48 protein-coding genes, 1 pseudogene and 1 riboswitch (2 of these 50 only partly in view) are annotated in these 57,671 nt (G+C 32.5%); of the genes and pseudogenes, 11 read left to right on the top strand and 38 right to left on the bottom strand.

The window, feature by feature from the left end:
* From JX000_RS05425 to JX000_RS05365, 14 genes and pseudogenes are all read right to left on the bottom strand, one after another.
* Positions 1–1,192, bottom strand: the 5' portion of a protein-coding gene (locus JX000_RS05425; protein ID WP_002451767.1) for an amino acid permease. Its footprint begins 305 nt before the window's first position; 1,192 of the gene's 1,497 nt are visible here — the first part of the coding sequence; it begins with the start codon at positions 1,190–1,192; the stop codon falls past the left edge of the window.
* 201 nt (positions 1,193–1,393) lie between these two features.
* A riboswitch (Lysine riboswitch) is annotated at positions 1,394–1,567 on the bottom strand.
* 50 nt (positions 1,568–1,617) lie between these two features.
* Positions 1,618–3,555: a threonine--tRNA ligase gene (gene thrS, locus JX000_RS05420; protein WP_002451766.1), complete on the bottom strand. Its 1,938-nt coding sequence runs from the start codon at positions 3,553–3,555 to the stop codon at positions 1,618–1,620.
* 180 nt (positions 3,556–3,735) lie between these two features.
* A pseudogene (locus JX000_RS12315) lies at positions 3,736–3,832 on the bottom strand (hypothetical protein).
* Positions 3,833–3,924: 92 nt separating this feature from the next.
* Positions 3,925–4,845, bottom strand: a complete 921-nt coding sequence (dnaI, locus tag JX000_RS05415) for a primosomal protein DnaI (RefSeq protein ID WP_002451765.1) — start codon at positions 4,843–4,845, stop codon at positions 3,925–3,927.
* On the bottom strand, positions 4,846–6,228 hold the full coding sequence (locus JX000_RS05410) for a replicative helicase loading/DNA remodeling protein DnaB (RefSeq protein ID WP_075778012.1): 1,383 nt from the start codon (positions 6,226–6,228) through the stop codon (positions 4,846–4,848). It abuts the gene before it with no gap.
* Positions 6,229–6,699 (bottom strand): transcriptional regulator NrdR, encoded by a 471-nt coding sequence (gene nrdR, locus JX000_RS05405; protein ID WP_002451763.1) that lies wholly within the window; start codon positions 6,697–6,699, stop codon positions 6,229–6,231. It abuts the gene before it with no gap.
* Between the two features lie 286 nt (positions 6,700–6,985).
* Positions 6,986–8,011, bottom strand: coding sequence for a type I glyceraldehyde-3-phosphate dehydrogenase (gap, locus tag JX000_RS05400; protein ID WP_002451762.1), 1,026 nt, complete (start codon positions 8,009–8,011; stop codon positions 6,986–6,988).
* Positions 8,012–8,277: 266 nt separating this feature from the next.
* Positions 8,278–8,880 carry a dephospho-CoA kinase gene (gene coaE / locus JX000_RS05395; RefSeq protein ID WP_002452224.1) on the bottom strand — a complete coding sequence of 201 codons (603 nt, stop codon included), beginning with the start codon at positions 8,878–8,880 and terminating at the stop codon, positions 8,278–8,280.
* 15 nt (positions 8,881–8,895) lie between these two features.
* Entirely contained in the window at positions 8,896–9,768 is an 873-nt protein-coding gene (gene mutM / locus JX000_RS05390; protein WP_049425094.1) for a bifunctional DNA-formamidopyrimidine glycosylase/DNA-(apurinic or apyrimidinic site) lyase, read from the bottom strand.
* A gap of 14 nt (positions 9,769–9,782) precedes the next feature.
* Positions 9,783–12,413, bottom strand: coding sequence for a DNA polymerase I (polA, locus tag JX000_RS05385; RefSeq protein WP_145506599.1), 2,631 nt, complete (start codon positions 12,411–12,413; stop codon positions 9,783–9,785).
* Between the two features lie 153 nt (positions 12,414–12,566).
* Positions 12,567–14,261, bottom strand: coding sequence for a two-component system histidine kinase PnpS (gene pnpS / locus JX000_RS05380; RefSeq protein WP_206140972.1), 1,695 nt, complete (start codon positions 14,259–14,261; stop codon positions 12,567–12,569).
* Positions 14,261–14,971, bottom strand: coding sequence for a response regulator transcription factor (locus JX000_RS05375; RefSeq protein ID WP_002452220.1), 711 nt, complete (start codon positions 14,969–14,971; stop codon positions 14,261–14,263). The genes pnpS and JX000_RS05375 overlap by 1 nt, the downstream gene beginning before the upstream one ends.
* 261 nt (positions 14,972–15,232) lie before the next feature.
* Positions 15,233–16,501: an NADP-dependent isocitrate dehydrogenase gene (gene icd, locus JX000_RS05370; protein ID WP_124227829.1), complete on the bottom strand. Its 1,269-nt coding sequence runs from the start codon at positions 16,499–16,501 to the stop codon at positions 15,233–15,235.
* Between the two features lie 56 nt (positions 16,502–16,557).
* A complete protein-coding gene (locus JX000_RS05365; RefSeq protein WP_124227830.1) occupies positions 16,558–17,676 on the bottom strand; it encodes a citrate synthase in 1,119 nt (372 codons plus the stop codon).
* A gap of 348 nt (positions 17,677–18,024) precedes the next feature.
* On the opposite strand from JX000_RS05365, the gene JX000_RS05360 reads away from it, so the two are divergent.
* Positions 18,025–19,383: an amino acid permease gene (locus JX000_RS05360; RefSeq protein WP_049425475.1), complete on the top strand. Its 1,359-nt coding sequence runs from the start codon at positions 18,025–18,027 to the stop codon at positions 19,381–19,383.
* 253 nt (positions 19,384–19,636) lie between these two features.
* On the opposite strand, the gene pyk is transcribed toward JX000_RS05360, so the two are convergent.
* The 8 genes from pyk to JX000_RS05320 all read right to left on the bottom strand — a co-directional run bounded on the left by pyk (position 19,637) and on the right by JX000_RS05320 (position 31,586).
* The gene (gene pyk / locus JX000_RS05355) at positions 19,637–21,394 is read right to left on the bottom strand and encodes a pyruvate kinase (protein ID WP_206140971.1); all 1,758 of its coding nucleotides are present in this window, start codon (positions 21,392–21,394) and stop codon (positions 19,637–19,639) included.
* Positions 21,395–21,413: 19 nt separating this feature from the next.
* Entirely contained in the window at positions 21,414–22,382 is a 969-nt protein-coding gene (gene pfkA, locus JX000_RS05350) for a 6-phosphofructokinase (RefSeq protein ID WP_002452215.1), read from the bottom strand.
* A gap of 178 nt (positions 22,383–22,560) precedes the next feature.
* Positions 22,561–23,505, bottom strand: coding sequence for an acetyl-CoA carboxylase carboxyltransferase subunit alpha (locus tag JX000_RS05345; RefSeq protein WP_002452214.1), 945 nt, complete (start codon positions 23,503–23,505; stop codon positions 22,561–22,563).
* The gene (gene accD, locus JX000_RS05340; RefSeq protein WP_124227832.1) at positions 23,505–24,362 is read right to left on the bottom strand and encodes an acetyl-CoA carboxylase, carboxyltransferase subunit beta; all 858 of its coding nucleotides are present in this window, start codon (positions 24,360–24,362) and stop codon (positions 23,505–23,507) included. Before accD ends, JX000_RS05345 begins: the two co-directional genes overlap by 1 nt.
* Before the next feature lie 177 nt (positions 24,363–24,539).
* On the bottom strand, positions 24,540–25,769 hold the full coding sequence (ystJ, locus tag JX000_RS05335; protein ID WP_206140970.1) for an NADP-dependent malic enzyme: 1,230 nt from the start codon (positions 25,767–25,769) through the stop codon (positions 24,540–24,542).
* A 326-nt stretch (positions 25,770–26,095) separates the two neighbouring features.
* Positions 26,096–29,290 carry a DNA polymerase III subunit alpha gene (locus tag JX000_RS05330; RefSeq protein WP_145506603.1) on the bottom strand — a complete coding sequence of 1,065 codons (3,195 nt, stop codon included), beginning with the start codon at positions 29,288–29,290 and terminating at the stop codon, positions 26,096–26,098.
* 27 nt (positions 29,291–29,317) lie between these two features.
* On the bottom strand, positions 29,318–30,259 hold the full coding sequence (locus JX000_RS05325; RefSeq protein WP_206140969.1) for a DHH family phosphoesterase: 942 nt from the start codon (positions 30,257–30,259) through the stop codon (positions 29,318–29,320).
* A gap of 28 nt (positions 30,260–30,287) precedes the next feature.
* Positions 30,288–31,586 (bottom strand): DRTGG domain-containing protein, encoded by a 1,299-nt coding sequence (locus tag JX000_RS05320; protein ID WP_206140968.1) that lies wholly within the window; start codon positions 31,584–31,586, stop codon positions 30,288–30,290.
* 203 nt (positions 31,587–31,789) lie between these two features.
* Here JX000_RS05320 and JX000_RS05315 point away from each other — a divergent pair, with 203 nt between their 5' ends.
* Positions 31,790–32,203, top strand: a complete 414-nt coding sequence (locus JX000_RS05315; protein WP_002452208.1) for a universal stress protein — start codon at positions 31,790–31,792, stop codon at positions 32,201–32,203.
* Positions 32,204–32,449: 246 nt separating this feature from the next.
* Here JX000_RS05315 and JX000_RS05310 read toward each other — a convergent pair whose 3' ends face one another.
* A complete protein-coding gene (locus tag JX000_RS05310) occupies positions 32,450–33,139 on the bottom strand; it encodes a metal-dependent hydrolase (protein ID WP_206140967.1) in 690 nt (229 codons plus the stop codon).
* A 144-nt stretch (positions 33,140–33,283) separates the two neighbouring features.
* Here JX000_RS05310 and JX000_RS05305 point away from each other — a divergent pair, with 144 nt between their 5' ends.
* The gene (locus JX000_RS05305) at positions 33,284–34,339 is read left to right on the top strand and encodes a M24 family metallopeptidase (protein ID WP_124227837.1); all 1,056 of its coding nucleotides are present in this window, start codon (positions 33,284–33,286) and stop codon (positions 34,337–34,339) included.
* Positions 34,340–34,418: 79 nt separating this feature from the next.
* Here JX000_RS05305 and ald read toward each other — a convergent pair whose 3' ends face one another.
* Positions 34,419–35,534, bottom strand: coding sequence for an alanine dehydrogenase (gene ald / locus JX000_RS05300; RefSeq protein ID WP_206140966.1), 1,116 nt, complete (start codon positions 35,532–35,534; stop codon positions 34,419–34,421).
* Positions 35,535–35,687: 153 nt separating this feature from the next.
* On the opposite strand from ald, the gene JX000_RS05295 reads away from it, so the two are divergent.
* Positions 35,688–36,188 carry a universal stress protein gene (locus JX000_RS05295; RefSeq protein WP_002452204.1) on the top strand — a complete coding sequence of 167 codons (501 nt, stop codon included), beginning with the start codon at positions 35,688–35,690 and terminating at the stop codon, positions 36,186–36,188.
* 167 nt (positions 36,189–36,355) lie between these two features.
* On the opposite strand, the gene JX000_RS05290 is transcribed toward JX000_RS05295, so the two are convergent.
* From JX000_RS05290 to ezrA, 7 genes are all read right to left on the bottom strand, one after another.
* Positions 36,356–37,594 (bottom strand): acetate kinase, encoded by a 1,239-nt coding sequence (locus JX000_RS05290; protein ID WP_002452203.1) that lies wholly within the window; start codon positions 37,592–37,594, stop codon positions 36,356–36,358.
* 87 nt (positions 37,595–37,681) lie between these two features.
* Positions 37,682–38,629 carry a class I SAM-dependent methyltransferase gene (locus JX000_RS05285; RefSeq protein ID WP_002452202.1) on the bottom strand — a complete coding sequence of 316 codons (948 nt, stop codon included), beginning with the start codon at positions 38,627–38,629 and terminating at the stop codon, positions 37,682–37,684.
* A gap of 134 nt (positions 38,630–38,763) precedes the next feature.
* The gene (gene tpx / locus JX000_RS05280; protein ID WP_002452201.1) at positions 38,764–39,258 is read right to left on the bottom strand and encodes a thiol peroxidase; all 495 of its coding nucleotides are present in this window, start codon (positions 39,256–39,258) and stop codon (positions 38,764–38,766) included.
* Positions 39,259–39,484: 226 nt separating this feature from the next.
* Positions 39,485–40,261 carry a TSUP family transporter gene (locus JX000_RS05275; protein WP_206140965.1) on the bottom strand — a complete coding sequence of 259 codons (777 nt, stop codon included), beginning with the start codon at positions 40,259–40,261 and terminating at the stop codon, positions 39,485–39,487.
* A 25-nt stretch (positions 40,262–40,286) separates the two neighbouring features.
* On the bottom strand, positions 40,287–41,510 hold the full coding sequence (thiI, locus tag JX000_RS05270; RefSeq protein WP_145506607.1) for a tRNA uracil 4-sulfurtransferase ThiI: 1,224 nt from the start codon (positions 41,508–41,510) through the stop codon (positions 40,287–40,289).
* Positions 41,510–42,649, bottom strand: coding sequence for a cysteine desulfurase family protein (locus JX000_RS05265; RefSeq protein ID WP_206140964.1), 1,140 nt, complete (start codon positions 42,647–42,649; stop codon positions 41,510–41,512). The genes thiI and JX000_RS05265 overlap by 1 nt, the downstream gene beginning before the upstream one ends.
* Positions 42,650–42,895: 246 nt before the next feature.
* Positions 42,896–44,599 carry a septation ring formation regulator EzrA gene (gene ezrA / locus JX000_RS05260; RefSeq protein ID WP_206140963.1) on the bottom strand — a complete coding sequence of 568 codons (1,704 nt, stop codon included), beginning with the start codon at positions 44,597–44,599 and terminating at the stop codon, positions 42,896–42,898.
* Positions 44,600–44,734: 135 nt separating this feature from the next.
* Between ezrA and JX000_RS05255 the strand changes: the two genes are divergently transcribed.
* Both JX000_RS05255 and rpsD read left to right on the top strand, forming a co-directional pair.
* On the top strand, positions 44,735–45,199 hold the full coding sequence (locus JX000_RS05255) for a GAF domain-containing protein (protein ID WP_002452196.1): 465 nt from the start codon (positions 44,735–44,737) through the stop codon (positions 45,197–45,199).
* A 228-nt stretch (positions 45,200–45,427) separates the two neighbouring features.
* Positions 45,428–46,030 (top strand): 30S ribosomal protein S4, encoded by a 603-nt coding sequence (gene rpsD / locus JX000_RS05250; RefSeq protein WP_002467124.1) that lies wholly within the window; start codon positions 45,428–45,430, stop codon positions 46,028–46,030.
* 426 nt (positions 46,031–46,456) lie between these two features.
* On the opposite strand, the gene JX000_RS05245 is transcribed toward rpsD, so the two are convergent.
* Positions 46,457–47,194, bottom strand: a complete 738-nt coding sequence (locus JX000_RS05245; RefSeq protein ID WP_124227844.1) for a glycerophosphodiester phosphodiesterase — start codon at positions 47,192–47,194, stop codon at positions 46,457–46,459.
* Between the two features lie 77 nt (positions 47,195–47,271).
* Between JX000_RS05245 and JX000_RS05240 the strand changes: the two genes are divergently transcribed.
* From JX000_RS05240 to serA, 3 genes are all read left to right on the top strand, one after another.
* Positions 47,272–47,712 (top strand): OsmC family protein, encoded by a 441-nt coding sequence (locus JX000_RS05240; protein ID WP_002452193.1) that lies wholly within the window; start codon positions 47,272–47,274, stop codon positions 47,710–47,712.
* Positions 47,713–47,831: 119 nt separating this feature from the next.
* Positions 47,832–48,995, top strand: a complete 1,164-nt coding sequence (locus JX000_RS05235) for a pyridoxal-phosphate-dependent aminotransferase family protein (RefSeq protein WP_002452192.1) — start codon at positions 47,832–47,834, stop codon at positions 48,993–48,995.
* Positions 48,985–50,580 carry a phosphoglycerate dehydrogenase gene (gene serA, locus JX000_RS05230; protein WP_124227846.1) on the top strand — a complete coding sequence of 532 codons (1,596 nt, stop codon included), beginning with the start codon at positions 48,985–48,987 and terminating at the stop codon, positions 50,578–50,580. The genes JX000_RS05235 and serA overlap by 11 nt, the downstream gene beginning before the upstream one ends.
* Before the next feature lie 68 nt (positions 50,581–50,648).
* On the opposite strand, the gene JX000_RS05225 is transcribed toward serA, so the two are convergent.
* On the bottom strand, positions 50,649–51,773 hold the full coding sequence (locus JX000_RS05225; protein ID WP_124227847.1) for an HAD family hydrolase: 1,125 nt from the start codon (positions 51,771–51,773) through the stop codon (positions 50,649–50,651).
* 102 nt (positions 51,774–51,875) lie between these two features.
* Positions 51,876–53,354 carry an N-acetylglucosamine-specific PTS transporter subunit IIBC gene (gene nagE / locus JX000_RS05220; RefSeq protein WP_206140962.1) on the bottom strand — a complete coding sequence of 493 codons (1,479 nt, stop codon included), beginning with the start codon at positions 53,352–53,354 and terminating at the stop codon, positions 51,876–51,878.
* A 371-nt stretch (positions 53,355–53,725) separates the two neighbouring features.
* On the opposite strand from nagE, the gene JX000_RS05215 reads away from it, so the two are divergent.
* The gene (locus JX000_RS05215) at positions 53,726–54,052 is read left to right on the top strand and encodes a DUF2147 domain-containing protein (protein WP_206140961.1); all 327 of its coding nucleotides are present in this window, start codon (positions 53,726–53,728) and stop codon (positions 54,050–54,052) included.
* A 54-nt stretch (positions 54,053–54,106) separates the two neighbouring features.
* Here JX000_RS05215 and JX000_RS05210 read toward each other — a convergent pair whose 3' ends face one another.
* From JX000_RS05210 to JX000_RS05200, 3 genes are all read right to left on the bottom strand, one after another.
* A complete protein-coding gene (locus JX000_RS05210; protein WP_145506618.1) occupies positions 54,107–54,421 on the bottom strand; it encodes a hypothetical protein in 315 nt (104 codons plus the stop codon).
* A 58-nt stretch (positions 54,422–54,479) separates the two neighbouring features.
* Positions 54,480–54,821, bottom strand: a complete 342-nt coding sequence (locus JX000_RS05205; protein WP_124227851.1) for a hypothetical protein — start codon at positions 54,819–54,821, stop codon at positions 54,480–54,482.
* A 155-nt stretch (positions 54,822–54,976) separates the two neighbouring features.
* Positions 54,977–55,594 (bottom strand): lysophospholipid acyltransferase family protein, encoded by a 618-nt coding sequence (locus JX000_RS05200; protein WP_002452185.1) that lies wholly within the window; start codon positions 55,592–55,594, stop codon positions 54,977–54,979.
* Between the two features lie 189 nt (positions 55,595–55,783).
* Here JX000_RS05200 and JX000_RS05195 point away from each other — a divergent pair, with 189 nt between their 5' ends.
* On the top strand, positions 55,784–57,022 hold the full coding sequence (locus tag JX000_RS05195; protein WP_398575058.1) for a S1C family serine protease: 1,239 nt from the start codon (positions 55,784–55,786) through the stop codon (positions 57,020–57,022).
* A gap of 19 nt (positions 57,023–57,041) precedes the next feature.
* Here JX000_RS05195 and JX000_RS05190 read toward each other — a convergent pair whose 3' ends face one another.
* On the bottom strand, positions 57,042–57,671 hold the 3' portion of the coding sequence (locus JX000_RS05190) for a DHA2 family efflux MFS transporter permease subunit (protein WP_124227854.1). The gene runs 795 nt beyond the window's last position; 630 of the gene's 1,425 nt are visible here — the last part of the coding sequence; its start codon lies off the right edge, out of view; its stop codon occupies positions 57,042–57,044.

The following is a 57,671-nucleotide window of genomic DNA, read 5'->3' as shown; positions in this document are numbered from 1 at the left end:
ATCTATAATGACTCACTGCTATACCGACCCAAGCAATAAATCCTGTCATACCACTTGCTGCAACGATATATTCATATGCATCACCACTAAAATGTTGTACTGCAAAAATCACTACAACAATAATTCCAGTTACGATTAAAGAAATGTGCGGTACACCATTTTTATTCGTTTTAGAAAATGAATTAAATGCTAGTTTATCTTTACTCATTGAATATAACATTCTAGTAGACGCATACATCCCTGAGTTACCTGCAGATAACACTGATGTTAATATAACTGCATTCATAAATGATGCTGCAAATGCAAGTCCAGCATTTTGGAACACTAATGTAAATGGTGAAGTAGAGATGCTATTTTCTCCACCCATAAGTGCACTACTATCATATGGTATTAGCATACCAATGATGAAAATTGCTAGTATATAGAATAATAATATTCTCCAGAACACTTGTTTGATTGCTTTTGGAACGGCTCTTTCAGGATTTTCAGATTCCCCTGCTGTAATACCAATTAATTCAGTTCCTTGGAATGAAAAGCCAGCAACTAAGAACACACCTAATATTGAAAGTAAGCTACCACCTAAGTTACCACCAAGGATAGGGCCGCCTCCTTTAGTAAAGGTTTCAAAACCAACGAATTTACCACCCATTATACCTACAATAGTTAATAATCCTATTACAATAAATATGATGACAGTAACAACTTTTATAAGTGCAAACCAATATTCACTCTCACCATATACTCGAACTGACAATGAGTTAAGTGCAAAGATAATAACTAAAAATATACAACTCCATACCCAAGCGGGAACACTTTGCATTGGGGACCAATATTGAATGACCTGAGCGGCAATGGTTACATCTGCAGCTACTGTAATGACCCAGTTAAACCAATAGTTCCACCCTAATGCAAACCCTAGAGATGGGTCTACAAATCGTGTGGCGTATGTACTAAATGATCCCGAAACTGGTAAATATGTGGCCATCTCGCCTAGTGAGGTCATTAAGAAGAATACCATTGCTCCAATAATTGCATAAGCAATCAAAGCACCTAAGGCACCAGCGCTGTGAATGGCTCCACCGGAAGTCATAAATAGACCTGTTCCAATACAACCACCAATCGCTATCATAGATATGTGGCGGTCTTTTAAACCTCTTTGTATCCCTTCATTTTGACTTTTGTTTTTACTCATAGAAGATTCCTTTCTTTGTATTTAGAGGCAGTTATGATTTTGTTTTATCATTTATTAAAGAAACAACACATTAAGTTCTGTTTCATCATCTATTTCAATAGCTGTACCATATCTCACTTAATTATGTTACTTTTATTTATAAATCTAAAACAAAAAAGTGGCTACATACCTTTAAGATATGCAACCACTTTGCTTTTATCTATATAAGGTAGCACATCACATTCTGTGACAGTACAGTTTCTTTCGACAACTGTCCCAACAAGTCATAATTATGGTTATCACTTGTTTCGGCAACATTACCTTTAACTTGTTCAACATATGTCCCATAAGACTTCTGACAAGCGACTCTTTAATATTGCAACCTCTAACTCAACTTTTTATTTAACTAACTTGTAATATACATGAACTGCGTTTAAATTTCAAGCTTATCTATGCTTTTTTAAACGGATTTCGTCTACTAAATTCCAAATAAATTCATCTTTTTCTAATGTCTCTTGATCTTGAGAACCGTATTTACGTACATTTACTTCATTGTTTTCTACTTCTTTATCTCCTACCACTATTTGATAAGGGATTTTTTGCATTTGGGCTTCACGGATTTTATAACCCATTTTTTCATTACGATCATCGATTTCAACACGAACACCTTGAGATTTTAATTCATCTTGAATTGATTTTGCATAGTCGTAATGTAAATCTAAATTAACCGGGATAATTTCAACTTGTTTTGGTGCTAACCAAGTTGGGAATGCACCTTTAGTTTCTTCAGTTAAGAATGCAACAAATCGTTCCATTGTAGATACAACACCACGATGAATAACTACAGGTCTATGTTGCTCTCCATCTTGACCAATGTATGTGAGTTCAAAACGCTCAGGTAATAAGAAATCTAATTGCGCTGTAGATAATGTTTCTTCTTTACCCATAGCTGTTTTAACTTGCACATCTAATTTAGGGCCATAAAATGCCGCTTCTCCGATAGCTTCTTCGTATGATAACCCTAATTCGTCAGCCGCTTCTTTAATCATGTTCTCAGCTTTATTCCACATTTCATCATCATCAAAATACTTTTCTTTATCTTCTGGGTCTCTATAACTTAATCTGAAACGATAGTCTTCGAAACCGAAATCTTTATATACATCTTGAATCATATTAACTACGCGTTTGAATTCTTCCTTAATTTGATCAGGTCTAACAAAGATATGTGAATCGTTCAAAGTCATACCTCTTACACGTTGTAATCCTGATACAGCACCACTAGCTTCATATCTATGCATAGTACCTAATTCGGCAATACGAATTGGCAATTCTCTATAAGAATGCGGTTTATTATTATATATCATCATATGGTGAGGACAGTTCATCGGACGTAATACCATTTCTTCTGTCTCATCTAATTTCATAGGTGGGAACATATCCTCTTGATAGTGATCCCAATGTCCGGATGTTTTATATAAATCAACATTTGCTAATACTGGTGTATATACGTGGTCATATCCCATACTTACTTCTTTATCTACAATATAACGTTCAATTTCACGACGAATTGTAGCACCATTAGGTAACCATAGTGGTAAACCAGCTCCAACTAGTTGACTATTTGCAAACAACTCTAAATCTTTACCGATTTTACGGTGATCACGTTCTTTGCGCTCTTCCAACATTTCTAAATGCGCTTTTAAATCTTTTTTATCAAAGAATGCAGTACCGTAAATTCGTTGTAACATTTTATTATTACTGTCTCCGCGCCAGTATGCACCAGCTGTTGATAATAATTTAAATTCTTTAATTTTAGACGTAGATGGTACATGAACACCTCTACATAAATCAGTGAATTCTCCTTGACTATAAAGCGTTACATTTTCATCTTCAGGTATTGCATCAATTAATTCTAATTTGTATGGATCATCTTTGAAGAATGCTTTAGCTTCATCCCTAGTGACTACTTTTCTTTCGATTTTATGATTCTCATCGACAATTTTTTTCATTGTTTTTTCAATTTTTTCAAAGTCATCTGATGAAATTTTTTCATCTGTATCGAAATCATAGTAGAAGCCGCCTTCAATGACAGGACCTACACCAAATTTAACATCCCCGTATAAACGTTTTAATGCTTGAGCCATCAAATGAGCAGTTGAATGACGCAATACTTCCAATGCTTCATCACTGCCTGGTGTAACGATTTCAATCTCACCATCTTCTTCTAACGGTCGTGTTAAATCTACCATTTGTCCATTAAATTTACCTGCTACAGCTTTTTTACGTAGACCTGGACTGATTGATTGAGCTATATCTTCAGTAGTAGTGCCTTTATCAAATGCCTTTGAATTACCATCTGGAAATTGAATATTAATTTGATCCATACTATAACCTCCTAAATTATAAAAAATCATATCGTTGACTTATTGAAATAAATCAATGTAAAACTATAGAGAAAATAAAAAAATCCCATCCCTAAATCAGGGACGAGATTGTCGTGGTACCACCCTAGTTAAGCGTTAAAACAATACTCGATTAAAAATCGAGCAATTTTAACGTCTTCTCTACATAAGATAACGGTCTTGAGCCGAGTATTCATTACAAATACCATGCATTAAAGTAGTAATAATTTAATTTATTAGCCATATTCTCATCAAACAACGGCTTTCTGTGTAACAGTGATTAAATTATCATGTCTTCAACAGTTTCAACGATTTAGATTTGATTCTATTATACAACATTTTATGAAAATATCAATTGTTTCTAAAGTTTTCACCTTTTAAGAAATAAGGTGTGGATAACGTCTTAATACGTTCAATAATTCGAGCTGCTTTCGTTTTTTCTGAACCCTCACGTGTCATTGATAAATGGTGTTCTAATTCATCATAACTTAAATTAGAAGTAAAGAAAGTGGGTAATTCATGAACCATTCTATAATGCAATAATGGGCCAATAACTTCATCTCTAACCCATGGCGTTACTTCTTCTGCACCAATATCATCTAGCATTAAAATGTTAGCTTCTCGAATTCTTTGTAATTTTCTTTCGTAACTCCCGTCCTTAAAACCACCTTTTAATGTGCGAATGTATTCGGGAAGATAAACTATAGTAGATGGCACTTTTTTAGCTTTGAGTTGATTTGCTATGGCACCTAAAATAAATGACTTTCCAGTGCCAAAAGGTCCATACAGATATAGCCCTTTGACATTCTCACCATTTATTAACTTTTTGCATATATCATTAACTTGCATTGCAATATCCAATCGATTACGTCCAGTTGTATAAATATCTTTAATCTTTGCATTTAAAGTATCTCTCTGCATATGATGTGATGTAATCAATTGAGAATTAAGTCTTTCTTCATCATATTTCACTTTACATGGGCATGGCAAATAGCGGATTTTAATACGTTCATTTTCGATATATAATTCTGGTATATGGCCTTTAACAAAATTAGGACATTCATTATAATGATGCCCATCATAGTGCTTTTGTTGATCTTTATATTCTTGTAGAACGTTTAAATCTTCATCAATCATGGCATTAGTTAATTCTGATTGATGTTCATTTAAAAATTGCTTAACATCAGGATCATTAACAACTTGCTGACGTATTTTAGCAATTCTCTTTTCGAAATCTTTATTTGAACCTACAATATTCTTAAAGCTTTCCATCTAATCCTCCTCCCAATCTTTATTTAATTGTTCTAAGAATGCTTGTCTATCCTTTTCAAATTGTTCATCCTTTTCATCTTTTGAAAGTTCTGTAGCATTCGGATTATCTCTTTCTTCTAACCATTTAGGTGTTTTCTCTCTAGAAACCAATTTACTTTTACGATTATAACCTTGATAAGGTTGCGATTTATTCTCATAAGATGGTTTAGGTTGATTAACTTTCAAGGCATATTCATAAGCTTGTTTAGCCGTAGTAATCCCTTTCTTCTTCCAATTCGAAGCAATTTCAAAAATATATGATTTTGGTAATTTCATATCTTCTTTGAGCATAACAAATTGTAATAAGATGTTAATAACTCCAAAGTTCATTTTTTCTCTATGAATTAATTCTTCAATCATATTCTTTTGAGACAATGTTGGTTCTGATTCAGACCATGAGGCTAACATATCAATTGGACTCGTCTGTTCTAACAATTGAAGCCATTGTTCCGTATCATTTTCAGGATTAGGGATTTCATTAGATTGGTTCGAATTTTCACTTTGTTTAATGCTTTTATTCAATTCTAATTTAGGTAATTGGTTTTCATGTTCTATTAAATAATATGAACGCGCTTGTTTACGCATCTCTTCAAAAGATAATTGTTGAGCACTAGTAATTGAATTCAATATAATATGTTTCATCGCGTCAGCCGTTAAACCATATAAAGTTGCAAGTTGAATAATAAGACTTTTAGCGTCTTTTGTCACGATTTCATTTGAAATGAAGTGGTTATGTAACATCTGTTTCAACATATCAAAATCAAAAGATTCATTAGACAAATCAAGTCCTTGATACTCACTCGCTTTAGGTATATCTTGTGTGTCGATATCTAATATTCTATTGGGTACTTTAAAGACATCTGTAAACTTTCTCGTTGTTTGTTGATACTGCGTTAAATCTCTAAAAGTTTGTTCAAAATGTTTCTTTAGTACTTGGTATCTTTTTTTATCAACTTCACTATATAAAAATACAGATAACATAGGGTCATTGAAAAATTGGGATGCTGACGGCGGCTGAATCAATTGATATATAAAATGTGTTTGTTGCTCATCATGTTTAACAAATGATTTCATTAAACCAATTGCTTCTAACAAATCCATTTGATTTCTAAAGTCGATTAAATTTTCTTTAAGTTCATTCATAATGACATAATGGGTTAATGGTTGTTCAATATCATTGGAAAATTGATGCATAAAATGATATAAACCAATTGCTTGAGGCCCAATTAAAGGTGTAAACAGACGGTTTAATATTTCAAGATGTTGTGAGTTTAAATAAAAATCTTGTATCACTTCAAAACTATCTTGTGGTCTTAACCCTAATTCAAAGGAATTTAACCCCATTTATAAATCACTCCGTTTATTATCATTAAGAATACCTTGCATTGAGGCCAACAGTTGATCAATATCTTTAAACTCTTTATACACAGAAGCAAAGCGAACATAAGAAACTTGATCAACATGCATTAATAAGTTCATTACATGTTCTCCAATTTCTCTAGATGAAATCTCAGTATGACCTTCATCTCTTAATTGCCACTCCACTTTATTTGTTATATCTTCTAGTTGTTGGTATCTCACTGGACGTTTTTCACATGACCTAACTAATCCATTCAAGATTTTTTCTCTTAAAAATTGTTCTCTCGTTCCATCTTTCTTCACTACTATTAATGGACTCACTTCAATATGTTCAAATGTTGTAAATCTTGTACCACAATTTTCACATTCTCTTCTTCGACGAATCGCGTTTGCATCTTCTGCATGACGTGAATCTACTACTCTCGAATGCGTTGAATTACATTTTGGGCATTTCATGATTGTCACTCTTTTCTATTTAGATTATGCTTAATTATACTATAAATTCGCACGTTACAAAAGAAAGCACCTTTTAAATTATATGACTAAAAGTGTAAACTATTTTATATCATTAAATATAACAACCTAAATAAAAAATGTGACATTTTCAAAAATGATGTTAAATTTAAATTTTTCTCTATTTAATTTATGATAAATTTGATACTCCCACTTTATAAGAACAAAAAAACTGCCAATGTAACCTTTAGCATTAAAGGTTACATTGGCAGTCGCTTAAAAATGATTTTTATACAGCTTCTACTGCTTTATGAGATTCTATCAATTTACCAATTTGTTCTGCTACTTCAACAACTCTGTTTGAATATCCCCATTCATTATCATACCAAGCGATAACTTTAACTTTTTTATCACCCATAACCATTGTAGATTGTGCATCAATTACTGCAGAATTTGGATTTGTATTAAAATCTACTGAAACAAGTGGTTCGCTTTCTACATCCAATACACCATCTAAATTTGCATTTTTGAATGCATCATTAATTTGTTCTACTGTTACATTTTGTTCTAAATCTACAACTAAATCTACAAGTGAAACATTCTTAGTTGGTACTCTTAGTGCCATTCCATGTAATTTACCTTCTACTTCAGGTAGTACCTCTTTTAATGCTTTCGCAGCGCCTGTAGATGTCGGAATTATACTTTCATTACATGAACGTGCTCTACGTAAATCTTTATGTGGGTTATCAATATTCTTTTGGTCATTAGTAATTGCGTGTACTGTAGTCATAAGACCATTCACAATACCAAATTCATCATTTAATACTTTAGCAACCGGCCCAATACAGTTAGTTGTGCATGATGCATTACTGAAAATATCGTATTCATTAACATCTAGCTTTTCATCATTGACACCTTTCACAATCATTTGAACATGACCACCTTTAGATGGGCCTGTTAATAATACTTTTTTTGCACCAGCATTAATATGTGCAATAGCTTTATCACCATGATTGAATTTACCAGTTGCTTCGATGACAACATCTATATCAAGTTCTTTCCAAGGTAAGTTTTCTGGATTTCTATCTGAAACTAATTTGATATCTTGATTTTTATAACGAATGCCATTTTCAGTAGCTTCTACTTTTTCGTCGAACTTACCATGAGTTGTATCATAATTGATAAGATGTGCAATTGTTTCTGGAGGGTAACTTGCATTAATTGCTTTTACGCTTAAGTTTTCATTTTTTAAAGCAATTCTTAATACCATTCTACCTATTCTACCCATACCGTTAATTGCTATATTCGTTGTCATTTAAAGCACCCCTTGACCATTTATTTATATGTTATACTTTATGGCATTAGTATAACATAATAAATTATTTTTGTAAGCGTTTACCAAAACTTTACAAACGCAAATTATAATCAATCATAATAAGATTTAGTTATTAAATGATATCGAATTCAATATCATCTAATAACGCTATAAATATAAAAGATTCTATAGTTACTCAGTAATCATATAAAAAAACCTGAGTCATTTTTAAATGTCTCAGGCTTAATAAATAGTTACTATTTGAATTATTTCTCAATATAACCTTTTTCACTAAGTAACTTTTCTAAATTTTGCTTTAGTTCCAGTTTATCCCCAAGATTATCAATCACGTGGTCAGCCATTCTACTTTTCTTATCAATAGATATTTGGCTATATACTCTTGCTTTTGCTTCTTCTTGAGTTAAATCATTTCTTTCCATTAAACGATCAATTTGAATACTTTCAGATGTGTAAACAAGCCATACTTCATCTACGGTATCTTGCAATTCATTTTCAAATAAAAGTGGTATATCCATAATTACGTTATGGCCTTTATTTAAAAATTGTTGCTTCTTTTCTTCCATTATTTCTCTAACTTTAGGATGAACAATTTCATTTAACTTAATACGTTCGCCTGGATTATTAAATACTAATTCACCCATATATTTTCTGTCCATCTCGCCATTTTCATCAATAGCTTCTTCGCCAAAAACTTCTTTTACCTTCGCTATACCTGGTGTTCCTTTAGCAACTGCTTCTCTTGCAGCTGTGTCCGCATCTACTACTTTAAATCCAAACGCTGTTAACAATTCAGATACAGTTGATTTACCTGATGCGATACCACCAGTAAGTCCTATTACTTTTGACATATTTTCACGCTTCCTTTATTTCTGACAAGTCGGGCAATAGTGACTATTTCTAGATGCGATGACTTTCGTTTCAATTGAGTGCCCACATACCTTGCAATATTTTTGTTTATAAACATTCAGATGTAACTGCATTTCCCCTGTTTTACCATCGGCATGACGATAATCGGAAATGCTTGTTCCTCCATATTTTATACCCTCATTTAATACAGATCGAACATGATAAAATACCATTTCTTTTTCTTGTTGCGTTAAATCTTGCGTTAGTCGACTGGGTAAAATGCCCGCTCTAAATAGAGCTTCACACGCATAAATATTTCCGCAACCAGATATAACTTTATGATCTAAAATCACTTGTTTAATCGGTTTTTTAGCATAATTCTTTTTATTGGTAATATCTAAAAAATGTTGCATTGCATCTTCGTCAAATGGTTCAGGAGCTATACTTAAAAATGAAGGATATGCATCGAAGCTACTCACATTTCTAATTTCTCCAAAGCGACGAATATCTGAATAGATTAATTTTTTACCATTGTCTAATTCAAAAATAACTTGCCAATGTTTACGATAATTAGGTACAGCAATTTGTTCTAAATGATCAACAACGAAAAATCCACCAGCCATACCTAAATGACTAATCAAAATACGTTGTTCTGAATCACGATTAATATAAAATACAATATATTTACTTCTACGCTCAATTTTGGTAATTGTATAACCTTCTGTTAAACGTTGAAAACTATCAAGCGTCATTCCTTTGATAATCGTCTCTCTATTATCTTCTTTACCCTTTTTTACATTTTCTGAAAAAGTAATTTTATTTATCGTAGTATTTATGGCATACGGTTCAATCCCACGTTTAACATGTTCTACTTCTGGTAGTTCTGGCATATTCAAACCTTCCTTTATTTTGCATCATACCATGTCGCACCGTAACTTGAGTCAACTTTTAGTGGCACATCTAATTCTAGTGCAGACTCCATAATGTCTTCTACAAACTGGCTGAATGATTCTACTTCATCTTTTGGTACTTCAAAGATTAATTCGTCATGAACTTGCAATAATAGTTTCGCGTGATATTTAGTATGTTGTACTTCTTTATTGAATTGCACCATAGCCAATTTGATAATATCTGCCGCACTACCTTGAATTGGCGTATTCATTGCTGTTCTTTCTGCAAAACTTCTTAAATTAAAATTACGACTTGTAATATCTGGAATATATCTACGACGATGTAATAATGTTTCTACAAAACCTTGAGCTTTAGCATCTTTCACAATATCTGACATATATTGTTTGACTCCTGGAAAACTATCTAAATAATCATCAATAAATGCTATCGCCTTTTTACGTGTAATTCCTAAACTTTGGCTTAATCCATAATCACTTATGCCATACACAATTCCAAAGTTAACGGCTTTCGCTTGTCTACGCATTAAACTATCAACTTCATCCGCTTCCACATCGAAAACCTTCATTGCAGTCGCTGTATGAATATCATGACCATTTATGAATGCTTCTTTCATACTTTCATCTTGCGTAATATGTGCTAAAACTCTTAATTCAATTTGAGAATAATCGGCACTTAAAATAACACTATCTGTAGATGTCGGTTTAAATGCTTTTCTAATTTTCCTACCTTCTTCTAAACGAATAGGTATATTTTGTAAATTTGGATCCACACTTGATAATCGCCCAGTTTGAGCTAATGTTTGATTAAAACGTGTATGAATGCGATTATCTTCACTAATCACTTTTTGTAATCCTTCTACATACGTAGATTGTAATTTTGATAATTGGCGATATTCTAAAATATAATCAATAATTGGGTGTTGACCTTGTAATTGTTCCAATACATCAACAGCAGTAGAGTAGCCTGTTTTAGTTTTTTTAATCACTGGTAATTCTAGTGTTTCAAATAATACCACGCCAAGTTGTTTAGGAGAATTAATGTTAAATTCTTCACCCGCAGCTTCATGAATATTTTTAATTAAAACATCTAGCTTTTCTTGAATCTCTTTCTCCATATGTTGTAAATCATTTACATCTGTATAGATTCCAATTTCTTCCATCTCGCTTAATATTTCGGCTAATGGTAGTTCTAAATCTGCTAATAGAGATTCTTGATTATATTCTTTTAGTTGATTTTGCATTTCTGATTTCGATGCACTTACCGCTTCAATGATTGAGGCTACATGTTTATTTAAAATCTCGTCTTCTGGAATATGATGCTTTTTGCCCTTACCATAAATAGCCACGTTATCCTGCACATAATGTTGTCCATATAAAGAAACAACTGAATTCACATCGTCAATGGTTCTTGATGGATCGATAATGTAACTAGACAACATGACATCAAACTGAATGTTTTGAATATCGATATCTAGTCTATGAGCAACAACATAAGTTTTCTTAGCATCATAAACAGTTTTTGCTGTATTTGGATTTTCTAACCAATTGACTAAATCTGAAAATTGTTTAATTTCATCTGCATTGATAACAACATGATGTTCTCCAGTATAAAGTCCAAATTTTAATATATTATCTTTTAAATAATTACTATCTTCTAGCTCAAAATGAATGGTCGCCTCATCTAAATCATTAAAATTAATATGGTCAAAATCCGACTCAATCTCAAAGACTTTATCTTTTTGTTCTTGAGTTGCTTCAAATGAATCTATTTCTGCTAAAAGTTGGTTAAATTCTAATTTTTTAAAGAGCTCAATTTTTTCAGTTTCATCAATGTCTGCTTCCATTTTAGTATCTTCTAAATTAACTTCGATTGGGCTTTCAACATTAATGGTAGCTAAATCTTTACTCATTAAAGCATCATCTTTACTATTTTCAAGTTTTTCTTTAAGTTTTTTACCTGAAACACTATTTATATTGTCATAAACGCCTTCTACAGTATTGAATTGATTTAGTAATTTAATTGCTGTTTTTTCGCCTACGCCAGCTACGCCCGGTATATTATCTGAAGTATCGCCCATTAACCCTTTCATATCAATAATTTGATTTGGTGTTAATCCGTTATATTTTTCAGCGATAAAGTCTGGTGTATAATGATCGACTTCTGTTACACCTTTTTTAGTATAGTAAATTGTGACATGATCAGTAGCAAGCTGCGTTAAATCTCTATCGCCAGTAATTATGATAGTTTCAAACCCAGCTTTGTCCGCTTCATTACTCAAAGTACCAATAATATCATCTGCTTCATAATTCTCTAATTCATATCTTTTTATGTGATATGCATCTAATAACTGACGAATATATGGGAATTGTTCACTTAACTCAGGTGGAGTTTTTTGTCTACCACCTTTATATTCACTATATTTAGAATGTCTGAAAGTTGTTTTACCTGCATCAAACGCCACTAAAAAGTGATTAGGTTGTTCTTCTTTAAGAATTTTCTCTAGTAACATCGCAAAGCCATATACTGCATTAGTATGTATGCCTGCCTTATTTGAAAGTAATGGCAAAGCATAGAAAGCTCTAAAGCTTAAACTATTACCATCAATTAATACTAATTTATTCACGTTATAAACCTCCAGCACATATTTAAATATATTTTAGCATAAACAGTGTATCGTCATTAAACATTAAGTACCATTGTCTCATAATTCATTGAACTAAAATAAGAACCACACGCCTTTATGAATTCAATCATTTTAGGGTGTGGTTCTTAATATTTAATCTTCATCGAAAAACGTCACTTTAAAGGTCGAACCCTCATTTAAACGACTAATTACACTAATTCTTCCATTATGCGATTCAACAATATGCTTAGTAATCGATAATCCTAACCCAGTACCGCCGGAATCCCTACTTCGTGCTTTATCAACTCGATAAAATCTTTCAAAAATATGTTTTTGTTCCTCAGCACTAATACCTATACCAAAGTCTTGAATTTCTAGGTTAACCCTCTTACCTTCACGATACACACTTACAATAACTTTATTATCATTGGTTGAATAATTGATGGCATTAGATAATAAATTGGTAATAACTTGAGCAATTTTATTTTCATTTGCTTTGAAAATAACATCACGTTCAATTTTAGATTCAATTGTTATATTTTTATTCTGAGCTTGATTTTGTAAATTATCTATCGTTGTATAAGCTAATTCAGATAAATTCATATAACTCGTTGTTATTTCATTTTGTTGCTCAATATGCGATAAATCTAGTAAATCCATCACAAGTGATTCGATTCTATTCGATTCTTTCAGGATGATATTTAAGAACATATTAAGCGATTCTTCATCGTTTTTAGCACCTTCAATCAATGTTTCAGCGAATCCTTTAATTGAAGTAATCGGTGTTTTAAGTTCGTGTGAGACGTTAGCTACAAATTCTCGACGTAGGTTTTCTAACTTTTGCAAATTAGTAATATCATGCAATACGACCACCATACCTTGTAGCTTTTTCTTCGATTTAGAAAGTATTGGTACACATGATACATCAAAATATTTTGTATGAACATTATTGATATCTACTTCAATCTGATCATAAATCACTTTCTCAGTTCTAAAACTTTCCATGATTAACTTTTCAATTTTATCATTGATAAAACCAATATAACTTTTATTTTCCACACTTTGTTCAGGACTAAATACTTCATAATATGCCGAGTTCGCTACGACAATTTCACCATGTTTATCAATCATTAATACTGAACTTGGTATATTTTCTAATGTCGTTTTTAATCTATTAGATTGGATTTTTTGTCTATTATTTAATTTCTGTAACCGTCTTGCAAGCTCATTTGTCGTTACAAACAATGCTTTAGTTTCTTTGACGTTGCTTTCGGGTACACGAACATGATAATAACCATCCGCCAATAATGAAGTAGCATATGTTACTTCATTTATGGGTCTAATATATGTACGATTGATACTTCTACTAGCTAGATAAACTGTAATTAATACAATCACACCTACAATTGATAGGTACTTCCACATTTCTTTTTGCAGGTCTAATATTTCATCATTAATTCCACTTATGTAAACAGTTTTATCATCAATTTGACTTTTAAACGTATACTTCAAACCAAGTTTCGTATTTTTATGAATCAATTGTGAGGGGTTTGCCTCGTTATCTATACGTTTATCTATCTTTTCTTTTTCATCAGTCGTGAATATCACTTTATCGTTTTTCTTGATTACGATTATATTCTCTTGATTATTAGCAATATTTTTAATCTCACTTTTTTTATTATCGTTATATAAGCTGACATAGTTACGCGATTCTTTTTCAAGTTCTTTTGTCTGATTTTGTGTTAATGTTTGATAAATCATGTTGTGGACAATTGCACCTAAACCTATAAAACTAAAAATCGTAATAGTACTAATTAATATTAAAAGACGATGGTGGAATTTCAACATTAACTTTTAGGACGCTCCAATTTATAGCCTAATCCTCTAACAGTTTTAATTAATTTAGGTTGTTTAGGGTTCTCTTCTAATTTGTCTCTCAAATGACTAATATGGACATCAACGATACGAGAATCACCTGCGAACTCGTAATTCCATACAGAATTCAACATATGTTCTCTAGTAATCACACGACCTTGTCGTTCAATAAGATAAAGTAATAATTCAAATTCTTTTGGCGTAAGTTCTAATAACTCATCATCTTTATATACTTCAAAAAATTCAGGACGAATACGGATTGAATCAATAATAATATCCTCATCATCTGTTTCACTTTGTTCAACTTCATTGACGAATTGTGAACGTCTTAAAATTGCTTTTACTCTTGCCACGACTTCTCTTGGTGAGAAAGGTTTAGTCATATAGTCATCAGCACCTAGTTCCAAACCTAATACCCTATCAAATTCATCATCCTTTGCCGTAAGCATAAGAATAGGTACTAAATTTTTATCAGATCTAATTGTTTTACAAACTTCAATACCATCTTTTTTAGGTAACATAACGTCTAAAACAATTAAATCTGGTTGAGACAATTCAACCTTTTGTAGTGCTTCTTCACCGTCATAGGCTACTTCTACTATGTATCCAGCTGTTTCTAAATTATATTTAAGTAACGTAACGATCGATTGTTCATCGTCAACGACTAATACTTTTTGTGACATGATGTGCCTCCCCCATTTAAATTACATGTTTATTATAACTGATGTTTAAATACAAATAACATACCTACACATCAAATTTACATAAACTTAACAATCCAATTATAATGATACTTATATTAAGCTAACATTGGATTAATATTGTCATTTCATTAATTAAACTATCATTTTTTTATAATAAATGATATTGAAACACTAGTAATTTACAAAATCTTAATAAAAAAACGGATTGGTTTCCCAATCCGTTTAGTTCAATATCATCTATTATTTTAAGTTTTTGATTAATTCGTCAGCAAACTCTGAAGTTGATACTTCTGTCGCACCATCCATTAGACGAGCAAAGTCATAAGTAACTATTTTAGAAGCGATTGTTGCTTCTATAGAGTCTGTAATTTTATCAGCAGCTTCTTGCCATCCTAAGTGTTCTAACATTAATACTGAACTTAATAGTTCAGAAGATGGGTTTACTTTGTTTAACCCAGCATATTTAGGTGCTGTACCATGAGTAGCTTCAAAGATAGCATGACCAGTTTCATAGTTGATATTTGCACCAGGTGCAATACCAATACCACCTACTTGAGCAGCTAATGCATCTGAAATGTAGTCACCATTTAAGTTCATTGTAGCAACAACTTCATGTTCAGATGGACGAGTTAAAATTTGTTGTAAGAAGATATCAGCGATTGAGTCTTTAACGATAATTTTACCTTCTTGTTCAGCTTTTGATTGTGCTTCATTCGCAGCTTCTTTACCTTCTTTTTCTACAATTTCATCATATTGTTGCCAAGTGAATACTTGATCAGCAAATTCATTATGAGCTAAATCGTAACCCCATTGTTTAAATGAACCTTCAGTAAATTTCATAATGTTACCTTTGTGAACTAAAGTTACAGCTTTACGGTTATTATCAATTGCATATTGGATAGCAGCTCTAACTAATCTTTCAGTACCTTCTTTAGATACTGGTTTAATACCAATACCTGAAGTTTCTGGGAAACGAATATTTGTTGCGCCCATTTCATCTTGTAAGAAGTCAATTACTTTTTTAACTTCTGGCGTACCTTCTTTGAATTCAATACCTGCATAGATATCTTCAGTGTTTTCACGGAAAATAACCATATCTACGTCTTGAGGGCGTTTAACTGGTGATGGTACACCTTGGAACCAACGTACAGGGCGTAAGCAAGTAAACAAGTCTAGTTCTTGTCTTAATGCTACGTTTAATGATCGGATACCGCCACCGATTGGAGTAGTTAAAGGACCTTTTACAGCAATTAAATATTCTTTAATAGTGTCTAAAGTTTCTTGTGGTAACCATTCACCAGTATTGTCATATGCTTTTTGTCCAGCTAAAACTTCTTTCCATTCGATGCGTTTTTCGCCATTATATGCTTTTTCAACTGCAGCATCGATAACACGACTAGCTGCTTTCCAAATATCTGGTCCGATTCCGTCACCGATAATGAAAGGAATAATTGGTTCGTTTGGTACATTTAATCCATCTTTAGTTTGAGTAATTTTTTCTGCTGTCATAAAATTTGACCTCCAAGTAATTTGTTTGAATTCACCTAATACTATAGATGATTTGATTATCTTTCTTCAATAGGAACGTATTTACGATTTGTTTCACCAATGTAATTCGCTCTTGGACGCATGATTCTATTATCTCTATATTGCTCAAGAATATGTGCAATCCAACCTGATGTACGACTTACTGCAAAGATTGGTGTAAATAAATCATGTGTAATGTCCATACTGTGATAAACTGACGCACTAAAGAAATCGACGTTAGGAATTAATCCTTTTTCTTCCTTCATGCGTTTTTCAATAGCTAATGACATTTCATATAATTCGCTTTGTCCAGTTTCTTCAGTGATTTTTCTACTCATTTCTCGTAAATACTTAGCACGTGGGTCACCTTCTTTATACACACGGTGACCGAAGCCCATAATTTTTTCTTTATTAGCTATTTTTTTGTCTAAATAGTTATCTACATTGTCTAATGAGCCTACTTCAGATAACATAGCCATCACGCGTTCATTAGCACCACCATGTAAAGGTCCTTTTAATGAACCAACAGCAGCAACAATACCTGAATACATATCAGATAAAGAAGATACTGCACAACGAGCAGTGAATGCAGATGCATTTAATTCGTGATCAGCATGTAAAATTAAAGCTTTGTTGAAAGCTTCTTCCTCAATATCAGTTGGTAATTCACCTTTTAACATGTATAAGAAGTTTCCAGCGTAGCTTAAATCTGAATTTGGTTTTAATGGTTCTTTACCTTCACGTACACGTGCGAAAGCTGTAACTAATGATGCAATTTTAGCTTGAATACGAATTGCTCTTTCATATTTCTTTTCATCTGATTCGTCTTCAGCATCTGGATCGAAATGAGCAATGTATGATACTGAAGTACGTAATGCAGCCATTGGATGTACTTTATCAGTTACGTACTCTTCAAAATGTTTATACACTCTAGGATTAAGTGTCATATACTCATATAATTTTGATTTAAGTTCTTGTAATTCTTCTTTATTTGGCAATCTATAGTTCCATAATAAAAAGATGATTTCTTCAAACTGGGCATTTTCTGCAAGATCGTCAATATCATATCCTGCGTATGTTAATTGACTATCGATGATTGAGCTGATTTTAGTTTCAGCTGCAATTACCCCTTCCAAACCTCTTTGTAATTCTGCCATGATAAATTTCCCCTTTACTATTTCTTTATGAAATGGCTTTCAACTAGTATTATAGCTAATTATTAAGTTTTTGTGAAACAAAATAAATTACTATATATATGTAAGTTTGGTATTGATTCATATATAACATAAATGTTAAAAATGTTCTAAGTACCATGAAACCAACATTTTGGCCTTTTAAATTGTTTTGAAAATTAAATTGAATACAAAGTTTTTATTTGGTTATCAAGCTTGATTAAAAAATACTAATTATCTAGGAGTGTATTTTAACACTTTTTTAATAAATAAATTGTATAAAAAGCTATTTAAGTGCATAATATAATTATCTAAAAGTAAGGGAGAGGTCTTATGGCTGATAATCTACAAAGAGAATTGAGCAATCGCCATGTGCAATTAATTGCTATTGGAGGCGCTATTGGGACAGGATTATTCCTGGGTGCTGGACAAACGATTGCCATGACGGGTCCCTCAATACTACTCACGTACATCTTTATTGGATTCATGCTATTCATGTTTATGCGTGGATTAGGTGAAATTATTATTCAAAACACAAGTTTCAAATCATTTGCGGACGTAACTAATACATATATAGGTCCATTTGCAGGATTTGTTACTGGTTGGACATATTGGCTATGTTGGATAATTACTGGTATGGCAGAGGTTACCGCAGTAGCTAAATATGTTAGTTTTTGGTTTCCACATATTCCTAACTGGATTAGTGCATTATTCTGTGTACTTATTTTGATGTCATTTAACTTACTAAGCGCTAAGTTATTTGGTGAATTAGAGTTTTGGTTTTCTATTATCAAAATTGTAACAATCATAGGGTTAATTGTTGTTGGGGCTGTTATGATCTTATTTGCATACAAAACGCAATTTGGACATGCAAGCTTAACTAATCTATACAATCATGGTATTTTTCCTAAAGGAGCATCAGGATTCTTCATGTCATTCCAAATGGCAGTGTTCTCATTCGTTGGTATCGAAATGATTGGTGTAACTGCCGGTGAAACGAAAGATCCTGAATCAACTATTCCAAAAGCTATCAACAGTGTACCAATTCGTATATTAATCTTTTATGTTGGTGCCCTAGCTGTGATTATGTCAATCATTCCTTGGGATAAAGTCGATCCAGATAATAGTCCATTTGTTAAACTATTTACACTTATTGGAATTCCATTTGCAGCTGGTTTAATTAACTTCGTTGTATTAACTGCTGCAGCATCATCATGTAATAGTGGTATTTTCTCAAACAGTAGAATGTTGTTCGGATTATCTGATAACAAACAAGCACCACCTGCGTTTAGCAAAACTAACAAGAACGGTGTGCCACATGTAGCAATTATTGGATCTTCAGCATTATTATTAATTGCAGCACTATTGAATTACATTTTCCCAGATGCAACATTAGTGTTCACATATGTAACAACATTATCTACTGTATTGTTCCTAATCGTATGGGCTTTAATTATCATTGCTTATATTAATTACAGTAGTAAAAATCCAGAATTACACAAGGCGTCTACATATAAATTACCTGGTGGTAAATATATGGGCTACGTCATCTTATTATTCTTTATCTTAGTATTCGGTTTATTATTTGTTAATGAAACAACTAGACGTGCAATTTATTTAACGCCGTTATGGTTTGTAATATTAGGATTAATGTATTGGAGATATAAAAAAGCAAGTACTGCATCTAAATAGTCTTTAACAAAATAAAAATGAGCCAGTAAATGATTTATCATCAATTCATTTACTGGCTTTTTTATATTTAATATCAATATTACTTATGGTCTACATATTTAACTAATATAAAATATATTTTTACATACACTAATGATGTATCAGATCATATTAAAAACGAGTTATAAAGCAAAAAACACCACTTCCAATTTTAATAGTTTGGAAGTGGTGTTTCTGATTTCATCATCAATCTATTTAATTAAAATACTGTTAATTAAAGTACGTTAGCATAACCTTCGAATACTTTACCGTTAGCTGCATCAACAGTAACTAACATATCATCTTTAATTTCTTTTGTAGCATTTTCAACACCTACTACCGTTGGAATACCTTTTTCTAAACCAACAATAGCACTTGGTGATGTAATACCATTTTCTTCAGTGATTAAACCAATAGCTTGATCTACGTATGGTACTAATGTTTCATCTACAGAGTTAGTGACGATGATTTTATCACTTAAATCAACACCTTCTAAATCACTAGCAGAATCAGCGACAACAGCAGTACCTACTACTGATCCACGACCTACACCTTGACCTTTAGCAATTTCATCACCAACTAAGTGAATTTTCATCATATTTGTAGTACCTTTTTCACCTGTTGGTACACCTGCAGTGATAATAATTAAATCACCATTTTGAACTCTTTCAGTTTCAACTGCAGTTGCTACTGCATTATTTAATAATGCATCAGTGTTTTTACGTCCTTCTTTAACTACTGGGTAAACACCCCAAACGATAGCACATTGGCGTGCAGTTTTTTCACTCGGTGTTACAGCAATAATGTCTGAATGTGGACGATATTTAGAAATTGTACGAGCTGTTGAACCACTTTCAGTTGCAGCAACAATAGCTTTAACATTTAAGTTTAATGCAGTATGTGCCACTGAGATACCAATAGCATTCACTAATGATGTTTCAACTAATTTAGTTCTGTCAGATAATAATTTTTTATAGTCTTGTGCTGCTTCTGCTGAAACTGCAATGTTTCTCATTGTTTTAACTGCTTCTTCTGGGTATAAACCTGCAGCAGTTTCACCAGATAACATTACTGCATCTGTACCATCATAGATTGCATTCGCAACGTCACTAGCTTCCGCACGAGTAGCACGTGGATTACGTTGCATAGAATCAAGCATTTGTGTAGCTGTGATTACTGGTTTACCTAATTTATTACATTTTCTAATTAAGTCTTTTTGAACCATTGGTACTTTTTCAGGTGGAATTTCAACACCCATATCACCACGAGCTACCATTAAACCATCAGATACTTCAAGAATTTCTTCGATATTATCGATACCTTCTTGGTTTTCAATTTTAGGGAAAATAGTAATATTTGCTTTTTCTTGTTCTAAGATTTCACGAATATCTAAAACGTCACTTGGACGACGAACGAAGCTTGCAGCGATGAAATCTACATCTTCTTTGATACCAAATCTAATGTCGTCTGCATCTTTGTCAGTGATACCTGGTAAGTTTACTTTCACACCTGGTAAGTTAACACCTTTTTTATTTTTTAATTCTCCACTGTTTAAGATGTCACATTTAACTTCACCTTTATCATGGTCAATGTCTTTAACTTGTAATTCAACTAAACCATCATCTAATAAAATATATGAACCTACTTGAACATCGTTGATTAAGTTGTCGTAAGTAACAGAGAATTTCTCTGGCGTACCTTCAACTTTTGTCATGCTTACAATAACTTCTTTACCTTTTTCTAAATCAATGATGCCATTTTTCATATTATGTGTACGAATTTCTGGCCCTTTTGTATCTAAAAGGATAGCTACTGTTTTATTTAAACGTTTAGCAACTTTGCGAATTGTATCAATTCTACCTTTATGTTCTTCATGGCTTCCGTGTGAAAAGTTCAAACGTGCCACGTTCATACCAGCATTCATTAATTTTTCAAGCATTTCTTCTGATTCTGAAGCTGGTCCAATAGTACATACAATTTTAGTCTTTCTCATTTTAAAATCCTCCTGAAATTTATATAGATAACTCTTTAGCTAGTTGATAAATTTGTTGATCAAACTTATGACTTGAATGACCAAATATTTCATCGAATGGTGTCGCTGTTAATTGGTTATGTTTAATACCAACACCTTTGGCAGTTTCACCTTTCTTTAATAATTCAACGGCGTGGCCACCTAATCTTGATGCTAAAACACGGTCAGCTCCTGAAGGGCTACCTCCACGTTGAATGTGTCCTAATACTGAAACTCTTGTATCAATATTAATATATTTACTTAATTCATCAGCACATTCTTGACCGCTCATACATCCTTCAGCAACCATAACGATTGAGTGTTTTTTACCACGTTTAATACCTTGCTCTATCTTTTCAGCTACTTCTTTAATATCTGTATCAACTTCTGGTACGACAATCGTTTCAGCACCTACAGATAAGCCTGCCCATAGCGCTAAGTCACCACAGTCACGACCCATTACTTCAACGATAAATGTTCTTGCATGACTTGATGCTGTATCACGAATTTTATCGACTGAATCAATAATCGTATTAAGTGCTGTGTCGAATCCAATCGTAAAGTCGGTACCGTTAATATCATTATCGATTGTACCAGGAATACCAATGGTTTGTATTTCTTTACACTCTTCACTTATACGTTGAGCGCCACGGTAACTGCCATCCCCACCAATAACTACTAAGCCTTCAATTTCTCTTTTACGTAGATTGTTAATAGCAACTTTACGTACTTCTTCTTCTTTAAATTCAGGACATCTTGCTGAGAATAAGAATGTCCCACCACGTTGGATAGTATCTCCAACTGATCCTAATTCAAGTTTATGAATATCATCTTCTACTAATCCTTGATAACCGTGATATACACCATAAACTTCAATATTATTGTAAATTGCTGTACGTACAACTGCTCTAACGGCAGCATTCATCCCCGGTGAATCTCCACCGCTAGTCAAAACTGCAATTTTCTTCATGACGACATACCTTTCTATAACTAGATTTATCTTCAACTCTAAATTACCACAAATTTTTTACTTCTTCCATCAAAAGAAAGGAGTTATATTGATGTAAACGTTTTTAATTTTGACTTTTATTTTAACAATATTAAAAATAGAGTAATAGTCTATAAAATGACTACTACTCTATTCCTCTTTATTCTACAAAAGAACCTATATTTCTAAATTTATTAAAGCGATCTTCAACTAATTGTTCCTTATTAAGCTGTTCTAATTCATTTAGATGAGTAACAAACGCCTTTTTAATAGATTGCGCTTGAGTCTCCATTTCTTTATGTGCGCCGCCAAGTGGCTCGTTAATCACATCATCTATTACCTTTAATTCATGTAAGTCATGTGCTGTGATTTTCATTGTTTCTGCAGCAATTTTAGCCAAATTACTGTCTTTCCATAGTAATGCTGCTGCACCTTCTGGAGAAATAACAGAGTACGTACTGTTTTCAAGCATTAATACTCTGTTAGCAATACCGATACCAAGTGCACCACCACTACCACCTTCACCGATAACGACTGCAATGACAGGTACTTTTAAAGAAGCCATTTCTATTAAATTGGTAGCAATAGATTCACTTTGCCCTCTTTCTTCAGCTGCCTTACCAGGGTATGCACCTTTAGTATCAATAAATGTGAATATAGGTCGATTAAACTTTTCAGCCTGTTTCATAAGTCTTAATGCTTTTCTATAACCTTCTGGATGTGCCATACCAAAATTACGATAAATATTATCTTTAGTATCTTTACCACGTTGTTGACCTACAACAGTTACTGCCTTTCCATTTAAGTAACCAATACCGCCGATCATAGCTGGATCATCTCTAAAATTACGGTCTCCATGTAATTCTATAAATGAATCAAAAATCATAGGGATATAATCTAAAGATGTCGGTCTGTCTGGTAATCTAGCTATTTGTACTCTATCCCATGGTTTTAAATTTGTATAAACTTTTTTTGTTTCGCGTTCTAAAGAAGCTTCAAGCATATCGATTTCTTCTTGTAAATCAACATCATTCTTTTCTTGAGATTCTTTTAACGAATCAATTTTCTTTCTAATTTCAAAAAGTGGCTTTTCAAAATCAAGCATTAGCTTTTCACCTCTTGATGCAGATTTAATATATTAGCAAGTGTTGTTCTCATGTCTTTACGATGTATTACTTTATCAAGTTGACCATGTTCCAATAAAAATTCAGCAGTTTGGAAATCTTCTGGTAATTTTTCATTAATCGTTTGTTCAATCACGCGTCGTCCAGCGAAACCGATTAATGCTTTGGGTTCACTTAAATTAATATCACCCACTGATGCAAAACTTGCAGACACACCACCTGTAGTAGGATTCGTAATATATGAAATATATAGTAATCCTGCGTCAGAATGTCTTTTTAATGACACACTAGTCTTACCCATTTGCATTAATGAAATAATACCTTCTTGCATACGGGCACCACCACTTGCAGAGAATAAGATAAATGGTAATCGATGCTCAGTACAATAATCAATGATTCGGCAAATTTTTTCACCAACAACTGAACCCATACTACCCATTCTAAAACGTGCATCCATTACGGCTACACCGTATTCAATACCATCTAATTTAGCAGTACCAGTCACAACGGCTTCATTTAAGTCTGTCTTTTTCTGATCCTTTTCAATCTTCTCAATGTAACCAGGAAAATCTAAAGGATTAGCAGATGTCATGCCTTTATCAAATTCATTAAATGTATCTTCGTCAGAAATTGCTTCGATTCTTTTGTAAGCAGATAATGAAATATGGTGGTCACAATTGAAGCATACATTTAAGTTCTCATCTAATTCTTTGGTATACATGATCTTTTTGCATTTTGGACATTTAGTCATGATTCCTGCTGGTACATCATTTTGTTTAGAATCTTGAACTGTTAGATATTTCTTTTTCTTTGTTCGATTAAAAAAATCTTTAAACATAGGGAAACCTCCAAAAACCTCTGACCTTTATAAGGATTAAATTTATACTCATGAAGCATTTATAATTATGTATAGTGATAAAGTACTATAACGACATTTGTAACTTACACGTTATAAATGTCGTTATAATTAAACTTCATCCAAATATAGTATTCTATATGAATATATTTATCAATATTATTTTAAATCTGTTAATTTCATTGTTTTATCATACACATCTTGTGGATCAACTTCAATTCGAGCTACACCAGATTCCATTGCTGCTTTAGCAACCTCACGAGCAACAGATGGCGCAACACGTTTATCGAATGGTCCAGGAATACAATAATTTGGTTCTAATTCTTTACTATCGATTAAGTCTGCAATCGCTTCAACTGCAGCTTTTTTCATTTCTTCGTTAATATGGGTTGCTTCTGTATCCAATGCACCTCTAAATATACCTGGGAATGCTAATACATTATTAATTTGATTTGGATAATCTGAACGTCCAGTTCCAACAACTTTCGCACCAGCATCTTTAGCATCGTTAGGATTGATTTCAGGATTAGGATTCGCCATTGCAAAAATAATTGGATCTTTGGCCATGCTCTCTACCATTTCTTTAGAAAGTAGGTCCACAATAGATACACCTATAAATACGTCAGCATCTTTAATAACTTCACTAAGTTCGCCTTCAGTTTTATCTTTGTTTGTCCATTTAGCGACGTATTCTTTTGTGTCATTCATGCCATAACTTCTTCCTTCAAATATGGCACCTCTTGAATCACACATAACCATATTTCTAACACCATATGAATAAAGTAATTTCACAATAGCTATTCCTGCTGCGCCTGCACCATTAAGAACGACTTTAATATCTGATAAATCTTTATCAACAATTCTAAGTGCATTGATTAATCCTGCCATTGTCACTATCGCTGTACCATGTTGATCATCGTGGAAGACGGGAATGTTGGTCTCTTTTTTCAATCGCTCCTCGATTTCAAAACAACGTGGTGCTGAGATATCCTCTAAGTTTATACCACCATAATTAGGTTGGATTAATTTAACTGTCTTAATAATTTCCTCAGTATCAGTTGTATCAAGTGCAATAGGTACACCATTCACACCAGCAAAACTTTTGAACAACACAGCTTTACCTTCCATAACAGGAATACTAGCTTCAGGGCCAATGTTACCTAAACCTAATACTGCGGTTCCATCAGTAACGACCGCAACTGTATTACCTTTAATTGTATAGTCATATACTTTTCTTTCATCTTCATGAATTTCTTTACATGGTTCGGCAACACCTGGAGAATAAGCCAGACTTAATTCTTCTTTATTGGTAACTTTAACATTAGGCGTTACTTCTAATTTTCCTTGGTTTTCTTTATGCATTTCTAGTGCTTCGTCTCTTAAAGACATCAAATATCAACCCCTATTTATTTAGTTATAAGAATTAGATGTTGCTAGTTATCATTCAGTTTTTATTATAATATGTTTTCACATACTACTAATAATGAATTGCTTACCTATAGGATGTAAAGTGAATTAAAACTAGCAATAATTTAATTATCAGTCACTACTTTTATAATTATTTTTTCTGCTGATCATTCATATTTTATCATTAATCGACCAATAAGATAATGCCATTTACAAACAAATAGAACAAAAAACAATTATAAAAATAAACTGATGATTAAAATTTAAATCATCAGTTTACTATATCACAATTCAATACTGGATAAAAGTTATACAAAACGGATATCACTTGGTTTAAATAACTTTACTAAATCAGATAAAAAAGCTGAATTTTTCTTAATATAACCTAATCTTGTCATCTCGTTTGTTTGATCATTAAATGATAAAACCTCAATGGATTGATTTGTATTTTCTTGATCTAAATATTGATAGAACCCTTTAACTTGGTCAACTCGTCTAACAATAATTTGTTTTGTTTGGTTCAATTTAAATGCTTCAAATGCTTCTTCTGTATAAATATCATTAAGAATCAACTGCTTTTTACCATTTCGTTGATCAAATTTTCCTTGAACAACATAAATTTGCTCTTCAGATATATCAAGTTCATACTTTTTAAATTGATTTGGAAATATCACGCCATCCAGTAAATGAACGCCATCATTCAAGGTTACGAATGCCATATTTTGACCATTTTTAGTTCTAATCCGCTTAATTTGATTAAACTGTACTAAAATAGGTTGATAGTTTTTAGCATTACTTAATTTATATATTGTTAAATATTGTTTCTTGTTAAATTCTTTCTCTACTGGGTGCTTAGAGATGTAAAATCCTAGGTATTCTTTTTCATATTCACTTATTAATTGATCGGATAACTCTTCTTTTTCTTCATATGACTGTTTTGGCGTGAAGAAATCAAATAACATATCATCTTGTTCTATATCAGTTACTTGATCAATGACTTGATCAATTGAATGTAATAACGTAGCTCGATTTTTACCGAATATATCAAAGGCACCAACTAAAATTAAAGACTCTAATAATTTTCGAGTTTTAACTCTTTTAGGTAAGCGTCTTGCAAAATCAAAGAAATCTTTAAAGTCACCATTTTGATATCTCTCGTCTACGATAAGTTTCACACTTTGGTATCCTACCCCTTTAATAGCTCCTAATGATAAATAGATGCCATCGTTGGTTGCTTTATAAAACCAATAACTTTCATTAATATTGGGTGGGAGTATTGTAATGCTCTGATGTTTTGCTTCATCAATCATGGCAGCCGTCTTTTTCTCACTGCCAATAACATTACTTAATATATTAGCGTAAAAATAATTAGGATAATGGACTTTTAAATAACTCATGATATAAGCGATTTTTGAATAACTAACTGCATGTGCTCTAGGGAAACCATAGTCAGCAAATTTTAAAATTAAATCAAAAATTTGTTTACTCATATATTCGTCATAGCCATTTTGTTTAGCACCATCAACAAAGTGTTGTCTTTCACTTTCAAGTACAGCCCTATTCTTTTTACTCATTGCACGTCTTAAAATATCTGCTTCACCATAACTAAAGTTGGCAAATTGACTGGCGATTTGCATAATTTGTTCTTGATAAATAATAACGCCATAAGTATTTTTCAATATAGGAGCTAAGTCTTCATGTAAATATTCTACTTTTGATGGATCGTGTCTTCGTGTAATATAAGTTGGAATTTCTTCCATAGGCCCTGGTCTATATAACGAAGTAACAGCAACGATGTCTTCGAAGTGTTCAGGCTTTAACTTTTTCAATACTCGACGTACGCCATCTGACTCTAATTGGAAAATACCAGTTGTATCTCCTTGAGACAATAATTCGAAAACTTTTGGATCATCAAAAGGTATACTTTCTATTTCAATGCTGATATTCAAGTCCTTTTTAACTTGATTAATAATCTGATGAATAATTGATAGATTTCTTAAACCTAAAAAGTCAATTTTTAATAAACCAATGCGTTCTGCCTCAGTCATTGTCCATTGTGTTAATAATCCTGTATCACCTAAAGTTAAAGGTGCATACTCATATAAAGCATGATCATTAATAATTATTCCTGCAGCATGAGTTGATGTATGTCTAGGTAATCCCTCTAGCTTTTTACATATTTCAAACCAGCGTTCATGACGATAATTACGATGGACAAATTGTTTAAATTCATCATTCTGATAAGCTTCTTCTAATGTGATGCCTAATTTATGAGGGATTAATTTAGAAATTTCATTTAGCGTTATTTCTTCAAATCCCATAATACGTCCCACATCTCGTGCAACAGCTCTTGCAAGTAGATGGCCAAACGTTACAATACCTGAAACATGTAATTGTCCATATTTTTCTTGAACATATTGAATCACTTTTTCACGTCGTGTGTCTTCAAAATCAATATCGATATCAGGCATCGTTACTCGTTCTGGATTTAAAAAACGTTCGAAGAGCAAATTAAATTTAATAGGATCTATTGTTGTAATACCAAGTAGATAACTTACCAGTGATCCTGCTGAAGACCCACGGCCAGGTCCAACCATTACATCATGCGTTTTAGCATAATGAATTAAATCACTTACGATTAAGAAGTAATCTTCAAATCCCATATTTGTGATAATGTCATACTCATGTTTTAATCTTTCCCAATAGTCTGGTCGATTCAAATTTAAATGATTTAACTTTTCTTCTAGTTTTTGCCATAAGTATGTTTTCGAAAGTTCACCATTCGGCGTTTGGAATTGAGGCAGTAATGATTGATGATAATTTAACTCAGCAGTACATAATTGTGCAATTTCGTCAGTTTTAATGATTAATTCATCATTAATTTCCAAATTTCGAAGTTCGTTTTTATTAAATACATGTTCATGGTAATCCTCTTGTTCAGCTACTAAATCTAATTTACTATTTTCCTTAATGGCTTGAAGTGCTGAAATCGTATCTGCATCTTCTTTATTTAAGTAACGCATGGTATTCAACCAAACAAACGATCTATTCTCTATAGCGATACAATCTTGGTTAAGATATACATGCTTTTTATCATGAAAGGCTTCAATGAATAGTTGATGGTGTTCTTCGACCCCTTTAAATATGATGATGAGATGATTTGCATAACGTTTTAACCATTCAATAGGGATATCTTCTTTCTCTTTCATTTTAATAGCTGACGATAATTGATATAAATCTTTTAAGCCATCATTATTTTGTGCCAAAAGAACAGTTTCCAATTGATACAACCCATCAGTTAAATAGACGGTCATACCAAAAACGGGGTGAATCCCCGCTTCTATACATGCATCATAAAATTTAGGATAGCCATACAAAACATTAGTATCTGTGATTGCAAGTGTTTCAATTCCTTCATTCTTAGCTTTATTAACGACATCCGATATTCTTAAGCTTGAATTTAACAAATCGTATGACGTATGAATATTTAAATACGCAACCATGTTTGTATGACTCCTTTCTGTTTATAGTTATTGAAGCTTTTTACGTAATGCTTGTGCTAGTGAATCAAATTCTTCCCAACTATATACTGAGACACCTGATGCATTAGGATGACCGCCACCACCGAAATCATTTGCTATATCATTAATGACATATTGTCCTTTAGAGCGTAGGCGACAACGAATTTGATCTCCTTCGTCTACACCAAACATCCAAATTTTTAGCCCTTGAATATCCGCTACCGTATTTATAAATTGCGACGCCTCATTTGCTTTTATCTTATATTGTTCTAATACGTCTTTAGTGATTTTTACTTGGCAGTAGCCATCACTATGCAATTCAAAGTTTTGTAATACATAACCTTGAAACGGCATTAATCGTGGGTCTTTTTCGGACATTTTATTAAGCTCAGCATTATGATCAAATGGGAAACCAAGTAGTTTTCCTGCAACTTCCATTGTATGTTGTGTTGTATTACCGAATAAGAAGCGGCCAGTATCTCCGACAATACCTAAATAAAGTACACGTGCGACATCTTCATTAATGATACTTTCATCATTGAAATGTGAAATCATATCGTAAATGATCTCACTTGTTGATGATGCTTCTGTATTAACTAAATTAATATCACCGTATTGATCTACTGCCGGGTGATGGTCAATCTTCAATACTTTCTTACCTAAAGTAAACCTCTGGTCATCTACACGTGGCGCATTCGCAGTATCACATACTATGACAAGCGCTTCTTTATAAACGTTATCCTCAATTTGATCAAATGACCCTATAAAGTTAAGCGACGCTTCTTCATCACCTACTGCATATATATCTTTATCTGGGAATTTAAGTTGTAAATAATATTTAAATCCTAATTGTGACCCATACGCGTCTGGATCAGGTCTTACATGTCTATGAATAATTACTATTTCATTTGATTCAATTTCTTTCATTATATCGTTCATAAGTGTTTCCATTTATATAACTCCTCTAGTTGATCTTTTATTAATATCCCTCAAACATTTGACATATAACTGATGCAATCGCTACTTTTTCATTTTGACAATACATCGTCACTTCTAATTTCGCAAAGTATCTCCCTACATCGAGCATTTCATATTTAACATCAACACCAGTTTCAATAGGCACTGTTTTTAAGTAAATGATATTTAAACTTTCTATCATCACATTACCCTTTTTATACTTTCTCATTTCATGTCGTAAAGTTTCTTCTATAATTCCAACAAATACTGCTTTACTTAAGGTACCATAATGATTGGTTAATAATGGAGATACATCAGTTTGAATACCATCATGATTAATAGTAATATGTTTAGCAATTTGATCATTAATCGTTTCACCAATTTGTGGTTGTCTCCCTAGTAACTGCATTGATTTCAATACATCTTGTCTATTGATAACACCGACTGCTTTTTTATTATTATCGGTAACTGGTAGAAGTTCAATACCTTCCCAAATTAATAAATGTGCACAACTTGCGACAGTGTTTGACAACTTAACACTGATAGGATGCTTAGTCATAACATCTTCAATCATATCATTGTCGTTCATATTAATAATTTCTCTACTGGTTACGATACCTACTAACTTGTAATCTTTATTTACAACAGGAAAACGTGTATGTCCCGTTTCATTCGCGATTTGTTTATAATCTTCTAAAGTCATTGTGTTTAATAATACAGACAATTCGTTTATTGGTTTTACAATATCTTCTACCACTAAAATTTCTTTTCGAATTTTTTGGTTGAACATCGCACGGTTAATGATATTTGCAACTAAGAACGTATCATAGCTAGATGACAATACTGGTAAATCGTGATCATCTGCATATTGAATGACTTCTTTTGTTGGTTGAAATCCACCTGTAATTAAAATGGTTGTACCACGTTTCAATACTTCGAGTTGTACATTTCTTCTATTTCCTATAATTAATAAAGTTTGCGGTCCAATATATCTTAAGATATCACTTAATTCCATAGCGCCAATGGCAAAGTTAGATACCGTTTTATTGACGCCATTCTTACCAGCAATAATTTGTCCTTCAACAATATTTGCAATTTCATTAAATGTTAAATTATCTATTTCATCACGATTTCGTTTTTCAATTCGAACAGTTCCTACTCTATCAATAGTTGTAACCATTCCTAGCTGTCCAGCATCTTTAATTGCTCTGTAGGCTGTACCTTCAGATACAGCTAAATCTTTGGCGATTTTCCTAACTGAGATTTTTGAACCAATTGCTAATGATTCAATATGCTTTAAAATTTGTTCATGTTTAGTCATTACGTTACCTCTTCTTAGAACAATGTTATGCCTATTATAACTTTTTAATGAAAAAAAATCATTGACGCACACTCCTAAATGATTAAAACCCTTATATTAAATTTACAACTTTTGTAAAATGATAATTTTATTAAAAAACCTTTTAATTTAAATGGAAATATCCATCTTTTTTTATTAGAATGGAAATGAGGAGGGGTGATCTTATGTATAAAAAGATTTTATTAGGCGTAGACACTCAATTAAAAAATGAAAAAGCTTTAGAAGAGGTTTCAAAACTTGCTGCTGATGACGCAGTAGTCACTATTTTAAATGCTATTAATGAACAAGATGCTCAAGCGTCTATTAAAGCTGGAGTTCACTTAGACAAAATTACCGAAGAGCGTAGTAAACGTTTAGAAAAAACACGTAATATTTTAGAAAGCTATGGTATTGATTATGATCAAATTATCGTTCGCGGGAATGCTAAAGAAGAATTACTTAAACATGCAAATAGTGGCAAATATGAAATTGTAGTTTTGAGTAACCGCAAAGCTGAAGAAAAGAAAAAATTCGTTCTTGGTAGCGTAAGTCACAAAGTTGCTAAACGAGCAACTATCCCTGTACTAATCGTAAAATAAAATCTTACTTAGCTTATTTACACTAGTTATCTATTGAGGCTCACACGCCTTTGATGGATAATTAGTGTTTTTTAATTAAAAAGGTTGGGACAAAAGCGTTTATGATTTGAGCAGAACCAAACGATGAGCAAAATTATTTTCCAAATTTTGTCGAATCATAAGATTCTGCCGATAATCCTGCTTTTGGGACGCCGTTAATCGGTTTCTCAGAGCACAAACACTATATGTCTCAACCTCATCTCAAAATTAGAATTTAACTTCTTGACCTTGTTCTAATATTTGAACATCCCCTACTTTAACTGCATCTTTAAATTGCTCTGGGTCTTGTTCAATTAGTGGGAAAGTATTGTAATGAACCGGTACTGAAATACTAGGTTTAATGAATTCATTTATTGCATAGGCTGCATCGTCTATGCCCATCGTGAAATTATCACCAATTGGAATAAAACAAACATCTACAGGATATCGTTTAGCTATTAATTCCATATCGCTAAATAAACCGGTATCTCCTGTATGGTAAATTGTTTTTCCTTCTGCTTCAATTACGACACCCATAGGCATACCTAGATACACCGGAATACCATTTTCATGTGTATAACTTGAACTATGGAACGCTTGTACATATTTAACGCTACCGAAATCTAATTCAGCTTTACCACCAATGTTCATACCTCTTACATTTTCCACACCATGATAAGTACTTAAATAGCCGGCAATTTCTGCACTACCGATAACTGTAGCATGATTTCTATTAGCTAGTTCTACTACATCACCAAAGTGGTCTTCATGACCATGAGTTAAAATAATATAATCTACATCTAATCTTTGTTCATCTAAATCACATTTATCATTTCCTGAAATAAAAGGATCTACAATGACTTTTTTACCATTTCCTTCAAAATAAATTGTTGATTGACCATGAAATGAAAGTTTCATTATCTTAGCCCTCCTAATCGTTTATATGCATATTATACCCTAGCGACTGCGTTTTATAACACGAAAGAATGGAATAATTCAAACTTTGAAATATGTAGTTTTTTAGCATAAAATTAAGTTAATCATTTAAAGGAGGAAAACTTCATGACAAAAATCAATGAAATCATTAATTATCTACAAAAAGAAAATGCTGATGCTGCTTGGATCACTACACCATTAAACATTTATTACTTTACTGGCTATCGTAGCGAACCGCATGAAAGATTATTTGCATTATTAATTCAAGCTAGTGGTGAAACTGTTTTATTCTGCCCTAAAATGGAAGTTGAAGAAGTTAAAGCGTCTCCTTTTGACGGTCAAATTATAGGTTATTTAGATACTGAAAATCCTTTCGATTTATATCAACAATCATTCGAACGTATGCTAATTGAAAGTGAACATTTAACAGTTAAACGCCAACGTGAAATAACACAAGCCTTTCATGTAGAACAATTTGGTGATATCGACCAAACGATTAAAAACTTAAGAAACATCAAGTCAATTGATGAAATTGAAAAAATTAAGCATGCTGCTCATTTAGCAGATAAATGTATAGAAATCGGTGTAAACTATTTAAAAGAAGGCATCAGTGAACGTGAAGTTGTGAATCATATCGAAAATGAAATTAAGAAATATGGTGTGAATGAAATGAGCTTTGACACTATGGTATTATTTGGCGATCACGCTGCTTCACCACACGGTGTTCCTGGTAATCGTCAATTACAAAATAATGAACTGGTTCTCTTTGATTTAGGTGTCATCTACAACCATTATTGTAGTGACATGACTAGAACAGTACAATTTGGTACACCTAGCAAAGAAGCATTAGATATATATAATATTGTTCTTGATGCTGAAACATCAGCAATTGATGCTATTCGTCCAGGTGTAAAATTAAAAGAAATAGATAAAATCGCGAGAGATATTATTGATCGAGCAGGCTATGGTGACTACTTCCCTCATCGTCTTGGCCATGGTTTAGGCTTAGAAGAACATGAATACCAAGATGTTTCTAGCACTAATGATAATGTTTTAGAAGCGGGAATGGTCATTACTATTGAACCTGGAATTTATGTACCGGGGGTTGCTGGCGTACGTATTGAAGATGATATTTTAGTTACAGATAGTGGTTGTGAAATATTAACGCATTACGAAAAATAATCCTGTCTTCAACATTATTAACACCCTCAAATGTATTAGATGCATTTGAGGGTGTTATTTATATATTGATGATTTTAAATTATTTTAAGGCATCTTCAACAGATGTGTATTTCATATTAAATGCTTCTGCAACGCCTTGATGTGTTACATGACCTTTGTACGTATTTAATCCTAAAGATAAAGCATGGTTAGATTTAAATGCCTCTCTATAGCCTTTGTTTGCTAATATCTGAGCAAAAGGTAATGTAGCATTATTTAATGCTAATGTAGATGTACGTGGTACTGCACCAGGCATATTAGCAACTGCATAATGAACAACGCCATGCTTAATGTAAGTTGGATCATCATGAGTTGAAATTTTGTCTGTAGTTTCAAAAATTCCACCCTGGTCAATTGCAATATCTACAATTACAGAACCATTTTTCATTTGTTTAATCATATCTTCTGTTACAAGATTTGGTGCTTTAGCGCCTGGAATTAATACTGCACCTATAACTAAATCACTTTCTTTAACATACATTTCAATATTTAATGGGTTTGACATAATAGTATGTACTCTTCCATCAAACAGATCATCTAATTCTTGTAGACGTTTAGGATTAACGTCTAATACAGTGACATCTGCGCCTAAACCTAATGCAATTTTTGCTGCATTTGTGCCTGCTTGGCCACCACCAATAATTGTCACCTTACCTTTAGGCACACCTGGCACGCCTCCAAGTAAGATACCCATACCGCCATTAAACTTTTGTAAAAATTCAGCACCGATTTGTGTTGCCATTCTACCTGCAACTTCACTCATCGGACTCAACAATGGTAATGAACGATCTGGTAATTGTACAGTTTCATAGGCAATACCAATCACTTTATTATCTACAAGCGCTTGTGTTAATTTTTCTTCATTTGCTAAATGTAGATAAGTGAATAAAATTAAACCTTCTTTGAAATATTGATATTCTTCTTCTAATGGTTCTTTAACTTTAACGACCATATCAACATCCCAAACTTGTGATGCTTCTGAAACAATGTCAGCCCCTGCTTCTTTATAATCTATATCTTCAAAGTATGAGCCAATTCCAGCATTAGTTTCTACTAAAACAGTGTGTCCTTGTTCAACCAAGGCATGTACACCACTCGGTGATAGACTTACTCTGTTTTCATTGTTTTTTATCTCTTTAGGAATACCTATTTTCATTCCACACACCTCCTCTATTATAGTAACGCGAAAGCCTACTAAAATACAAATGAAAGCGCCTACAAAAATACACAAAAATGTTAATTTTTAAAGTAATATTTTCTGAAAAATGTGGTAATATATAAGTAAGAAAAGACGAAAGGGGTACTGACGATGATTACTTACAAAAATATTTTAATCGCAGTCGACGGTTCACACGAAGCAGAATGGGCATTTAATAAAGCAGTTGGCGTTGCTAAACGTAACGATGCCAAACTTACAATTGTGAATGTCATTGATTCAAGAACTTATTCTTCTTATGAGGTATATGATGCTCAATTTACTGAAAAATCTAAGCACTTCTCAGAAGAATTATTGAATGGTTATAAAGAAGTTGCGACAAATGCTGGTGTTACAAACGTTGAAACGCGTTTAGAATTCGGTTCACCAAAAGCAATTATCCCTAAAAAAATCGCACCTGAAGTTGGTGCAGACTTAATTATGAGTGGTACTTCAGGTCTTAATGCAGTTGAGCGTTTTATCGTAGGCTCAGTTTCTGAAGCCATTGTTAGACACGCACCATGTGATGTGCTAGTCGTAAGAACTGAAGAAATGCCAAATGATTTCCAACCACAAGTTGCTACACCACAATTACGTGAAAGATATTCAAATTAATTGATAATAAAATTATCATTATTACGCCAGCAAATGATTACATTTGCTGGCTTTTTTATATTCTGTAGAAAATTGTTATTACTTTATTTCATAATTAATTTATCAAAATAAAGTTATCTCTATAAACTAAAAAAGGAACGACATTGTCGCTCCTCTCATTCACTATATTATTTTGATTCAACATTTTCTTCTGAAGATGTTTCTTCAGTTTCTAAACCACCATATTTGATGACATCTCTAGATATCATTACTTCTTCATCTGTTGGTACTACAAGAACTTTAACAGGTGAATGTGGGTAGTTAATATCACCTTCTTCACCATGGAGGTTTTCATTTTTCTTAGGATCCCAATAAACACCCATAAATTCTAAGCCTTCTAATACTTTACCACGAATAATATGAGAGTTTTCACCTATTCCTGCAGTAAATACAATGACATCAACACCATGCATTCTTGCAGCATATGAACCAATGTATTTATGGATTTTAGAGGCAAATAAATCAAGTGCTACACGTGCTCTGTGACGACCATGTTTAGCTTCTTCAGTTAAGTCACGTAAGTCACTAGATGTACCAGTGATACCTAATAAACCAGATTCTTTATTTAAGATATTAAGAACTTCATCTGCATTTTTACCAGTTTTTTCCATAATATATGGAATTAATGCTGGATCTAGGTTACCTGAACGTGTACCCATAGTTACACCTGCTAATGGTGTGAATCCCATTGATGTATCAATTGATTCTCCTCCATCAATAGCTGCGATTGAAGCTCCGTTACCAATATGACATGAAATAATACGTAAATCTTCAATAGGTTTACCTAATATTTCAGCCGCACGTCGTGATACATATTTATGACTTGTACCATGGAAACCATATTTACGAATACCATAATCTTCATAATAACGATAAGGTAAACTATATAAATATGCTTGTTCTGGCATGGTTTGGTGGAATGATGTATCAAAAACTGCAACATGTGGGATTTCAGGTAATAGCTTTCTAAATGCTCTAATACCCATTAAGTTAGCAGGGTTATGCAATGGTGCTAATTCACTCAATGCCTCAATTTGTTGTTCAACTTCATCAGTAACAACTACTGATTTAGGGAATGTTTCACCACCGTGTACAACTCGGTGACCAGTACCTTGAATCTCATTGATATCTTCGATAATATGATGTTCTTTAAATTTCTCTAACATCAAGTTAACTGCTTCTTCATGATCTTTAATATCTCTGACTTCAGTTAATTTTTCCCCTTCAACAAGAATTGTAAAAATAGAATCGTCCATACCAATTCTTTCTACTACGCCTTTTGTTACTGTTTTTTCTTCAGGCATTCTAATAAGCTGGAATTTCAAAGATGAACTACCAGCATTAATCGCCAAAATTAATTTTGACATAAGATTTTGTCCTCCATCATTTGTTTAGTTATATTTTTCACATTTTATTTTATCATTAATACAGTTTGAATTCTATACTGTTACAGATTATTTTTTTGTATGATTTGTGTCCATCCATTGATTTAATTCAGTTATAAAACCTTGGAATTGTTGTGGGTTTTTAAAATCAGGAATATTCGCTAGGAATACTTCAACTGGTTTTGTTACATCTGCTTTTTTCTTCTGTAATATCAGTATAGATTTACGCGCTTTTTCATTTTTAAATAACGTAGATGGTAGATTTAAAAATGCTTGCATTTCCGTTTCTGTAGTAATGAATTTTTCTAACTGTTTCACATGTTCTCCTGAGAATAACTCGCTTGGAACAACTAAAAATGCATATCCTGCCCCTTTTAATGCATTAACAGCTTGTTCAATAAGCAAGTAATGGGAGTAACTATGCCCCTCTTTGAAACCTAGTTTCATTTCTTTACTACGGTCATCTACTGGATAATAACCAATAGGCAAATCACCAATTACAATATCAGATTCTTCTAATGGTAGTGGCATAATAGCATCTTGTGGATATACATCGAAAGGTATTTCTAGGTAGTTTGCAAGGTGAACGCTCACTCTAGAAAGCACTGGATCCACTTCAATAAGATGATGCATAATTGTTGTCTCAGTTAACACTTCTTTAACAGCAGCACTTAAGTGACCTGCACCACTTGCAATATCAACCACATGCAACTCGTCATTATCTTGTGTAAATCGTTGAACTAAGAAACCTAAAATTAAACCAATTGAATCTGGTGTGATTTGATGATTAGCCTGTATATTTTCTTCTTGCATTAAACTTAAATATGCAAATTGGAATGCTTTTCTTCTATCTTGAAGAGTAGCTTGTTCTAACATTTCTCGTTGATTAGTATAGATATCTTCCATTGCTAACCCTAGATTTTCTATAAAACTTTGTCCATTTTCTTGGTTTAAAGTTTTAGCTTTTTCATCTAAGTGATGGAATAATCTTTCCATAATCGTATTTTCTTCTGCCATTTAAATCCCTCTCTATAAAAAGCATCCATCGCTTTCATAGTGAAATCAGTTGATGTCATATTATCACTTGTAAAAAACAATGGATGCTTATTTCTCACACTACTATCTAAAAGTTTCCATCTTTAGACAAATAGTTATAAATTTTTGTATGCTTCTAAGGCTTTTTCGAAATCTGGGAAGTTTGTACCTTCACTTACAATTTCTTTATATACCACTTTGTTGTCTTGATCTAGTACGAATACTGAACGAGCTAATAATCGCATGCCTTCCATCACCACACCAAAGTTTTCACCGAATGATAAATCTCTATGGTCACTTAATGTTACCACATTATCTAAACCATTAGATGCACACCATCTTTTTTGTGCAAATGGTAGGTCAACTGAAATTGTTAATACAACACCATCTTCTTGTGATGCTTCTTCATTAAACTTACGTGTTTGTTGATCACATACACCAGTATCAATAGATGGTACTACACTGATCAATTTTTTCTTATTAGCATAGTCATCTAAAGATTTTTGATTTAAATCGTTATCTAATACTGTGAAATTAGGTGCAACATCTCCCTCATTCACTTGTTGTCCTGATAATGTTACTGGGTTATTTTTAAATGTAATTTCAGTCATATATATGACCTCCTATTTATATTTTTCATCCATTAATATCATACGACATCAATATGACCAAATTCAATTTTAAACTTTTATATCTTAAAAATTCGTTATATATAGTGTTAAATATTTTTACTAAGGAACATTCGATTTATTCAAAAAGCAAATCTTATTATGAATTGATAGTACTTACGTTTAAGTCCATCTACTTCAATAAAGATTTGCTTTCATTTTAATTATATTAATTTGTAAAAAAAGGTAATAAGTAGTCATATGCATTTTTAAGTATCAATAGTGCAGTGACTGTTATAAATAACAATTTAACATAACCCACACCTTTACTTATGGCGAATTGTGCACCCACATATGAACCTATGATCATACTGACTGCCATTATTAGTCCATAAAAATAATCAACTTGTCCTAATATCATAAATAAGATTAAAGCCCCTATATTGGATGCGAAATTGAGTACTTTAGCATTGCCTGCTGCACTTAAAAAGCCAAATCCAAACATAAGTAATACAAATAACATGAATGACCCTGTACCACCACCAATAAATCCATCATAGAAACCAATAATAAGATATGCCATGACAAACATAATGGCTTTCATTCGTGTGAAAGTGGTGAACGTCCTAACTGAACCCCAATCTTTTTTTACTAAGGTATAAATAAATACTAATGACAATGCAATAATAATTAATGGTTTTAAAAGTTGTGCAGGTAATAGTGTTGCTAAATAAGCACCAGCTGAAGATGCTATAAGGACAAACGGAAACAGTTTTGATACTATTTTCAAATCAACATTACCTGATCTAATAAACTTGATGGTGCTTGTCAGTGTCCCAAATGAACTTGCTAATTTATTTGTTCCTAGTGCTACTGCAGGTGGCAATCCAATTGCTAGTAGTGCAGGAGTAGAAATTAATCCTCCACCACCTACGACTGAATCAATAAATGATGCTAAAAATCCAAACAAAACAATAATCAATATGACATATATATCCCATTCCATGTCATGACCCCTTTGCGATTATTTATTAGAATAAATCTTCCATTAAAGCATCAGTTGATTTATCTTTTTCAGATTTATAATTTTTATCTACCATAATTGTTTCAATGTTTTCGACAGCTTCATCCACCATACTATCAAAGTTAAATACACTTTCGTATTCTACAACTTTATCAAAGTCTGGTTCTGTTACTGGGTTTTTAGGGGTGAAAATGGTACAACAATCTTCATAAGGTTGAATGGAAACTTCGAAAGTACCAATTTCTTTAGCCTTTTTCACAATATCTTCCTTATCAAGCGTTAATAAAGGGCGTAACACTGGCGTTGATGTAACGTGATTTATCGCATACATGCTATTGAGTGTTTGACTTGCAACTTGTCCAAGGTTTTCACCATTGACGATACCTAAAGCGCCAATTTTATGCACTAATTGATCAGCCACTCTCATCATTAATCGACGAGTGGAAGTCATCGTATATCTTGGATGTACTGACTTATTGATTTGTTTTTGTAAATCTGTAAAAGGCACGATGTGTAATTTAATTGGACCAACACGTTCAGACATTATACGTGTCAGTTCTATAACTTTATCTTTAGCTTTTTCACTCGTAAATGGCGGACTATGGAAATGTATCGCTTCAATTGTCACACCACGTTTCATTACTTCCATACCTGCAACAGGTGAATCAATTCCTCCAGATAACATCAAAAGCGTTTTACCGCCTGTACCAACTGGTAAACCTCCGGATCCTTGAATGACTTCCACATAAATATAGATTGCATCTAAACGCACTTCTACACGAATTTCATGTTGTGGTTGTCTCACATCTACTGTTAGTCCTTCCACATTTTTTAATACTGCTCCACCAATTTCTCGCTGTAGCTCATAAGTATCTTTAGGATAAGACTTATCTGATCGCTTAACGTCAATTTTAAATGTTGAACCATGATCAAATGATTGCGCTAATTGCACAGCGACATTAGCCATGGCTTGATCATTCTTTTCTGTTTTCAATACCGGACTGATTGATTTAATACCATACACTTTAGATAATCGATGTATGATTTCATCAATATCCGCTTCTTCGAACAACTCTATGTACATACGATCTCTTTTACCTTTAATATGGAATCCTTCTAAAGGCTTCAAAGCTCGTGTCACATTAGTTTTTAATTGATTCACAAATTTTTTACGGTTTGAACCTTTAAGTGTTAACTCACCATATCTAACTATTAAGTGGTCATATCTCATTACTTCAACAACTCCTTCACTTCTTCATATATAATTTCAAATTTATCTTTAAAGTTATCGATATCTTTTTGTGTAGTCATCTGTCCCATTGATATTCTAATACTTCCTTCAATTTGTCGGCCAGAAATACCCATTGCAAGCAATACTTCATTGAGTTTACCCCTTTTAGAAGAGCAAGCGCTCGTAGTAGATACCATAATATCTTGTTTTGAGAACGCATTGACTAAAACTTCCCCTTTAACACCAGGAAATCCTAAATTGATGATTTGTGGTGCAGCATCTTCAGGAGAATTAATTTTAATACCAGGGTATGTTAGAACCATGGCTCTAATTTGTTGTTGGTAAGAAGACAATCTTTGATGCAATTCATCTGTCTGTTTCATAGCATTATTAATCGCTTTTGCCATTGATACTGCCATTGGTAAATTAACTGTACCACTGCGAACGCCATATTCTTGACCTCCACCATGTATAATGGGCTCGATATTATGTGCTGTTCTAGTGATCAAAAGTCCTTGTCCTTTTAAACCGTTAAATTTATGACCACTTAAACTCAAACTATCAATACCTTCTATATTGAACGGTATTTTTCCTAAAGCTTGTACCGCATCTACATGAAAGTGCGCTTTAGGGTAATCTTTTAGTACATTGACAATTTGTTGTATTGGTTGAATCTGCCCCATAATATTATTGACATACATACATGTTACAAGGCCTACCCGTTCATTCATTATGGACTTCAAATGCTCGATATCTATCTGCCCATTTGATTGAACATTGACATATTTTAATACAAAACCTTCTTTTTCAGCTAAATATCTCACTACTTCTAATACTGAAGGGTGTTCTAATACAGAGGTTATGATTTCATTGGCTGTATCTTTTTTGCGATAAGCTATTCCTTTTAACGCCATATTATTAGATTCTGTAGCATCACTTGTAAAAATAATATCATATGAGTGATTTAATCTTAGTGCTTGATTAATTTGTTCTTTCGCTTGTTGCAACAATTTTTCTGCTTGTAAGCCAGCCTGATGAGGACTATTAGGATTATAATAAAGTGTCTCATTAACCTTTACAAAGGAATTCAAAACACTAGGATCTACTTTGGTTGTTGCTGCATTATCTAAATAAATCACTGATAACACTTCACTTTCTACATTTTTTACTTAGCTAATTTTATATACTACTGTCAAATATCATTGATATAGTATATTTCTATACTTAGACTACTATGAGTAATTATTTATTCAGTTTAATTATATTTTTCGTTATTTAACTATTAAAAAGCATTTCTAAATAAGCATACTCATGCATTATACTATTTTTTTGTAAAAATAAAAGACATGACTTCCAATTAAATGGAAACCATGTCTTATTATTAATTAAAATCGTTTTGATTTAATTACTTGCTCTTCAATATGTTTCGTAATACCAGGTTCTACACTTTCAAGTGCTTGTTCTGAAATTTCAATAGAACGCTTATAACGATTGTTTTTAAATAAACGTTCTGCTTCATTTAAGCTTTTATCAACACTTTGGTGATCTTTACGGTATCTGTTACCATATTGAATTAGCTTTTCAGCATAAACTGCATTAATTAATACATCGTTCGCTTCATCTTCAAATGTATTCATTTGAATGACGATTTTAGCAACTTTATCTTTTAATTGTTTGACGTGAATTGGTCTTTGACTAAATTGTTCATCAACTTCACGTACTTCATAATCGATTTCATTCTTCATAATAATGAATCGTTCTGGCACGCTAGTTAAGTTAGAAGCTAATAAGCGTCGATAAACCTCTTCTTTTTTAGATTGTACGCGCAATAAGTTATCTTCTGCCTCAGCTTCGTCTTCACGTAATTGAATTAAATGATTTTGTAATTTATCTTGCTTTTCATTAATCACACTTACATGATCTTCTAAATATTGTAAATTATCTTGTACTTCACTATATCTAACAGCCGACTTAGACATTTCTTTAAGAATCTCATCATATACTGAGATAAGATTTTGAATTTCATTTTCAAACTGTCTTACGCTTTGAACATCTGATTCATTAATATAGTAATTCTCACGAACATATTCAATTTCTGTTTTCAATGTATAATTCATGTCTTTGGCTTTGAATAAGTCATCAGTGATAACATCTTTAGTTTCTTCAACTTCATTCTTTGCCTTAACTTCATGTTCGATTAAGTCATACATTTCATCTAACTTATCATTGATATATTCAAGTTTGTCATTCGCTTCATTTAATTCTAATCTACTAATCATTGGTTCTACGAAACTCAATTCTGTTTTAAGGCTTTGAACAGTACCATCTACTTTAACATGATCTAAATCATAGCCTTCGACTTTTAAATCTCTACAACCATATTTTAAATCTTGGAATTGACCAGGAAGTTCCTTTTGAGCTTCACGAATTAATTCTGGTATTTCTTCCATATATTCTTTTAATTGTTGCATTTCTTCATGTAAAGCTGAAATATGGTTATGCGCTTGAACATAATTTCCGTCAGCTTTTAAAACTTCGTATTGAGATAACTTTGGTTCAAAGTTTTCAATTTCTGATTCTAATGGACCAGCTGCTTCACCATATTGGTGACGATTAGCTAATATATCTCGTTTCATTTCACGATGATCTACTTTACATTTTTCATATAATGCTTCGTTATCTTTATGTAATGCAACTATTTCATCCACTTGTGAAACTTGATTATTATAACTTGCTTCGTATTGATCCATTAATTCATGCGCATCATCAATTTCTGCTTGAGCACCTGAAAAGTTAAACTTATCTAAAAGTTCTTCAGCGTTGTGAATTTTTTCCTCGACAGGAGCTAAGTATTGATTAGTATTTTCTAAGTTGTCTTTCTTCATTGCATCGTACTTCGTTTTAGTTTCACCTTTTAGGTTTAAACTAGATAATTTTTTAATATTTTGATCAAAAGGTAATTTTTTAATATCTAATTTACGTTCTTCAGCTTTTTCAACGAGCTGTCGTTTATTCGATCGCAAGTAGAACATGATACCCACAGCAATCAATATAATAACTATTATTGCTAAAATGATATATAACACCATATATACTTCTCCTCCTATGTTATCACTCTATATTATAACGTAATTTGTCTTTTCATTAAATCAGAAAATGTATTTATTGATAGAATATTTTAAACACCTTATACTTATATAAAATAACGGTTAAGGGGAGACAATATGTCAGACATCAAAAACACAAATTATGACTTACTACAAAAACAACTCATTAGCTTAATAGAGGATGAATCAAATTTAATAGCGATATTGAGTAACACATCTGCACTTCTCAATGATCACTTAGACCAAGTTAATTGGGTTGGTTTTTACTTAATTGAAAATAACGAACTCATCTTAGGTCCTTTCCAAGGACACCCTGCTTGTGTCCATATACAAATTGGTAAAGGCGTTTGTGGTACAGCAGTCTCTAATAATGAAACACAAGTTGTAAAAGATGTCCACCAATTTCCTGGACACATAGCATGTGATGCCAATAGTAATTCAGAAATTGTCATTCCAATACATAAGGCCAATGAAATTATTGGTGTTTTAGATATTGATGCGCCAATTAAAAATAGATTTAATAATGAAGACCGCAAAGAATTGGAAAAAGTTGTTTCGATAATAGAAAACCAAATTAAATAGTTGAATTAAAAGTATTGACTCTTACGCATAAACTGTTACAATGAATTTTGTGTGAATTAACGAAAATAGCAGTTGTATATTATTGAGCGCTATGTTGTTCCCAATGCGGACGTGCCGTGTAACTGTCGCTATAAGGTGAAGACACATAAAACAACATATCTTAATAAGCATATAACACTCTTTTTTGTTTATTCATAACAACAAAAAAGAAAAAGGAGGAGTCTTATTATGGCTCGATTCAGAGGTTCAAACTGGAAAAAATCTCGTCGCTTAGGTATTTCTTTAAGCGGTACAGGTAAAGAATTAGAAAAACGTCCTTACGCTCCAGGACAACATGGTCCAAACCAACGTAAAAAATTATCAGAATATGGTTTACAATTACGTGAAAAACAAAAATTACGTTACTTATATGGAATGACAGAACGTCAATTCCGTAACACATTTGACATCGCTGCTAAACAATACGGTGTACACGGTGAAAACTTCATGATTTTACTTGCTAGTCGTTTAGACGCAGTAGTTTACTCATTAGGTTTAGCACGTACACGTCGTCAAGCACGTCAATTAGTTAACCATGGTCACATCGAAGTTGATGGCCGTCGCGTAGACATCCCATCATATTCATTAAAACCTGGTCAAGAAATCGCTGTTCGTGAAAAATCTCAAAAATTAAATATCATTACTGAGTCTGTTGAAATCAACAACTTTGTTCCTGAATATTTAAACTTTGATGCAGACAGCTTAAAAGGAACTTTCGTTCGTTTCCCTGAACGTAGCGAGTTACCAGCTGAAATCAATGAACAATTAATCGTTGAGTACTACTCAAGATAATATGTTTATATTCTTCACCCTTTCTCTTTGGAGATTGGGTGTTTTTTTATTTCCATAAATAATTACAGGCTGGGACATAGATATATACGTCAAGTTACATTTATATTTAGGCTTTAGTTGACTGAAATGAAAAAGCACTTATAATAAGTATTTTCCTTTCTAGTCAACCTTGCCGGGGGGACGGGCCCCAAACATATAGAATTTCGAAAAGAAAATCTACAGACAATGCAAGTTGGGGATGGATAACGATAAAGAAATACTTTTTCTTTAGAAATTAGTATTTCTTATGCATGAGTTTCACTCATGTATTCCTATTTTAAAGTACACATTAGCTGTGGCTAATGCGTAAGAACCACTACATCATAAATGATTAGTGGTTCTTTATAATTTCTATCCCACTCCCTCCTTTTCTATAGTGATTTATCTTTATAATCGGTCTGGTATATCCGTAATAATGCCATCAATATTTAGGTCTATGAGTTTTCTTGCTTCTTTAGAATCATTAACTGTATATGGCATCACTTTTAAATGCTCAGCATGTGCTTTTTCCATAAAATGTTTGTTAACAATGCTATAATTAGGATTAATATAGTTAGCAATTTTTGCAATCGCTTTAAAATCTGGTGATTTATACCAATATTTTTTCTTACTTATTAACACACCTAGTTCATAAGGCACATTCATATGCGCTAATTTACTGACACTGTCAAAATCAAAAGATTGCAAGATTACCTTATGTGTTGGAACTTGTTTCTCTTTAAGTTGATCTACAATCATCTTTTCAATGCCCGGATATTGGCTTGGCTTTTTAATTTCAATTAGTAATTTTTTTGAACTTCGAGAATGTAAATCTAATACTTCATCAAATGTTGGAATTTGTTCGCCTTCAAAATGACCCTGATGATAAGAACCAAAATCCAATTTTTTTAATTCTTCTAATGTATAATCTTTAACTTTACCTTTACCATTAGATGTACGATCTATCGTATCGTCGTGAATGACAACAAGTTGCTTATCCTTAGTATAATGTATGTCAATTTCTAACATATCTATAGGTAATGCGAAAGCATGTTGGTAGCCTATTAATGTATTTTCAGGATAGTCTTGTGGTAAACCACGATGAGCAATTAATTGATATGATGGATTTGAATGTTCATTCGACATGAAAGTCACCTTTCTTTTAATCTGATTAATAATATTCTAAACTTAAATTACCATAATGACACAGGAGGTCAATCTAAATGGTCCAACATGACTTTAAAGTTCAAACCACTTGGCAAGGTGGTAGAAATGAAGTTGGTCAAGTAACTGGCGACGTGATTAATGAACAAATATCTATTCCAGCCTCTTTAGAAGGTACTGGTGTGGGTACCAATCCTGACGAACTATTAGTTAGCGCAGCATCATCTTGCTATATTATTTCCTTGGCAGCAACACTTGAAAGAGCTGGTTATAAAGACATTTCAATTACACAGCAATCCATCGGCAATGCTGTATTTGAAAATGCAAAATTCAAAATGACATCCATTACACATTATCCAGAAATCAAAGTAGCAGACAAAGATAAAGACAATTTAGAAAAGCGATTACCAAAATTATTAAAAATTGCTGATAATAATTGTATGATTTCTAACTCGATTAAAAACAACGTCATAGTTCACATTGAACCAATTATAAAATAACTATAAAGCTGTCAGATTGATGAAAATCATTGCTTAAATCTGACAGCGATTTATTTAACCTTTTAAATTTTCAGAATATTTGTTAAAATGGTTCAATATTACACTTGGAGGAATGACTTATGCATTATTATCAACCCCTTTTACTTACACCAGGACCAACCCCAGTACCCGATGAAATTATGTCCCAAATTCAATTACCTATGGTAGGCCATCGTTCTTCGGATTTTGAAGTGATTGCTGAAGATGCTTATAGTGGCTTAAAACCAATATTCGGTGCCCAAAATGATGTCTTAATATTAACATCTAGTGGTACGAGTGTATTAGAAGCAAGTATGTTAAATATCGCTAATCCTGAGGATCATATCGTCATTATTGTTTCAGGCGCCTTTGGCAATCGATTCAAACAAATAGCTGAGACTTATTATAAAAATATCCACGTCTATGACGTTTCTTGGGGCGAAGCAGTCAATGTTAATTCATTTTTAGATTTTCTTAAAAGTTTAAATGTCAAAGTCACTGCTATTTTTACCCAATTTTGTGAAACATCTACTGGTGTATTACACCCTATCCATGTACTTGGACAAGAAATTAAATCTTATGATTCAGATATCTATTTTATAGTTGATGGCGTAAGTTGTATTGGTGCCGTCGATGTTGACTTGGTCAAAGACCATATTGATGTTTTAGTGTCAGGTAGTCAAAAAGCAATTATGTTACCACCAGGTTTAGCTTTTGTCGCTTATAGCACTAGAGCGAAATCAAGATTCAAAGAAGTTACAACACCAAGATTTTATCTTGATTTAAACAAATATATAGATTCATCTACTAAACACTCTACTCCTTTTACACCAAATGTTTCATTATTTAGAGGTGTGAATGCATATGTTGACTTAGTTAAGCATGAAGGTTTGAACCATGTTATTCAACGTCATTATATTATTCGAGATGCGTTACGACATGCTCTTAAAGCACTAGACCTCGACGTATTAGTTAAAAAAGATGAAGTTGCTTCCCCTACCGTTACAGCATTTATTCCAAATTCCAAAGATGAATTGACAATAATTAAAAATCAACTTAAATCTAGATTTAATATTACTATTGCAGGTGGTCAAGGGCATCTTAAAGGAGAAATACTTAGAATTGGTCATATGGGTAAAGTCTCCCCATTTGATATTCTATCCGTTGTTTCCGCATTAGAACTTATTCTTACTGAATATAGAAACTCAAATTATATTGGTACAGGTGTATCAAAATTTATGGAGGTAATACAGCATGAGTCATAAAATTTTAGTTTCGGACCCTATTTCAGATGAAGGTATTAAAAGTTTATTAGAACATCCTGACTTTGACGTCGATATTCAAACTGATTTAACAGAAGAGACATTGGTAAATATAATTCCTGACTATGAAGGGTTAATCGTGAGAAGTCAAACACAAGTTACTGACCAAATTATTGAAGCTGCATCAAATTTAAAAGTAATTGCTAGAGCAGGTGTTGGCGTAGATAATATAAATATTGAAGCTGCGACATTAAAAGGTATACTAGTCATCAATGCACCGGATGGCAATACCATCTCAGCAACTGAACATTCCATCGCAATGATTTTGGCTATGGCTAGAAATATTCCACAAGCGCATCAATCTCTAAAAGCTGGAGAGTGGAATAGAAAAGCGTTTCGTGGCACAGAATTGTATAAGAAAACATTAGGTATTATTGGTGCTGGACGTATTGGTTTAGGTGTAGCAAAACGTGCACAAAGTTTTGGAATGCAAATATTGGCCTTTGACCCATATTTAACAGAAGACAAAGCCAAATCATTAGATATTCAATTGGCTACTGTAGATGAGATTGCTTCAAAGTCAGATTTTGTAACCGTCCATACGCCTTTAACACCTAAAACAAAAGGTATTGTCGGAGATAACTTCTTTAAAAAAGCGAAACCTAATTTACAAATAATCAATGTAGCCCGAGGTGGGATAATTGATGAAGATGCACTTATCAATGCTTTAGACCATGCTCAAATTTCAAGAGCTGCCATAGATGTATTTGAGCATGAACCCCCTTTAGATTCGCCATTAATTAAACATGATAAAATTATAGTGACACCACATTTAGGTGCATCAACTGTTGAAGCACAAGAAAAAGTAGCTGTCTCTGTTTCAAATGAAATCATTGATATATTAACTAAAGGGACTGTCGAACATGCAGTCAACGCACCTAAAATGGATATGAATGAGGTTGACCAAAATGTAAAAGATTACTTATCATTAGCCACTACAATTGGGGAATTTGGTATCCAACTCTTAGAAGGTGCACCGAGTGAAGTAACGATTACTTATGGCGGAGATGTAGCAAAAATTGATACAAGCCTAATATCAAGAACCATAGTATCTAATATTTTAAAAGAAGACTTTGGAGATGAAGTCAATATTATCAATGCTTTAGCTTTATTAAATCAGCAAGATGTAACCTATCAAATTGAAAAAAATAAAAACGAATCAGGTTTTAGTAACTATATTGAATTGTCATTATCAAATGATAAAGACACAATTAAAATTGGTGGTACGGTATTGTCCGGTTTTGGCCCAAGAATTGTTAGAATCAATAATTTCTCTTTAGATTTCAAACCTAATCAGTATCAAATCGTTACATGTCACAATGACCAACCAGGTATAGTTGGTAAAACAGGTAATTTATTAGGAGATAACGGTATTAATATTGGTTCAATGACTTTAGGTAGAACAATTGAAGGTGGTCAAGCATTAATGATACTATCTATTGACCAACCAGCATCACAAACCCTTGTTACTGAACTTAACAATGCGATACCATTCAATAAAATTATAAGTACTAAACTAACACTTTAAATCAATAAAAGCTACAAAATATGTGATTGATGACATCATAACATCTCTCATATATTCTGTAGCTTTTTTTATAATAATATGTCGCGGATATTTCCCACATGATTAACAATATAATCGGCATCGTTATTTTCTAATTCTGTCTTAGCCTGTTCACCTTTTAGTCCAGTTAAAGTTCCTATAAATGTAGCACCTATTTTCTTTGCACTTAATAAATCCGCTAATGAATCACCTACAATAAATACTTCCTCTTTTTTAACTATATTATTTTGATGTGTTATATATTTGAAGTATTCATCTTTCTTATTACCACTTAATGTTGCTATATAACTAAACGGATTTGGCTTTCCTAAAGGTTTATATTCAGCAAACATAGTTTCAGCTTTTAACACTTCGCTTGCTGTCACAATGTGCTTTTCATCAAAATATGAAAGTAGATTCAGTGTTTGAAATGGCACGAGTGTTTCCGTTCTTGGTCTACCTGTAGCAATCGCAATTTGATAGCCACTAGCTTTCAAATCATTGAGTAGATCTTGAATCTCTTTAATAGGACGTATTAAAATTTCTTGATGAATAAAACCACTTTTATTTTGCTTGTACGGTGCATGACCTCCAACTACTTTAAACAATGTTGACCCTAAATACCATTCTTGATATATAGATTGTGTTAAATTCCAAAGCGGACTTTTAAAATCAAAGTATGATACATTGTTCGTATTTAATTCATTTCTCGCATACTCTTGTAATCGAGAGAAAATATTAGACTTTCCGCTTTGAACATGTTCTAAAAATTTAAGTGGCAATTGGTAATCAATTTGATAATTAGATTTTATCAATTGACCTATATGTTGTAACTGTTCTCCATTAATTTGTTGAGACTGAAGTATCTTTTCTACTTCATCAGATGGTAATGCTTTTAATATCTGAATATAATGTAAACTAAAGACAATATATAACATGTCCCAATTTGAGTTTAAACCGAGTGACTTCAACTTTTTTAAAACGTCATCGTTGACGAATATATCTGCTCTAATTCGATCAATATCTTCATTTTCAAGAAGACTTAAATCTATATCAGGTTTCAATCCTAAATAACTTTGATCCATTAGTAATTCATAGACAGTCAAAGCTGAAACATCAAAGCAACGTTCTTCACTTAAAAAAACACCATCTACATCAAACAATACTGACTTCATCTATAAACTCCCTTTCAGAAAATTCTGATACTATATAATATACATGTTGTAAATAAATAGAGCAAATTCAAATTATGAATTTGCCCTACCCTATTAAAAATATTATGATTCGATTTGTTTTTCTATTTCGTCTGCGACTTGTTGTACATGAGTACCAATGATGACTTGAGTTGAATGTTTACCACTCTTAGTGACACCAACAGCACCTGCACTTTTAATTTTCTGTTCATCGATGATTGAGTTATCTTCAAGCTCTAATCTTAGTCTTGTTGCACAATTTGTCAAAGTAGTAATGTTTTGAGCGCCACCCAAACCATCAAGAATTTGTGAAGCTGATTTACTATATTTACTTCCATTACTTTGCTTAGTATCAGCACTTTCCTTTTCAATCGCATCCTCATCAGTTGGATCAACTAATTCATTGTCACCTCGTCCAATGGTATTTAAATTAAAGAACTGTATGACAAATCTAAAGATAACATAATATAAAATGAAGAATACAATACCTTGTACTAATAACATTAATGGTTGATTAGCTACTGGATTTATTAGAGATAATATGTAATCTATGAGTCCTGCACTAAATGAAAATCCAGCTGTCCAATGAAAAGTAGCAGCAATAAATAATGATAATCCAGTTAACAATGCGTGAATAACATATAATATAGGTGCAACAAACATAAATGCAAATTCAATTGGCTCTGTAACACCTACGAAAAAGGCAGCTATCGCACTTCCTAAGAACCAACCATATACTTGTTTTTGTTGAGATGTTTTAGCTGTATGGTACATTGCTAAAGCTGATGCAGGCATACCAAACATCATAATTGGAAAGAACCCTGCTTGGTATCGACCTGTAATACCATGTACAGCATCTTTACCTGTTTGGAATTTACCAATATCATTGATTCCAACTGTATCAAACCAAAATACTGTGTTTAATGCATGATGTAAACCCGTTGGAATTAATAAACGGTTGGCTACACCATAAATAAATGCGCCAAATGGCCCCATACCTACAATCCAAGTACCAAATGTCACAATAGCATTATAAACAACTGGCCATACAAATAATAAAATAACTGCTATAAATGTACAGAAAAATGCGGTTAGTATAGGTACCAGACGTTTACCACTGAAAAATGATAATGCGAGTGGTAACTCTGTTTCACTAAATCGATTATAAGTATACGCCGCAATAAGACCAATAATGATACCTACAAATACGTTGCCGTTATCCATCTTGTCGAATGCTTCACCTAATGATGATGGCTTAACATGCAAGATAGGCGCTAATTTATCTGGTGATAACACTTTGGTTACTACAAAGAAGCCTAATGCTGATGCTAATGCGACTGCACCATCATTCTTCTTAGCCATACCAATGGCTACACCTATAGCAAATAATATGCCTAATTGCTCAAGAATAGTAGTACCTACGGCAACAAAGAATTGAGCCACTTGAGGTAAGGCATGTAAAACGTTTAGCGCGTTACCTATACCAACTATAATCGCTGCTGCTGGTAATACTGCCACTGGTAACATCAGTGAACGACCTAAATTCTGAAAAAATTTAAACATGTAACACTCCCCCTTTATTTTTGTTGGATGATAAATGACAATTTTCAATTTCTCAAATTTATCATTTAATTTGTAATTTTGTATATGTATGAAAAATGATGTAAATCACTGTCATATCAACTTATATCCTTACATATTGTATCAGAATCAATAGATAAATAAAATTGCATTTTCATGCTAATTATGAACTTTTCAAGTTTTTTGTTTTTTTAAATTTGATAGAAGAACACTTCTGTTAAAATTCACATTGAAATAAAAGTAATTATGATATTTTACACTAATCTATTTATAACAAATTATACAAAATATATTATACACAATATTTTGATTTTTTGATAAAATGATAGCAATCAATAAGGAGGTTGAGCTTTATGAAAAAGATTTTAGTAATCGTTTCAATTTTTAGTGTCTTATTAGTAGCTTGTTCAAGTAGCCCTACTAAAAAGGCGGAAGGTAAATGGCAAAATGAGAATGGTGATATTATCACTATAAAAGGTGAATCTCTCAAAGTCACAACTGAAGGTGAAACTGCAGAAGGATCAATAAAAGATGATAAAGAACATAAAGATCTTGCCAAAATTAATTTAGGTGGCTCAACTGGTTATTTAAAAGTTGGTAAAAAAGCGGTTTACGCATTAGAAAAACCAGATGAAAAACCCGATGATAGTGAAGCAAAATTCGAGAAAATCAAACAATAATATTAATACCCGTTAAAATCTAAACATGATTTTAACGGGTGTTATATATAATCATTATTTTACTTTTTTCGCTTTGGCAACTTCTTCATCAGAACCAGCCTTTAACTTTAATTTTAATGTATCATCTTCTAGCTTATAATCAATTTTCATAGGATGATTTTCATAATATAATGTTATGATTTTATCATCTTTATTTATTTTACCGTGTAAGACTTCTTTTTCATTTTCATTAGAAACCTCAACCTTATTGTTTTTCTTAATTTCTATCGTCCCGCCATTGTCTTCCACTTTGTATTTACCATAGATTTGATTACTACACGCTGTTAATATAAAAAGCATCGTAAGCGTAATCGCCATTATTTTCTTCATACTGTTTACACCTTTCAATTAGAAATTCAGTATAAAATATGCAATCTCAAAAATTAAATTACTCTTTTTTCAATTCAATTTTTTCATCATCTTTATCTGGATTAATTAATATGAGTTTATCCCCTTTAACTTTATAATCAAATTTCATTGTTTCATCCTGCACTTCAAACGTCATTGTTTTTTTATCTTTGTCAATTCGCCCTTCAACATTACCATCATTCTTTTCTACACCAAAAATACCACCATCATTTTCTAGTGATTTTAGATGTAAAGTTGCACGATCACTATCTTTACTTGCTTTAATGCTCATTTCATCATTTTTATATGTACCATCTACTTTACTACCGCATGCTGCTAACAAAATAAGCATGCCTAAACATAATACAATTATTCTTTTCATTTAAAATGTCCCCCTAAAATTTAAAATGTTTTGTACATCATAACAATGATGGAGGACACATATTGTCTATTTACTTATACATTAAAAAACATATTAAAAAGGTTGGATATGATTCAAAATATTTCATTGAATCCCTATCCAACCTTAATGTTTAATTATAAATTTTTAGCTAATTCATTTAATTCTTTTTGCAATGCTGTTGTTTGGCGTTCGATTTCTTTTGTTAAGTAATCTACTTTTTCATTTCTTTTTAAGTCTTTAGGTAAATTACTTGTATCAATAGGTTCACCAAACTTTATTAATGCTTGACCTGTAACCAGTCCATGTAATTTTTTAGGTCCTACATATGCTGCAGGAAGTATAGGTGCTTTACCTAACATAGCTATTGTTGCTGCACCACGTTTCAATGGCGCACCTTCTGCAGATGTTCTGTGACCCGTTGGGAAAATGCCAACTGTTTTATTCTCTTTTAATAATTTAATTGGTCGTTTTAATGTGCTTGGACCGGGATTTTCTCTATCTACTGGAAATGCATTTAATGCAGTTAAAAATTTACCGCCCCATTTATTACTAAATAATTCTTTCTTTGCCATGTAATGGATTTGGTTTGGATAAATAGCCATACCTAACATTATCACTTCGTTATAACTTTCATGTGTACAAGTCACAACATATTGATTATCTTTCGGTACATTTTCTTTTCCGATAACAAATAATGATTTACCTAACTTAACTAAAATAAAATACAAGATACTACTAATCACTCTATACATAGTTACACCTACTCTTATAGTTTTCTGTTTAACATTTAGATTTTATCATTTAGATACTTGTTGAACAAGATAAGCTTTAAATAAGTCTAAAGTCTGATTGCAGAAAACTAGCGTTTTTGTGAAAAAAATTACATAATTATATTGTGAGAATATTTATATTGGAGGTCAAATATGTCAGATTATACACAAATGAATCAATCCTTTGATTCTTACGATCAGCCATCTCGATATAATAAACCTAAGTTTCCATGGTTTAAAACTATACTCGTTGCATTAATTGCAGGTATCATTGGTGCATTACTAGTATTGGGTATTGGCAAACTACTCGATCATACCATTTTCAATCAAAATGGAGCCACTGTTAATGAAGCTTCAAATAGTAAAGGTGGTAATCAGTTAGACGGTAAAAGTGATAAGTATAGTTCAGTTCATGAGATGATTAAAGATGTATCGCCAGCAATTGTAGGTGTTATCAATATGCAAAAGTCAACGAACTTGGACGATTTACTAAATGGTAAGACAGCTAAGCCTGAAGAAGCAGGTATTGGATCCGGAGTCATCTATCAAATCAGTGATGGTTCAGCATACATCGTTACTAATAATCACGTTATCGATGGTGCTTCTGAGATTAAGGTTCAGTTACACAATTCCAAACAAGTTAAAGCAAAATTAGTTGGTAAAGACGCAGTCACTGATATTGCCGTATTAAAAATTAATAATACGAAAGGTATCAAAGCTATAGACTTTGCTAATTCATCTAAAGTACAAACAGGCGATAGCGTATTTGCGATGGGTAACCCTCTAGGCCTTGAATTTGCAAATTCAGTCACTTCGGGTATTATTTCAGCAAATGAACGTACGATTGATGCCAATACCACTGGTGGAAATACAAAAGTAAATGTACTTCAAACTGATGCAGCAATTAACCCTGGTAACTCTGGAGGTGCCTTGGTAGATATCAACGGTAATTTAGTTGGCATAAACTCTATGAAAATCGCTTCAGAACAAGTTGAAGGCATTGGATTCGCTATACCAAGTAACGAGGTCAAAGTTACCATTGAACAATTAGTTAAACACGGTAAAATTGAACGTCCTTCTATTGGTATCGGCTTAATTAATTTAAGTGATATTCCAGATTCATATAAAAAAGAATTAAATACGGATAGTCAATCTGGTGTTTATGTAGCCAAAGTGGATCACGATAATGACTTGAAAAAAGGAGATATTATTACTAAGGTAGACGGAAAATCAGTAAAAGAAGACACAGATTTACGAACATATCTATATGAAAATAAGAAACCAGGTGAAGACGTTAAGTTGACGATTATTCGAGATGGTAAAACTGAAACAATTGATGTCAAACTAAAGAAACAAGTTCAGTCAGTTAGCCAATCTTCTTCAGAAAAACAAAGTCAATTTGCAGAATAAATAACAGGAATGGATGAATTTAGTTTTCATCCATTCCTGTTTTATTTTCACCTAAGTAATAAGTTGGAATTAAAATAAGTATAATCGCAATCATTGAAACTAGAAAACCTTCATGAAAGCCCACAATTGAATGACTCATTTCATGATGACTATGTCTCATGGATAAATTAGAAGCTACAACGGTTGCTATGATTGCTGTACCAAAACTTGCACCAATATTTTCAATCATGTTAATTCCTACGCCAGCTTCTGATAACTGATTCTGAGAAACACCTTTGTAGGCATCGGCCATTAAACCTAAATTGATGCCACCAACACTACATCCACGAATAAATAAAATGAACGACAACCATGCAATAGATGATTCATTATCAACAAATATCAATGGAATTGTGCCAAGAATAGCAATCACGATACTAATATATATAACCTTTTTGGATCCTATCCGGTCAATAGATGTTCCAATATATGGTCGTGTGATTAACATACCTATGCCTTGAGGAATTAGTGCTAGTGCTGCACCAATAGCAGAATAACCTTTAAATTCTTGAAAATATAAAGGTAGAATAACCATTGGCCCCATAATACCCACATTTGCTAATAATAATCCTGTCATTGATGCTGAGTACGTTTTATTTTTAAACAAATT

The sequence above is a fragment of the Staphylococcus sp. SB1-57 genome (assembly GCF_017086425.1).
GTDB lineage: Bacteria > Bacillota > Bacilli > Staphylococcales > Staphylococcaceae > Staphylococcus > Staphylococcus warneri_A.
This window is presented reverse-complemented; position numbering and strand designations above follow the sequence as displayed.

Excerpts from the sequence above, each read along its gene's own strand:
- thrS (WP_002451766.1), bottom strand. The coding sequence starts at position 3,555 with ATGGATCAAATTAATATTCAATTTCCAGATGGTAATTCAAAGGCATTT.
- dnaI (WP_002451765.1), bottom strand. The coding sequence starts at position 4,845 with ATGGAAAGCTTTAAGAATATTGTAGGTTCAAATAAAGATTTCGAAAAG.
- JX000_RS05410 (WP_075778012.1), bottom strand. The coding sequence starts at position 6,228 with ATGGGGTTAAATTCCTTTGAATTAGGGTTAAGACCACAAGATAGTTTT.
- nrdR (WP_002451763.1), bottom strand. The coding sequence starts at position 6,699 with ATGAAATGCCCAAAATGTAATTCAACGCATTCGAGAGTAGTAGATTCA.
- gap (WP_002451762.1), bottom strand. The coding sequence starts at position 8,011 with ATGACAACGAATATAGCAATTAACGGTATGGGTAGAATAGGTAGAATG.
- coaE (WP_002452224.1), bottom strand. The coding sequence starts at position 8,880 with ATGTCAAAAGTAATAGGACTTACTGGTGGTATCGCATCAGGTAAATCA.
- mutM (WP_049425094.1), bottom strand. The coding sequence starts at position 9,768 with ATGCCAGAACTACCAGAAGTAGAACATGTTAAACGTGGGATTGAACCG.
- pnpS (WP_206140972.1), bottom strand. The coding sequence starts at position 14,261 with ATGTTGAAATTCCACCATCGTCTTTTAATATTAATTAGTACTATTACG.
- JX000_RS05375 (WP_002452220.1), bottom strand. The coding sequence starts at position 14,971 with ATGTCACAAAAAGTATTAGTCGTTGACGATGAACAATCGATCGTTACG.
- icd (WP_124227829.1), bottom strand. The coding sequence starts at position 16,501 with ATGACAGCAGAAAAAATTACTCAAACTAAAGATGGATTAAATGTACCA.
- JX000_RS05365 (WP_124227830.1), bottom strand. The coding sequence starts at position 17,676 with ATGGCAGAATTACAAAGAGGTTTGGAAGGGGTAATTGCAGCTGAAACT.
- JX000_RS05360 (WP_049425475.1), top strand. The coding sequence starts at position 18,025 with ATGGCTGATAATCTACAAAGAGAATTGAGCAATCGCCATGTGCAATTA.
- pyk (WP_206140971.1), bottom strand. The coding sequence starts at position 21,394 with ATGAGAAAGACTAAAATTGTATGTACTATTGGACCAGCTTCAGAATCA.
- pfkA (WP_002452215.1), bottom strand. The coding sequence starts at position 22,382 with ATGAAGAAAATTGCAGTTTTGACTAGCGGTGGAGATTCACCGGGGATG.
- JX000_RS05345 (WP_002452214.1), bottom strand. The coding sequence starts at position 23,505 with ATGCTTGATTTTGAAAAGCCACTTTTTGAAATTAGAAAGAAAATTGAT.
- accD (WP_124227832.1), bottom strand. The coding sequence starts at position 24,362 with ATGTTTAAAGATTTTTTTAATCGAACAAAGAAAAAGAAATATCTAACA.
- ystJ (WP_206140970.1), bottom strand. The coding sequence starts at position 25,769 with ATGTCTTTAAGAGACGAAGCACTAGAAATGCATAAAGAAAACCAAGGA.
- JX000_RS05330 (WP_145506603.1), bottom strand. The coding sequence starts at position 29,290 with ATGGTTGCGTATTTAAATATTCATACGTCATACGATTTGTTAAATTCA.
- JX000_RS05325 (WP_206140969.1), bottom strand. The coding sequence starts at position 30,259 with ATGGAAACACTTATGAACGATATAATGAAAGAAATTGAATCAAATGAA.
- JX000_RS05320 (WP_206140968.1), bottom strand. The coding sequence starts at position 31,586 with ATGACTAAACATGAACAAATTTTAAAGCATATTGAATCATTAGCAATT.
- JX000_RS05315 (WP_002452208.1), top strand. The coding sequence starts at position 31,790 with ATGTATAAAAAGATTTTATTAGGCGTAGACACTCAATTAAAAAATGAA.
- JX000_RS05310 (WP_206140967.1), bottom strand. The coding sequence starts at position 33,139 with ATGAAACTTTCATTTCATGGTCAATCAACAATTTATTTTGAAGGAAAT.
- JX000_RS05305 (WP_124227837.1), top strand. The coding sequence starts at position 33,284 with ATGACAAAAATCAATGAAATCATTAATTATCTACAAAAAGAAAATGCT.
- ald (WP_206140966.1), bottom strand. The coding sequence starts at position 35,534 with ATGAAAATAGGTATTCCTAAAGAGATAAAAAACAATGAAAACAGAGTA.
- JX000_RS05295 (WP_002452204.1), top strand. The coding sequence starts at position 35,688 with ATGATTACTTACAAAAATATTTTAATCGCAGTCGACGGTTCACACGAA.
- JX000_RS05290 (WP_002452203.1), bottom strand. The coding sequence starts at position 37,594 with ATGTCAAAATTAATTTTGGCGATTAATGCTGGTAGTTCATCTTTGAAA.
- JX000_RS05285 (WP_002452202.1), bottom strand. The coding sequence starts at position 38,629 with ATGGCAGAAGAAAATACGATTATGGAAAGATTATTCCATCACTTAGAT.
- tpx (WP_002452201.1), bottom strand. The coding sequence starts at position 39,258 with ATGACTGAAATTACATTTAAAAATAACCCAGTAACATTATCAGGACAA.
- JX000_RS05275 (WP_206140965.1), bottom strand. The coding sequence starts at position 40,261 with ATGGAATGGGATATATATGTCATATTGATTATTGTTTTGTTTGGATTT.
- thiI (WP_145506607.1), bottom strand. The coding sequence starts at position 41,510 with ATGAGATATGACCACTTAATAGTTAGATATGGTGAGTTAACACTTAAA.
- ezrA (WP_206140963.1), bottom strand. The coding sequence starts at position 44,599 with ATGGTGTTATATATCATTTTAGCAATAATAGTTATTATATTGATTGCT.
- JX000_RS05255 (WP_002452196.1), top strand. The coding sequence starts at position 44,735 with ATGTCAGACATCAAAAACACAAATTATGACTTACTACAAAAACAACTC.
- rpsD (WP_002467124.1), top strand. The coding sequence starts at position 45,428 with ATGGCTCGATTCAGAGGTTCAAACTGGAAAAAATCTCGTCGCTTAGGT.
- JX000_RS05245 (WP_124227844.1), bottom strand. The coding sequence starts at position 47,194 with ATGTCGAATGAACATTCAAATCCATCATATCAATTAATTGCTCATCGT.
- JX000_RS05240 (WP_002452193.1), top strand. The coding sequence starts at position 47,272 with ATGGTCCAACATGACTTTAAAGTTCAAACCACTTGGCAAGGTGGTAGA.
- JX000_RS05235 (WP_002452192.1), top strand. The coding sequence starts at position 47,832 with ATGCATTATTATCAACCCCTTTTACTTACACCAGGACCAACCCCAGTA.
- serA (WP_124227846.1), top strand. The coding sequence starts at position 48,985 with ATGAGTCATAAAATTTTAGTTTCGGACCCTATTTCAGATGAAGGTATT.
- JX000_RS05225 (WP_124227847.1), bottom strand. The coding sequence starts at position 51,773 with ATGAAGTCAGTATTGTTTGATGTAGATGGTGTTTTTTTAAGTGAAGAA.
- nagE (WP_206140962.1), bottom strand. The coding sequence starts at position 53,354 with ATGTTTAAATTTTTTCAGAATTTAGGTCGTTCACTGATGTTACCAGTG.
- JX000_RS05215 (WP_206140961.1), top strand. The coding sequence starts at position 53,726 with ATGAAAAAGATTTTAGTAATCGTTTCAATTTTTAGTGTCTTATTAGTA.
- JX000_RS05210 (WP_145506618.1), bottom strand. The coding sequence starts at position 54,421 with ATGAAGAAAATAATGGCGATTACGCTTACGATGCTTTTTATATTAACA.
- JX000_RS05205 (WP_124227851.1), bottom strand. The coding sequence starts at position 54,821 with ATGAAAAGAATAATTGTATTATGTTTAGGCATGCTTATTTTGTTAGCA.
- JX000_RS05200 (WP_002452185.1), bottom strand. The coding sequence starts at position 55,594 with ATGTATAGAGTGATTAGTAGTATCTTGTATTTTATTTTAGTTAAGTTA.
- JX000_RS05195 (WP_398575058.1), top strand. The coding sequence starts at position 55,784 with ATGAATCAATCCTTTGATTCTTACGATCAGCCATCTCGATATAATAAA.